Consider the following 54,532-nt stretch of genomic DNA (forward strand, 5'->3'; position numbering starts at 1 on the left):
CAGAATTTCAGCGCAGTGGCGTTGGCGGTGACTTCAGCCCCTTGCTGGGCGCTCGGGCTGATGAGTTGTACCTGAATTTTCCGGGTGGCGGGGAAGGTCTTGAATACATTCGCCAGATCCAGTGTCTTCAGTGCGCCCGGGGCGGCGCAGGTGAACTGGTAATGCGCGTGGATTTCGCTGTGATCAGGGTGATGTTCTTTAGACGCAGCCCCTTTGCCATCGGTGGCGTGGTCATCGTCGTCGTGCTCATCGGCGTGGGGCGTGTCACCGAACAGCGGGCTTTCCAGTGCCTGCTGGCTGACCACGCAACGGGCGGCCTCGGGCAGGCTGAACAGGGCCAGCGGTTGCTCAAGCCGGGCGCGGACCGCCGCGACCTTGGCCTTGTCTTCTGCGCTGCTGGCCGCATGCTCGAAGCCCACCAGGTTCATCGCCGGGCTTTCCAGTTCCAGCTCCAGGGTCTGGCCATCGAGGACCGCGTTCAAGCGCCCGACGCCATGTTCGTGAGCGCCGAGGCTGGCATGTTCATGGTCGTGATCGTGAACCTCGGCCGCCTGAGCGACAGCCAGCGGCAGCAGAGCAAACGGCAAAGCGAGGAGCAGGCGGCGCATGGGGAGTCTCCGGAAGATGAATATTTTGTTATGTGATCTTATAACAATATTGGCGAGAGTTTGACGGCATGCTTGGCGTTGCGCAAGACGCGTGGGAGCATGTTTCTCATAAACAGGAGGAAAGCCCAATGTTGCGCATACGGGGAAGCATCGGCGACTGGCCGGTGGATTTGACGCTGGAACTCGATGACAGCGATTGGGCGAAACTGGGCGCACAGCTGCAGGTCAGCCGAACCGATGGCGTCGGGCCGGTGGCCGGTACGCCGGTCAAGCCGGTGAATCAGGACGATTCGTTGTGGCAGCTTGCCAGGGAGTTGCTGCGCACGTCAGGGCAACTGACGGGGCCGGATCTGCTTGAGCAACTGGAGGGTTTGACCGGCAGCGCGGTGGCCGGCAAACGCTTGCTGGTGCGTTTGCGCCACAGTGCCGAGGTCAAGGTGCTGAGCGGCGGGGATACGCCGCTCTATCGTTGGATCGGTCAGGCTTAATACAGTGCGGCGAACAACTTGCGGCGGTAGGTGGTCACCAGCGGGTGATCGTTGCCCAGCAGTTCGAACACTTGCAACAAGGTCTTGTGCGGCAAACCTTCGCTGTAGCTGCGATTGCGGATAAACAGCTTGAGCAGGGAGTCCAGTGCCGGGTCGTATTGCTGGCGGGCCAGTTGCTGGATCGCCAGTTGGTAGATCGCCTCATCGTCCTGCGGATTTTGCGCCAGGCGCGATTTCAGGTCGGCGACATCCGGCAGGTCCGCGGTCTGGCCGAGGAACTGGATTTGCGCCTTGGCGCCTGCCAGCGCGGCTTTATGCTCATCGGTCTTGACGGCATCCAGCACGATCCGGGCTTCGCCAAGCTCACCGCGCTCTGTCAGGCAGCGGGCATAGAGAATCAGGGCGAGAGCGTTACTGTTGTCTTCCGTCAGCAGCCCTTTGAGCGTGGCTTCAGCCTCGGCGAAACGACCTTCATCGAACAGCGCCTGAGCCTGTTCGAGCGGGGCGGCGGCGGGCGGTGGTGGCATCTGCACATGGGGCTCGAGCAGGGCGCGCACCGCGGATTCAGGTTGCGCACCGGCAAAACCATCCACCGGCTGACCATCCTTGAACAACACCACGGTCGGCAGGCTGCGAATGCCGAAGCGGGCAACGATATCTTGCTCGACGTCGCAATTGACCTTGGCCAGCAGCAACTCGCCCTGATAGCTCTCGGCGATGGTTTGCAGCATCGGCATCAGCGCTTTGCAGGGCGCACACCATTCGGCCCAGAAATCCACCAGCACCGGCTTGTGGAACGAGTTCTCGATCACCGACTGGTCGAAATCGGCGGTAGTGGCGTCGAAGATGTACGGCGTTTCCTGACTCATGGGGTCTCTCGAAAAACGTGGATGAGACAACTATACGGCTTGGCGGGGGCTGGCTGATAGCGGGAGCGCTGATCATTCCCACGTCCCCGCGTGGGAACACCGCGCGGAGCGGTCCGCGTCCCTTTCAACGGCGAGTGGCGTGGTACAGGCTCACATGCCGAAACTCTTCGGGCTCGGCCAGATCCGGCAAGGTCATGGCTTCAAGCATCTCAAGCCGTTGATACAGGGGATGACGAAAGTCCCGAACCCGCGAATCCGCCACCAGGGCTTCACGGCCACGGCTGAGAAACTCATCGAGCAGCGGCAGGTTGGCGCGGTCATACAAGACGTCGGCCACCAGGATCAGATCAAAGCGATCAGCCTCGGCGAAGAAGTCCGTCGAGTAGCCGAGTTCGACCTCATTGAGTTCGGCATTCGCCCGGCAAGCGGCAATCGCCAGCGGATCCAGGTCGCAGGCCACCACTTCCAGGGCTCCGGCCTTGACGGCAGCAATCCCGGCAATCCCGGAGCCGGCTCCAAAATCCAGTACGCGCTTGCCGGCGACCCACTGCGGACGCTCGGCCAGGTAACGGGCCATCGCCAGGCCGCTGGCCCAGCAGAAGCTCCAGTACGGCGGCTCATGCAGGATGCGCCGGGTTTCTTCCGGGCTGAAGGCGCGATCCATGTTGTCGCCATCGATCAGCCAGAGCTTCAGTTCGGTGGCGGGCAGCGGGCAGGGCACCAGCCGCGCGTCGCCGAGCAGTTCACTTAATGCCCGTTGCAGGTCGAGCGGTGCATTCATGGCGCTTTGACGAGCTGCAACTGGCCCAGTGCCTGGGTGGTCGGTTGAAAGATGCGTTGCGCTGGCAGATGCAGGATCAACTGCCCGGACTGGCTGGCGCGACCACGCAATTCGACACGCGCACCGGCGGGAAAGACGTCCGGGTTGAAGCGCAGATGAAACGGCAGCGCCTGGCTGGTACCGATCAGGTTGGCACTGGCGAGCAATTGCTGGGGGCGTGAGCGCTCGTCGATCACCAACAGCGCCAGTTCAACCTCGGCACCGGCCGGAACGCCCAGCAAGGCGCCGCTCAGTTCGCGTTGATACGCGGGCAGGGGACCCTGGTCGGCCGAAGCCCTGGCCTTCTTCTCGGCCATCTGTGGCGCGGGGCCGGGAGCAGGCTCGGAAGGTTTTGGCGCATCACTGCTACAGGCCGCCAGCAGGCTGACGAAACTGAGTAAAACAAGCGGACGTAGCGGCATTTGCGGCTCCAGCAAGGTCAAATCCGTGGTTCAGGTAATATAGTCCGTCTGTATACCGTAAACCCTATGGCTTGTCTTGCCACCGGGATGCGCTACCATGGCCCTCCCTTTTTTTGTTGCCTGCCACCATGCACTGTCCCTTCTGCGGTGCCAACGACACCAAGGTCATCGACTCGCGACTAGTCGCCGAGGGCGAACAGGTGCGCCGCCGGCGTGAATGCCTGGCCTGCGGCGAGCGTTTCACCACGTTCGAGACGGCTGAACTGGTGTTGCCGCGCCTGATTAAAACCGACGGCAGCCGTCAGCCGTTCGACGAAGAAAAACTGCGCGCCGGCATGCAGCGCGCCCTGGAAAAACGTCCGGTGAGCGTCGAACGCCTGGAGTCCTCGCTGGCGCACATCAAGCACAAGCTGCGGGCAACCGGTGAGCGTGAGGTCAAGTCGCTGGTAGTCGGTGAGCTGGTGATGGCCGAGCTGCAAAAGCTCGACGAAGTCGCCTACATTCGTTTCGCCTCGGTGTATCGCCGCTTCCAGGACCTCAACGAGTTCCGCGAAGAGATCGATCGCCTGGCCCGTGAGCCGGTCAAGCCATGATGATTTCTACCGAACAGGCGGTCCTTGACGCCCATTACATGGCGCGTGCCCTGGAACTGGCGCGCAACGGCCACTACACCACCCATCCCAACCCGCGGGTGGGCTGTGTGATCGTGCGTGACGGGCAGATTGTCGGCGAAGGCTGGCACGTGCGCACCGGCGAACCCCACGCCGAAGTTCATGCCTTGCGCGCTGCCGGCGAGAATGCCCGTGGTGCCACCGCCTACGTGACGTTGGAGCCCTGCAGCCATCACGGCCGCACCCCGCCGTGTGCCGATGCATTGGTCAATGCCGGGCTGGCACGGGTAGTGGCGGCCATGCAGGACCCGAACCCGGCAGTCGCCGGTCGCGGCCTGCAGCGCCTGGAACAGGCCGGTATCACCACACAAAGCGGTGTGCTTGAAGGCGAGGCGCGCAAACTCAATGAAGGTTTCCTCAAGCGCATGGAGCATGGCTTGCCCTTCGTGCGGGTCAAGCTGGCCATGAGCCTGGATGGTCGAACCGCCATGGCCAGTGGCGAAAGCCAATGGATCACCGGTCCCGCTGCCCGTTCCGCGGTGCAGCGCCTGCGAGCGCAGGCCAGTGTGGTGCTGACCGGCGCCGATACGGTGCTGGCCGATGATGCGCGGTTGACCGTGCGTGCCGATGAGCTGGGCCTGGATGCCGAGCACACCGCCCTGGCCATGAGCCGTCCACCGTTGCGTGTGCTGATCGATGGCCGCCTGCGGGTGCCGCTTGACGCACCGTTCTTCAAGGCCGGTCCGGCACTGGTCGCCACCTGTGTCGCGGTGGAAGAACAGTACGCCAATGGCCCGGAGTGCCTGATCGTGCCGGGCGACGATGGTCAGGTCGACCTGCGCAAGCTGCTGGTCGAGCTGGCGGTCCGAGGTGTCAACGAGGTGCTGGTTGAAGCCGGCCCGCGCCTGGCCGGGGCGTTTGCCCAGCAAGGTCTGGTGGACGAGTACCAGATTTTCATCGCCGGAAAGTTCCTGGGCTCTTCGGCGCGGCCTCTGCTTGACTGGCCGCTCGCGCAAATGAAGGATGCGCCGGAGCTCAAAATCACCGAAATTCGCGCGGTTGGCGATGACTGGCGGGTCACTGCCATTCCTGTGCCAGCAGCGAGCGTATAATTCCCGGCTGCGGCCAAGAAGGTTTTGTTCTCGAGGAGGGCTTCATGTTTACCGGCATCATCGAATCCATCGGCAGCATCCGTGCAATGACCCCCAAAGGCGGGGATGTGCGGGTACATGTAGAAACCGGCAAGCTCGACCTGAGCGACGTCAAACTGGGCGACAGCATCGCGGTCAACGGCGTGTGCCTGACGGCGGTTGAACTGCCTGGTAACGGCTTTGCGGCGGACGTCAGTCGCGAAACCCTCGACTGCACCGCCATGAACGACCTCAAGAGCGGCAGCCCGGTCAACCTGGAAAAAGCCCTGACCCCGACCACCCGCCTCGGTGGACACCTGGTCAGCGGTCACGTCGACGGTGTCGGCGAAGTGGTGACCCGTACCGATAACGCCCGCGCTGTGGAATTTCGCATCCGCGCGCCGAAAGAACTGGCCAAGTACATCGCCCATAAAGGCTCGATCACCGTCGACGGCACCAGCCTGACGGTGAACGCGGTCGATGGCGCCGAGTTCCTGCTGACGATCATTCCGCACACCCTGAGCGAAACCATCATGGCGTCTTACCAGCCAGGCCGCCGGGTGAATCTGGAAGTGGACTTGCTGGCCCGTTACCTGGAGCGCCTGCTGTTGGGCGACAAGGCTGCAGAGCCAACGGCTGGCAGCACCATTACCGAAAGCTTTCTGGCCCAAAACGGCTACCTCAAATCCTGAAGCTCAAATTTCGAAAGAAGGGGGGTGCCTTGTGGCGCTCAATAGCATCGAAGAACTGGTTGAAGACATCCGCCAAGGCAAGATGGTCATCCTCATGGATGACGAAGACCGCGAGAACGAAGGCGACCTGATCATGGCCGCCGAGTGCTGCCAGCCAGAACACATCAACTTCATGGCCAAGCACGCCCGTGGCCTGATCTGCATGCCGATGAGCCGCGAGCGCTGCGAGCTGCTCAAGCTGCCATTGATGGCACCGCGTAATGGTTCCGGCTTTGGCACCAAGTTCACCGTGTCCATCGAAGCGGCCACCGGCGTCACCACCGGGATCTCCGCGGCCGACCGTGCGCGTACCGTGCAAGCTGCTGCTGCCCGTGATGCCAAGGCCGAAGACATTGTCAGCCCTGGCCACATCTTCCCGCTGATGGCCCAGGCCGGCGGTACCCTGGCCCGCGCCGGCCACACCGAAGCCGCGTGCGATCTGGCGCGCATGGCCGGTTTCGAGCCGAGCGGGGTGATCTGCGAGGTGATGAACGACGACGGCACCATGTCCCGCCGCGCCGAACTGGAAGCCTTTGCGGCGGAACACAACATCAAGATCGGCACCATTGCCGACCTGATTCACTACCGGATGATCCACGAACGTACCGTTCAGCGGATTGCCGAGCAGCCACTGGACAGCGAACTGGGCCAATTCAACCTGGTGACCTATCGTGATTCGGTGGAAGGCGACGTGCACATGGCACTGACCCTGGGCACCGTTTGCGCCGAGGAACCGACCCTGGTCCGGGTGCATAACATGGACCCGCTGCGCGACTTGCTGATGGTCAAGCAACCGGGGCGCTGGAGCCTGCGCGCCGCCATGGCCGCGGTGGCCGAGGCTGGCAGCGGCGTGGTGCTGTTGCTGGGGCACCCGCTCGATGGCGATGTATTGCTGGCGCATATTCGCGAAACGGCCGACCACGCCGCCGTGAAAAAACCGACCACCTACAGCATCGTCGGGGCCGGTTCGCAGATCCTGCGTGACCTGGGCGTGCGCAAAATGCGCCTGATGAGTGCGCCAATGAAATTTAATGCGATATCCGGTTTCGACCTGGAAGTTGTAGAATACGTGCCCTCCGAATAAAGGCCGGTGTTTTTTCACCCCTTGTTCGCGGTTCAAATATCACTGAGGGGCGCGTACTGAACGCGTCCCGGCTCTTTAAGAGATTTGTCGAATGACCCTGAAGACCATCGAAGGTACCTTCATCGCCCCCAAAGGCCGCTACGCTTTGGTTGTTGGCCGCTTCAACAGCTTTGTGGTTGAAAGCCTGGTAAGCGGTGCTGTTGATGCCCTGGTTCGCCATGGCGTGAGCGAAAGCGACATCACCATCATCCGTGCCCCTGGCGCCTTCGAAATCCCGCTGGTTGCGCAGAAAGTCGCTCAGAAGGGCGAGTTCGCGGCAATCATCGCCCTGGGCGCGGTCATTCGTGGCGGTACTCCGCACTTCGAATACGTGGCGGGCGAGTGCACCAAGGGCCTGGCCCAGGTGTCCATGGAGTTCGGCGTACCGGTTGCCTTTGGCGTCCTGACCGTTGATTCCATCGAGCAAGCCATCGAACGTTCCGGCACCAAGGCGGGCAACAAAGGCGCTGAAGCTGCCTTGTCCGCCCTGGAAATGGTCAGCCTGCTGGCGCAGTTGGAGGCCAAGTGATTAGCGACGAAAGCGATCGTTTCAACCCGCGCGATCCAAAGCCTGCGGATGCTGGTAAACCATCGAAAAGCGCCAAGCGCCGCGAAGCCCGTCAGCTCGCGACTCAGGCGCTGTATCAGTGGCACATGGCCAAGCAGTCGCTGAACGAGATCGAAGCGCAGTTCCGGGTCGATAACGATTTCAGCGATGTCGATGGCGCGTACTTCCGCGAAATCCTGCACGGGGTTCCGCAGTTCAAGACCGAAATCGACACCGCGCTCAAACCTTGCCTGGACTTGACCATCGAAGAGCTGGACCCGGTCGAGCTGGCGGTTCTGCGCCTGTCCACCTGGGAGCTGCTCAAGCGCGTCGACGTGCCTTACCGCGTAGTGATCAACGAAGGCATCGAGCTGGCTAAAGTCTTTGGTTCCACCGACGGCCACAAGTTCGTCAACGGTGTCCTCGACAAACTGGCCCCGCGCCTGCGTGAAGCTGAAGTGAAGGCGTTCAAGCGCTGATTCGCGCTGCAGCTGCCATGGGCGAGTTTGAGTTGATCCGCAACTACTTCGCCGCCGCGCCTTGTGCGCAGGGCGGCGAGGGCGTTGCACTGGGGATTGGCGACGACTGCGCCTTGCTCGCTGTTCCCGCAGGGGAGCAGCTGGCCATTTCCACCGACACCCTCGTGGCCGGTGTGCATTTCGCAGATCCCTGCGACCCGTTTCTGCTCGGCCAGCGTTCGCTGGCTGTGGCGGTCAGCGACCTGGCTGCCATGGGCGCCACGCCCATTGCCTTTACCCTTGCCCTGACCTTGCCGACGGTGACCGCCGACTGGCTGGACGCCTATGCCCGTGGCTTGAACGCCATGGCGCAGAACTGCGGTGTGCGGCTGGTAGGCGGTGATACCACGCGTGGCCCGCTGAGTTTGACCATGACCGTATTCGGTCGTGTACCGGCGGGCCAGGCCCTGACCCGCAGCGGTGCCCGGGTGGGTGACTTGCTGTGCGTGGGCGGGGCGCTGGGTAATGCGGCCGGTGCTCTGCCGCTGGTGCTGGGGGAGCGCGTCGCGCCCGCCGAAGTGGCCGAGCCGTTGTTGGCGCATTATTGGTCGCCCCAGCCGCAGCTGGCGTTGGGGCAGGCGTTGCGTGGCAAGGCCACCTCGGCGCTGGATATCTCCGACGGTCTGCTCGCCGATTGCGGGCATATCGCCAAGGCGTCCGCTGTCAGTTTGCTGATCGAAAATGAAAAGCTGCCGGTGTCCGGCGCATTGCTGAGCTTTCTCGGGGAGAATGCGGCCCGCGTGGCGGCCGTCAGTGGCGGCGACGACTACGTGTTGGCGTTCACAATGCCCGCCGTCCATCTGCCGGGGCTGCTGGCCGCTGGCTGGCCCATTTATGTGGTTGGCCAGGTGGTGGCCGGGCAGGGCGTGACGCTGCTGGATGCCAATGGACAGGACATCACTCCGCAAACCCGGGGTTATCAACATTTTCAGGAGACACCGTGACAGATCATCCCAAACAGGTCCCGGCAGAGTTCGTGCCGCCTTCGGTCTGGCGTAATCCTTGGCATTTCCTGGCGTTCGGTTTCGGCTCGGGCACGTTGCCCAAAGCGCCAGGCACCTGGGGCTCGTTGGTTGCGCTGCCTTTTATCCCGCTCTGGCAGATGTTGCCCGACTGGGGCTATTGGCTGATGCTGGGCATCACCATGCTGTTCGGTTTCTGGCTGTGCGGCAAAGTCGCTGACGATTTGCGGGTACACGACCACGAAGGCATCGTCTGGGATGAGATGGTCGGGATGTGGATTACCCTGTGGCTGGTGCCGGAAGGCTGGTACTGGTTGTTGGCGGGGTTTCTGATGTTCCGCTTTTTCGACATTCTCAAGCCGTGGCCGATTCGCTGGATCGACCGCCATGTACACGGCGGTGTCGGGATCATGCTTGACGACGTGTTGGCGGGGGTGTTTGCCTGGTTGGGCATGCAGGGCCTGGTCTGGTATTTCGCCTAGCAGGTTGAGGAGCTCAGGATGGTCGTTCGTTGGCTGTGGGGTGGGGTGCTTGCACTGTTCTGTGCGCTTGCCGGTGCGGTAGACGCGCCGGCGGTGATTCATCTGGCCAGTGAAGACTGGGAAGACTATTCCGCGGCCGATGGCCGTGGCCTGGCCTGGGACGTGCTGCGCCAGGTCTTCGAACCGGCTGGCGTGAAGCTGGACATTCGCACCGAACCCTACACCCGCTCCGTGGGCCTGGCCCGACGGGGCGAGGTGGATGCTTGTGTCGGTTCCTATCGTGATGAGGCCCGGGACCTGCATTATCCCCGCTGGAACTTCGATAACGATCACATCTACGCCCTGGGCCTGGCCAGCAGCCCGGTACCGACCCCGCAAACGCTGGGTAACTATCGGCTGGCATGGGTTCGCGGCTATGGCTATGAGTCCTACCTGCCCAATGTACACAGCTATAACGAAGTCATTCGTCGTACCGGGATTTTGTCGATGCTGATCCAGCACCGTGCCGACTATTACATCGACGGGCTGACCGAAATCGATTACGTCGTCAGCCAGGCCGAGGATCCCTCGCAGTTTCGTCGCACGCACATCGCGGAACTACCGCTGTACCTGTGCTTTGCCAGGACGCCCAGGGCTGAACAGTTGATGGCGCTGTTCGACCAGCGCATGGAGCTGCTGGTGAAGAATGGCGAGTTGAAACCGATTTTCGAGCGCTGGAAACAGCCTTATCCATTTGAGTTGGACTGACCACGGTTTTTTAGTGGGCGATAAGCCCATTGTGGGAGGTAATGATCAAACTATTTGATCCTTATAGACAATAATTCAGCATAAGCGTGGTATGGAGCCTTACTGTTACAATGCCGCCTCTGCGAATCTCCAGTACACAGATCAGGAGCACACCGGTGCCTGTCGTTTTTGTCGCCGCTTCCAAGCTGCCCACACCTTTTGCGCAATTCACCATGCATGGCTTTCTCGATGAGGCCACTGGCCGCGAGCACGTTGTGCTGAGCCTGGGTGAGGTTGCCGACGGTGCTCCGGTGCTCGGCCGGTTGCACTCCGAATGCCTGACGGGCGATGCCCTGTTCAGCCAGCGTTGCGACTGCGGCTCGCAACTTGAAGCTGCGTTGCGGGCCATCGCTCACGAAGGCCGTGGCGTGCTGCTCTACCTGCGTCAGGAAGGGCGGGGCATTGGCCTGCTGAACAAGATACGTGCCTATGAGCTGCAGGACGGTGGCGCCGATACGGTTGAAGCCAACGAGCGCCTGGGCTTTGCCGCGGATCAGCGCGATTACGCCATATGCCTGCCGATGCTGGAGCACCTGGGGGTGAAGTCCCTGCGCCTGATGACCAACAACCCACGCAAGGTCAAGGCATTGACCGACATGGGCATCGTGGTTGCCGAGCGCGTACCGCTGCACACCGGGCACAACCCGCACAACAAACTCTACCTGGCGACCAAGGCCAGCAAGCTCGACCACATGATGGGCAACGAGCATCAGGGCGAGGTAGACCGGGCGTGACGCGTGGCCAGGTTCGTCGACGTCTGTCCGTCAATTGGTGGCAATACCTGGCGCTCGCCCTGTTGCCGTTATTGGTGATCAACGCGGTGTTCGGTGACGGCGAGGCGATTGCGCCGGTACTGGCCATGCCGTTCTTCATCGCAGGCATGGCCTCGATGTTTGTCAGCCTGAAATTTTTTGGCGGCTACAAACACGGCTTGATCACGACCCAGAAAGCCCTCGATACCCCGCAGGAACCGGCTGCCTGGACGGGCCTGGCGGCTGAGCGTCGCAAAGCCTTCCTTGCCGCCTCCTTGCCGGCCTGGATCGGTGCCCTGGCGGTCTTTGTCGGTCTTGAGGCGGTGCCGCTGGTGCTGCTGGCGCTGTCGACCGCCGTGCTGTTCTACCTCTACCGTATTCCGCGTCAACTCGCCTGATGCGCCACTGGCTGGCGGTTGTGCTGCTGGCCATCAGCGGCTCGGCGGCCGCAGTGGAGCGGGTGGTCAGCCTGGCGCCGTCCCTCTCGGAAATCGTCGTTGAGCTGGGCTCGGCCGACCTGCTGGTGGGCGTGCTCGATGCCGGTGAGCGTCCCCCTGAGTTGAACGACCTGCCTTCGGTGGGCCGTTATGGCCAACTGGACATGGAGCGCCTGCTCAGCCTCAAGCCGGATCTGTTGCTGCTCTGGCCCGGCAGCGTCGGCCCGGCACAGCGCGAGCAACTGAGCCGCCTGGGCATTCCCACCTACGTCGCCGAACCCCACAGCCTCGAACAACTCGCCTCGCAGATCGAAGCTATCGCCGGGCAACTGGGCCGGCCTGAGCGCGGGCGCACCTTGGCGGCGGACGTGCGCCAGCGGCTCGAGGCATTACGCCAACGCTATCAACGCGCCGAACCGCTGCGGGTGTTTTATCAGGTCTGGGACCAGCCCCTCTACACCGTGGGTGGAGGGCAGATCATCAGCGATGCGCTTGCGGTCTGCGGCGCGCGGAATGTCTTTGCCGACATGAGCTTGCCGGCGCCACAGGTCAGCATCGAAGCGGTGCTTGCGCGTAATCCCGAGGCGATTCTTGCCGGTAGTCAGGATCAACTGGAGGCCTGGAGCGCTTGGCCACAGGTGGCCGCGGTGACCCAAGGGCGTTTGTTGCTGGTGACGGACAAGGGCCTGGAGCGACCGAGCGGGCAGATGATTGAGGCGACGGCCAAGCTGTGCCGGTTGATCGCGCCGAACCAGTGATCAGGAGCCCGGGAGCAAGCTCCCTCGCCACACAGGTTAGAGCTGCGGCATCCACGTCACCCCGAACATCAGCGCTCGACCTTCTTCGCGATACCCATACGGGTTGCCGTCATGCTCGTAGAGCGCACGGGTGTAGGCCTTGTCCAGCAGGTTGTCGACCTTCATCTGCAGCGTGACTTCATGGTTGACCGCCCAACTGCTGCGCAGGCCGAGCAGGCCATAACCGCCCAGCGGCTGACGGTTTTCATTGTCGTCATAGCTGCTGCTGACAGCTTGCCAGGTGGCGCCCAGGCCGAGCTGGTCGAATTGCCGGTCCAGGTCCAGGTTCAACGTCCGTCGGGCGCGGCGGGCCAGGGTGTGGCCGGTGTCACGGTCTCGCGGATCAATGAGCGAAATCCCGAGGTTGCTCTGCCAACCGAACAGTTCCTGCTTGAGGGCGGCTTCGAAACCGTTGATCCGTGCTGAGGCGACGTTTTCCGGGCGTGAGTGGCTGCCGAAGATGATCGCGTCTTCAAGGTCGGTTCGGTACAGCGAGGCTTCCAGGCGGCTGTAGTCACTCAGTTGGCTGCGCCACTGCAGCTCGTAGCTTTTCGAGGTTTCGGGTTTCAGGTCCGGGTTGCTGAAGTCCGGGTAGTACAGGTCGTTGAAGGTGGGGGCACGAAAGCCTTCGCTGTAGGTCAGCAATACATCGTTGTCCGGATTGAGCGGCAGGGTGAAGGTGCCGCTCCAGCTGTTCTGGTTGCCGAACTGCTGGTTCTGATCGCGGCGCAGGCCCAGTTCGGTGGAAAACTGCTCGGCCTGGAAGTGATGTTGAATGAAGCCCGCGCGGTTCCAGCGGCTGTCTTCTTCGAACGGGGTGCTGCTGTTGACCCGGTCTTCGTACCAGTCGCCGCCGAGAATCAGGCTGTTCTGGTCGTCGAGGGTTACATCGTTCTGCCAGTTCAGCGAGTCGCGGTAGGTGTTGAACACGCTGTGCTCGTCGCTGAGCTTGTCGAAGGTTTCTTCGCGGTTTTCGCTGTGGCCCAGTTCCACCCGGGATTTCCACCCGTCGTTGAGGCGAGTGTCGAGGTAGCTGCTGACGCTGCTCACGGTGAAGTCGTTGTAGGGCTTTTGTTCGACACTTTCAAAGGTGTTCATGTCGAAGCGGCCGAACGGGTTGTCGAACTCGCTTTTGCCACGGTTATCGAGAATGTTCATCCCGGTTTCAAGGTCGTCGTTGAAGGCGTGGCTCAGGCTCAGGCTCAAGGACTGGTTGCGATAGGCATCGTGATCGCCGTCGCTGGGGTACGACTCATGGGTGCGGTTGATGCCGGCGGTGTCGTCGAGGCTGGCACCGAGGTTGAAGCGGGTTTGCGCATCGCCACCGGACAGGCCGAGGCTGCGCTCCCACGTCTGGTTGCTGCCAAAGCCCATGTGCAGGCGCGGTTGCAGGCCCGGTTCGGCGCTGCGCCGGGTAAAGATCTGGATCACCCCGCCAATGGCGTCGCTGCCATAGATCACCGAGCGCGAGCCGCGCAGCACTTCCACACGCTCGATCTGCTCAATGTTCAGGTGTTGCAGGTTGCTGTCGCCCGATGTCGAGTTGCCGATGCGCTGACCGTCCACCAGCACCAGGCTTTGCGCCGATTTGGTGCCGCGAATGTAAACCCCGGTCGAGCTGCCGCGACCACCGGCCTGGGTGATTTGCACCCCGGGCACTCGGCTCAGCAGGTCGGTCACGCTACCCGGTTGCAGGCGGTCGATGTCGTCGCGGGTGAACACGGTGTTGGCGGCGCTGCTGTCGTTGCGGGCCTCGACCTGGCGAGTGGCGCTGATCAGCACGTCGGGCAGTTTCAAGGCCTGTTCGCGCTCGAAAGTGTCGGCCAGCAGCTGGCCGGCCGGCAGCAAGGTCAGTGTCAGGGCTAGGCGGGAGAGGTTCATTGGCAATCCGGTGGCACAGTGCTGTGGTTTTGCAGAGGTTTTTGTGACGAGGGGGCTTGTCGGAACGCCGCACCGCCCCGTTCGGCTGCGCAGCGGTCGTAAAAAGGCCGGCGCGCTCTTGCTGGAGAGCCGCGTCGGCTGGTTTTTGGGCTACTTCGTAGCTCCGCGGGGGCAAGCCCCCTCGCCACAGGGGGGTGTACAACCTGGAAGATTAGAGATTCAGCAGCTGCAGGCGCTCACGCACGGCGGCTTCGATACCGGCTTCATCCAAGCCACACTCGGCCAGCATTTGCGCGGGCTTGGCATGCTCGACGTAAACGTCCGGCAAGCCCAGGTGCAGCACCGATTTGAGGATGTTTTCGCGGGCCAGGAACTCGCTGACCGCGCCACCTGCGCCACCCATGATGGCGTTCTCTTCGATGGTCACCAGCAACTCATGAGAGCCGGCAACTTCGCGAACCAACGCTTCGTCCAACGGTTTGACGAAGCGCATGTCGACCACGGTCGCATCCAGCTTCTCGGCCACTTTCAAGGCCTCGGCCATTTGCACGCCGAATACCAGCAGGGCGACAGTGTTGCCCTGGCGACGCATCACACCCTTGCCGATTTCAATCGGTTCCAGGTCTTTGTCGATGGTGGCATTCGGGCCGGTGCCGCGTGGATAACGCACTGCCGCCGGGCCGTTGTACAGGTGGCCGGTGGTGAGCATCTTGCGCAGTTCGTTCTCGTCGCTCGGGGTCATCACCAACATGCCAGGGATGCAACGCAGGAACGACAGGTCGAAGCTGCCGGCGTGGGTCGGGCCGTCTTCGCCCACCAGGCCTGCGCGGTCGATGGCAAACAGCACGTCGAGGTTCTGCACCGCAACGTCATGCACCAACTGGTCGTAGCCGCGCTGCAGAAAGGTCGAATAGATCGCTACCACCGGTTTCGCGCCTTCGCAGGCCATGCCGGCAGCGAGGGTCACCGCGTGCTGTTCGGCAATCGCCACGTCGAAATAACGCAGCGGGAAGCGCTCACTGAAGGCCACCAGGTCGGAGCCTTCCTTCATCGCCGGGGTGATGCCCACCAGGCGCGAGTCGGCAGCGGCCATGTCGCACAACCACTCGCCGAACACACCGGAGTACTTCGGCCCGCCGGCTTTTTTCGGCGCGGCGGCCGGAGCGTCCAGCGGTTCGAGTTTGGTGATGGCGTGATAGCCGATCGGATCGACTTCCGCCGGTGCGAAACCTTTGCCTTTCTTGGTGACCACGTGCAGGAACTGCGGCCCCTTGAGGTCACGCATGTTGCGCAGGGTGGCGATCAGGGTCGGCAGGTCGTGACCGTCGATCGGGCCGATGTAGTTCCAGCCCAGCTCTTCGAACAGGGTGCCGGGGACCAGCATGCCCTTGGCATACTCTTCGGTGCGTCGGGCGATCTCCCAGGCACCGGGCAGGCGCGACAGGACCTTCTTGCTGCCTTCTCGCATGCTCGCGTAGGTGCGGCTGGAAAGGATCTTCGCCAGGTAGTTCGACAGGCCACCGACATTGCGCGAGATCGACATGTCGTTGTCGTTGAGGATTACCAGCATGTTGGCGTCCACTTCGGGCGCGTGGTTCAGCGCTTCGAACGCCATGCCGGCGGTCAGTGCACCGTCGCCGATCACGGCGATGGCCTTGCGATCACTGTTTTGCAGGCGGGCGGCGATGGCCATGCCCAGCGCGGCGCTGATAGAGGTGCTGGAGTGGCCGACGCCAAAGGTGTCGTACTCGCTCTCGGAGCGGCGCGGGAAAGCGGCGATGCCGTCCTTCTGGCGCAGGGTGCTCATGCGCTCGCGACGCCCGGTGAGGATCTTGTGCGGATAAGCCTGATGACCCACGTCCCACACCAGCCGGTCGTCCGGGGTGTCGAACACGTAATGCAGCGCGATGGTCAGCTCGATGACGCCCAGGCCGGCACCGAAATGCCCGCCGGTCTGACCGACCGTGTAGAGCAATTCCAGGCGCAACTCATCAGCCAGGGTTTCCAGCTCGGCTTCGCCTAACCGGCGCAGGCCGTCCGGCGTGTTGGCACGGTCGAGCAGGGGCGTGGTCGGGCGCTTGCGGGGAATCTCATGAAACGTCGTGGGCATCAGGCGAATCGTTATAGGTATAAAAGAGGCGGCAGTTTACCTGATGCATCGCACGCTGCCCACGCAGAGCTCGGAACTTGGCCGATATGCGATGGGTAGCGTGCGATGCATTAGCTGCGGCGTTCGACGATATAGCGCGCCAGCTCACGCAGCGGCTCGGCCGACGCGTCAAACGGTCGCAGGGCGTGCAGGGCCTGATCGCGCAGCTCCAGGGCATAGGCCTTGGCCGCTTCCAGGCCGAGCAGGGCCGGGTAGGTCGGCTTGTCCCGGGCGATATCGGCGCCCTGGCGCTTGCCCAGGGTCTGGGTATCGCTCTCGACGTCGAGAATGTCGTCTTGCACCTGAAACGCCAGGCCGATGGCCTGCGCATAGGTCTGCAACGCTTTGAGTTCGGGTTTTTCGGCACGACCGCTGGCCAGGGCGCCCAGCTTGACGCTGGCTTCGATCAGCGCGCCCGTCTTGTGCCGATGCATGAACTCAAGGGCTTTTTGATCGAGCTTCAAACCGACCGAACCGAGGTCGATGGCCTGGCCACCGACCATCCCGGCCGGGCCCGCCGCCAACGCCAGGGTACTGACCATCTGCAGGCGAATCTCGGCATCGGCGTTGTTCAGGCGTGGGTCAAGCAGGGCGCTGAAGGCCAGGCTTTGCAGGCCGTCACCGGCGAGAATCGCGCAGGCTTCGTCGAACTTCTTGTGGGTGGTCGGCTGGCCGCGACGCAGGTCGTCATCGTCCATCGCCGGCAAATCGTCATGCACCAGCGAGTACGCGTGGATCAACTCCACCGCACAGGCCGCGCCATTGGCGTGTTCGGCCTCACCGCCCAGCGCTTCGCAGGCCGCGTAGGCCAGCAACGGACGCACGCGCTTGCCGCCGTTCATCACGCTGTAGCGCATGGCTTCATACAGGCGTGCGAGCTCAGGGCTCGGCGCACTGAACAAGGTTTCCAGCGCCGCATTGACCCGGGCCTGGCTGTTGGCCGAATACACCGCGATCATTCTGGCTGTTCCGCGTCAAAGGGGGCCTCGGCCAGCTCGCCATCGCGCTCAAGCAACACCTGAACCTTCTGCTCGGCCTGCGCCAGCGCGGCCTGGCAGTCGCGGGTCAGGCCGATGCCTTGCTCGAAGGCAGCCAACGAGTCTTCCAGCGACAGCTCGCCGTTCTCCAGACGCTCAACCAGCGTTTGCAGGTCGGCGAGGGATTGTTCGAAATCCAGTGCAGCTTTTTTGCGGGCCATGGCGGCTATCCAGGTGACGTTTAAACCGGCGCGACACTAGCAGATAGGGGGGGGTGGGGCAAATGAGCAGAGCCTGCAGCTCTTGGTAGCGAGCCGAATACGGGGGCTATTCGGCTCATGATATGAGCCGATTGTGTGAGTTATTCGGCTCATCGTCCTGCTCTACAGAGGCGTCGCCACCCCCCGTCTCCCTCAACGTTACCGCTTGCACCCGATTACGCCCCATTCCCTTGGCCACATACAGCACTTCATCCGCCTGGGACAGCAACCGCACCAGGTCGTACCCCGACTCGCGGGTAGTCACCACGCCAATACTGACGCTGAGCAACCCCGGCTCCAGTAACGTCAGCTGCGAAAACGTCTGGCGAATCCGTTCGGCGACCAACACCGCCTGCTGCATGTCGGAGTCCATCAGCAGGCAGGCGAATTCCTCGCCGCCGATACGGGCGAACAGGTCCTGATGACGCAGGCTGTCTGCCGTGACCCGGCCGAACGCAATCAGGGCTTGATCGCCAAGATGATGGCCAAAGGTGTCGTTCAGGCGCTTGAAATGATCCAGGTCGCAGAGCAGCAGGGCGGCAGGCTGACTGCGGCGCTGGCAGTCCTTGAGGCGTTGTTTGCCATGCAACATGAAGGCTCGGCGGTTGCCGACACCGGTTAGCGAGTCGCAGAAGGCGGCGGCCTTGAATCGGAGCTCGGCACGTTCCTTGACCATGGCCAGTGTCACGTAGGCGATGCCGATGACGTACAGCATCGACTCGAACAGCATGAAGGAAAAAAACGGCACTCCCGTGCCCGCGCCGGTCAGCGCTTGATCCAGAGACAGGCCCAGATCGGTAACGCTGCGTACGCAGTAAAAGAGCGTGTGCAGCACTGTCAGGATCAGCGCCGGCAGATAGGCGACCTCGAGGCTCTTGCGGCTGCGCAGAAACTCCAGAATCGTCAGCAGTCCATAGCCGGCGGCCAGCATCGAATAGGTGGACACGCGAGCCGGCATCGCCTCATAGAAGGCTGGTACCAGGCACAACCCCAGCCAGATACCGGCTCCAGCGAGTATTCCCGGTACGTTCGGCGAACGCCCGGCGAACACGCGCATGGCCGTCCAGTTCATGGCCGCGCTCAACAACAGGACCACGTTGCCCAGCATGATCGGCACGACGTCGAAGCCTTTGCCCCGCAGGCTGATCAGCACCACGCCCAGCGCTGCCAGCAGCATCGTGCAACCCAGGTATGCCAGCGGCCGTTCGCGGGTTTCTCGAAACCAGGCGTGCACCGTCAACAGCCCCATCAGGGCAAAGACGAAGACCGAGACCACCAGCAGGGTCGGGATGTGCAGCACCATGTCCTTGGTTCCCATTGAACGTCGTTCCGAGGCCTCCCCCTATGGAAAGCAACTCGAGCACAAGAGGCTGTGTTGTAAGTGGGGGTTAAGCGATTGGGCGAGAGTTTAGCGGCAACCTTTGCTCGATGCGTGGGTTGTTTACTGAGATGGATCGATGGCTTGACGCTGAAATGCGGGGTGGATCCGGCCGCTCAGGGTGTTCTTAGGGGCACGGAAACCATCAAAAAGTTCGTCCGGTCTCAGGTCGGGTGACCCATTGATCCTGGCGGATTTAGCCGATTCGGCCCGATTTTGTGGGCTTAGTATCAGCAGGCGGTTCGAGCGTCGATGGAAGAGTCGGAAAGCTTGTAGGTGGTTGAACCCATATCAAATCACGGGCATTAAAAAGCCGGCTTGTGGCCGGCTTCTCGGGGACTGGCTTGGTCTATTTTTGGTAAACCGTACCAGCCTTCAAAACGTACATCCGGATCTTGCGTCCGGCTGTGGGACTTGGCGAGAAAGTCATCTGCCTTGTCGGGGCGATCGGACCGGCGCTGGGTGGGTCGATGCCAATGTGGGGCGCAGCATACTGATTTTTGTGGGGAATTCCCAGTGGGATCTGCGGTGTAGAGCCATCAAACGGGTTCGACCGTAAATCTTCTACGACGGGGCTGGCGTTTTAGCGGGCAGCCCGTTCCGGCAAGAAATGCGCGAAACCGTTGGCCGGGCTGCTTCAGCCGAACGGCACGGGCGGTCGTTGTTTGTTGAGGGTGGACCACCAGAACACCCAGCCGAGGATCTCGATGTTTTGTATTTCAATTTGTTCTGCGCTGAAGATTTCGTCGGGATAGCCACTGCTGTTGTGGCTGCGCAGACGCAGGGCGCCGCCTGGGAGGCGGTGCAGGTATTTGATGCGCAACATGCCGTCATGTTTCAGGGCGTAGATCTGGCCGTCGACGATTTGGGTCAGGCTGCGGTCGATGGCCAGGGTTGAGCCGTCTTCGATTTTCTCCGACATGCTGTCGCCGATCATGGGTACGCAAATGGCCTGGTGCGGTTCGACTTCGAGGCTTTCCAGGTAGTGGCGTGGCAGACGGACAAACGTGCCGGGTATTTCGGCCACTTCGGTGTCCCTGGCGCCGGGCGTCTTGGGAACCTCCTTGTACAGCGGGAGTTCGATGTCGAGGGGTGCAACATGTACCTGATAGACCTCGCGAGTGTCCTGGGCGTCGCAAGCTGCACCGGTTTGGATGGCAGGTTCACAGGTGGGGTGTTTTGGGCCTTCGCCGTTCAGCAGCCACTGACTGTTCACGCTCAACAGGCGGGCGATTTCTTCCAGGCGCGGGTAGGGCACGCCGCGCAAGTACCAGTTGTTTACGTGCTGGGGCTCGACCTTGCAGAAGATCGCAAACTGGGAAGGGGTAATGCCCACTTCTTTCAGCAATGCCTTGAAGCGCGGGCCGCAATGATGTTTTTTCATAAACACGGAGTTTACCGACCGATGTGGCGCGGTTGAATAAACATGGCGTTCAAATTGCGCGGGAATATTCTATTGTTTTGAACGATAGAGTTAACTTTAACTAAACGGCACTAAACTTTATTCCAAACTGTATTATTTTTAGTGTGAGTTGATGTTTTAAGGCGCATAAAAAAACCCCGGCTAGCCGGGGTTTTCGAGTGTTTGAAGCTTGCGGATGACCGCTGTTGCTTAGCCTTTGTAGGCGGCAACCGACTTCATGATTTCGGCGCGAGCGGCTTCAGCGTCGCCCCAGCCTTCGATCTTCACCCATTTGCCTTTTTCGAGGTCTTTGTAGTTCTCGAAGAAGTGCTTGATCTGTTCCAGCAGCAGGCCTGGCAGGTCGGTGTATTCCTTCACGTCAACGTACAGCTGGGACAGCTTGTCGTGTGGGACTGCGATGACTTTGGCATCGCCGCCGCCGTCGTCGGTCATGTTCAGGATGCCGACTGGACGCGCGCGGATCACCGAGCCTGGAGCAACCGGGTAAGGGGTGACAACCAGTACGTCGAGGGGATCGCCGTCGTCCGCCAGGGTGTTCGGGATGAAACCGTAGTTGGCCGGGTAGAACATTGGGGTGGCCATGAAACGGTCAACGAACAGGCAATCGCTGTCTTTGTCGATTTCGTATTTGATCGGCGCGTGGTTGGCCGGAATCTCGATCGCGACGTAGATGTCGTTCGGCAGGTCTTTGCCAGCCGGAATCTTGCTGTAGCTCATTGGGCGGTGCCCCCGTAAGTGGCCAGATGACTGGCCGGATTGACCAAAAAGTGGCGGCGATTATAGGCATATTCCGCCGCCAGTGCCACGTACCGGAGGTCGTATGGCCCTAGGTCGTAGACCAAGGTCGCGGACCTTAGCCGTGTGCCTGATAGTCCGGATGCTCGGCTTGCAGGCGCGCGAGCCTGGTCAGTGGGTCCTGGCGATAAAACAGCTGTAGCTGCTGATAGACCTGTGGATAAGTGACGTGCAGCAAATCCGGGGCGCTGAAGAAGTATTCGCTGGTGACCGCGAAGAACTCCGCCGGGTTTTCTGCGGCGTAGGGGTCGATCGGCGTGTCGGCATCAGGGTGGTGGTCGAGTTGGCGGTTGAGATCGTCGTAGGCGTGTTGCATCGCCCTGGCCCAGTCACTGACCCGCATGTCACTGTGCAGCGGCGGCAAGCCGTTGGCGTCGCCATTGAGCATGTCGAGCTTGTGCGCCAGCTCATGGATGACCAGGTTGTAGCCTTCCCAGCCTCCGCTGGTCATGACCCCCGGCCAGGCCAGGATGATCGGGCCCTGCTGCCAGGCTTCACCGCTGTGCTCGCCATCCCACTCGTGCTCGACACCGCTGGCATCGCGATGACGCTGGGGGCTTATAAAGTCATCGGGATAGAGCACGATTTCATGAAAGCCCTGGTACCAGTTCAAGTCCCCCAGGTGCAGTAACGGTAATTGGGCCTGGGCGGCGAGCAGCAGGCGCTGTTCCTGATGCAGCTCGACGCCGGGCAGGCAGGTCAGGTGCTTGTCTTGCAGGAAGAGCACGGAGGATTCGCGCAGCCACTGATCTTCGGCCTCGCTCAGGCCGTCGAGAAAACGCAGGTGCTGGCGTACTCGCTGCCAGGTGTCATCGGTCACGGGGTGCTTGGCCAGTGTGCGCTGGCGACGCCAGGTGCTGAGGAGTCCCATGGGTGGTTAGCGCGACTGGGCTTTGGAACTCGAAGCGCCAAGGCGGCTGCGAATGACACCAATGATCATCGGCACCAGGGACAGCAGGATGATGCCCACCACCAGCAACGACAGGTTTTGCTTGATGAACGGTACGTTGCCGAAGAAGTAGCCTAGGGTGACAAGACCGCCAACCCACAGCAGGGTGCCGAACACGCTGAACGCAAAGAAGCGTGGGTAAGGCATTTTTGCGACGCCGGCGACGAAGGGTGCGAAGGTCCGGATGATCGGCATAAAACGGGCCAGGGTCACGGTCTTGCCACCGTGCCGGTCATAGAAGTCGTGGGTTTGTTGCAGGTAATCCCGGCGGAAGATTTTCGAGTCCGGATTACTGAACAGTTTTTCGCCCACCGTTCGACCGATGACATAGTTGGTACTGTCCCCGAGTATCGCCGCGAGCATCAGCAGGCCGGCCAGCAGAACCGGGTCCATGCCACCACCGGCCGCGACGGCGCCGGCGATGAACAACAGCGAATCGCCCGGCAGGAACGGCATGACCACCAGGCCGGTTTCGCAAAAGATCACCAGAAACAGAATGGCGTAGATCCATGGCCCGTAATTGGTCACCAGCAAATCGAGGTAAACGTCGAGATGCAGGATAAGGTCGATCGGGTTGAAATCCATGGAGGGCACCTGGGTAGCGGCCAGGCTCGGCAAGCCTGTGCGGAAAGTCTGGAAAGTAAGGATACAGGGCTGTGGATTATTTCTTACGGCCCATAGATGCCCAAATTATACGGACAGAAGAGTGAAAAGCGTGTGGAGTTTGTAGCGAGGGATTACGAGGTGAAGGGTGAAGGCGCGTGATGTGTTGCATGGCCCCATGTGGCAAGGGGGCAAGCCCCTACGCCACAGTAACCCGTTTCACCGTGGAGTATCAGAGTTCGTCGCTGATCGGCAATACGTAGTTCTTGAACTCGGTATCTTCGCGAAAGCCGATGGACTCGTAGGTTTTGCGCGCCACTTCATTGTTGCTGCTGGTGGACACCCGCATACGGACGGCCTGGGTTTCCTTGGCCATTTTCTTCGCGGTGCGCATCAGGTTGTCGGCGACCAGTTGGCGGCGCGCGTCTTCGGCGACATAGATGTCATTGAGGATCCATACGCGCTTGAGAGACAGGGAGGAAAAACTCGGGTACAGCTGGCAAAAGCCCAGCAGTCGGTTGTCCTCATCATCGGGCAGGGCCAGGTAGATGACCGATTCCTTGCGTCGTAGTCGCTTTTCCAGAAAGGCCCTGGAGGAGTCTGGATAAGGGAGCGAGCCATAAAACTCGCGGTATTTGACGAACAGGGGCGTCAATAGATCCAGGTGCTCGAGGGTGGCTTGAATAATCCGCATGCTAGGCCTCAACTTGAATGTAGATATGACGGCAGTTTCCAGTGGATTTGGCGGCAATCGGCTCAAGACTCGGGCAGCCGTTCGTCGACTCTGCCTCAAAGCGGAACTAAAACGCAATGCGGATTCGGCTCACGCATTCAGCGGACTTAGTAGGAAGTTTCCTTTGATAGTGGCGTCATTTTTCGACTCGAGAGTCTGCACCTGGGCCTCGTCTTTCAGATGGACGCCCGATAGCTGTCGCCGACATGCCTCGCGCATCAGGTACAGCAAGCGGTGTGCGGCCATGCCATAGCTCAAGCCCTCCAGCCGCACGTTGGAAATGCAGTTGCGATAGGCATCGGTCAGGCCGACTTTTGGATTATAGGTGAAATATAAACCAAGGCTGTCGGGCGAGCTGAGGCCCGGGCGCTCTCCGATCAGGATCACCACCATCTTGGCGCCCAGCCGTTCGCCGATTTCATCGGCCACGGCAACGCGGCCCTGTTCCACCAGAATTACCGGTGACAACGACCAGCCTTCGGCCTGCGTTTGCTCCTCCATGCGCGCCAGAAACGGCAGGGTGTGTCGATGCACGGCCAATGCCGACAGGCCGTCCGCCACCACCACCGCCAAATCAACGCCCCCAGGCGTGTTCAAGGCATGTTCGCGCAGTTTTTGCGCGGATTCATCGCTGAGTTTGCGGCCCAGGTCCGGGCGTTGCAGGTAGCTGTGGCGATCGGTGGCGGCGCTGTGCAGCAGCAAGCTGTCGCGTCCGCGTTCGGCCAATTGGGCGCGCAATCCTGCAGAGTCGAAGGGCAGGTGTACGGCATCGCGGGCTTGCGCGTGGGCGTACTGAAAGTCCAACTGAGCGCCGGTCGGCAGACTGGTGCCGGTGCGTCCCAGGGCGATGCGCGCCGGTGTCAGGCGACGCAGTTCCTGTAACGGGTTTTGCGGATCCAGGGGTCGTTTGTCCATTAGCACGTCACTCATCCCAATTGCCCCATGGCCTGGCGGAAGGCCGGTGGCAGGCCGTTGCCGAAGTGAACCTTGCCGTCGCCCTGGGTGAAAATACCCATTTTTGCCAGCCACGCCTCGAACTCCGGTGCCGGCTTCAGGCCTAGGGTCTGGCGCGCGTAGAGGGCATCGTGAAACGAGGTGGTCTGGTAGTTGAGCATGATGTCATCGGAGCCGGGAATGCCCATGATGAAGTTGATGCCGGCCACGCCCAGCAGGGTCAACAGGGTGTCCATGTCATCCTGGTCCGCTTCGGCGTGGTTGGTGTAGCAGATGTCACAGCCCATCGGCACGCCCAGCAACTTGCCGCAGAAGTGATCTTCCAGGCCGGCGCGAATGATCTGTTTGCCGTTGTACAGGTATTCGGGGCCTATAAAGCCGACCACGGTGTTGACCAGGAATGGCTTGAAGTGCCGGGCCACGGCATAGGCACGGGTCTCGCAGGTTTGCTGGTCGATGCCATGGTGGGCGTTGGCCGACAGCGCGCTGCCCTGACCGGTTTCGAAGTACATCAGATTCTGTCCCAGAGTACCGCGATTGAGGCTCAACCCCGCGTCATAGCCTTCCTGCAACAGGCTCAGGCTGATGCCGAAACTGGCGTTGGCCGCCTCGGTGCCGGCGATCGACTGGAACACCAGGTCCAGCGGCACCCCCCGGTTGATCGCCTCGATGGAGGTGGTGACATGGGTCAGTACGCAGGCCTGGGTCGGAATCTCGTAGCGCTGGATGACCGCATCGAGCATTTCCAGCATCGCGCAGATCGACGCGATGCTGTCGGTGGCTGGGTTGATGCCGATCATCGCGTCGCCATTGCCGTACAGCAGGCCGTCGAGAATGCTCGCGGCGATGCCGGCCGGCTCGTCGGTGGGGTGGTTGGGTTGCAGGCGGGTCGACAGGCGTCCGCGCAGGCCCAGGGTGCCGCGAAATTGCGTGACGACCCGGATCTTCTGCGCCACCAGCACCAGATCCTGCACGCGCATGATCTTGGAGACCGCCGCGGCCATTTCCGGCGTCAAGCCGGGAGCCAGTGCCCGCAGGCTGTGCTCGTCGGCAGCGTCGCTGAGCAGCCAGTCGCGAAAGCCGCCGACGGTGAGGTGGCTGACGGTGGCAAACGCGGCGGCGTCGTGGGTGTCGATGATCAGTCGGGTGACTTCATCGGCTTCATAAGGGATCAGCGCTTCTTGCAGGAAATGCTTGAGCGGGATGTCGGCCAACGTCATTTGCGCCGCCACCCGCTCGCCATCGTTCTGTGCGGCAACGCCGGCCAGGAAGTCCCCGGAGCGCGCCGGACTGGCCTTGGCCATCACGTCCTTGAGGTCGTCGAAGCGGTGGGTCTGGGCGCCGACGCTATGGGAAAAACGTGCCATCTCTGTCTCCGTTTCAAATAGGAAAGTGCGCTGCCCAGTGCTGGCGATTCCTCAGAATGCCACGCCCTGCGTCGTCAACGCACCTCAATGCAGCAGGACTCAGGCCGTTGCCTTGATGCCGTTCGGGGCGATGGTCTCGGGTACAGGCAGGCCGAGGTACTCGCCTTCGGCGATGATCCCGGCTGCGCGGTCTTGTGCTTCCAGTTGCAAGGCCTTGGGTACCGACAGCCAGTACGCCAGACCCACGGCAATGAAACCTGCACTTATCTTGCCAATCAGCACCGGCAGGATGATGGTGGGCTGGAAGTTGGCGGTGAAGGACAGGTGGTCGCCCAGCAGGAAGGCCGCGCACACGCCAAAGGCAATGTTGATCACCTTGTCTTTTGGCGGCATGAAACGCACCAGGCGGAACATGGCCAGGATGTTGGCGATAGTCGCCAGCATGCCGGCACTGCCGACGGCGCTCAGGCCGATCTTGCTGCCCAGGCTTTCCAGCGGTTTGCCCAGGTATTTGCGCAGCAGGTAGACCATCGGGAAGGCACCGGCCAGCATGATGCCGATGTAACCGGCGGTCTCCAGGGCGCGGGTCTGGTCTTCGGCGTCGGCGATGATCGGGTGGAACCCCCAGCTGCCGAACACCAGGGTGAACACCCCGGTGAAGTACTCGACGATGGAGAACACCAGCACCAGTTTGATCGCCGCGTCCAGGGTGCGGCCGAAGATGATGAAGCCCTTGATCATCATGTCCGGCAAAAAGCGTAGGCCCAGGGCCAAGGCCACCACGAAAATCAGGATCGGCAGCAGGTTGGCGAAGATGCTACCCAGGCCCAGTGCCAGTTGATAGGTGGCTTCGCCGTTGGTGGACACCAGGTCCCGTACCAGCGGGTTACTGAACGCGAGGATGACGCTGGCGATCAACACGCCCAGCGGAATAGTCAAAATACCCGACATGATGCCCAGGGCCATGTATTTGTGGTCACGTTTGTCGAGCATCGCCAGGCCCATGGGGATCGAGAACACGATGGTCGCGCCGCCCATGAAACCGGTGATCAGCGCCATCACCAGCGCTTCTTTGCTGGCGGCCAGGGCCGAGGCCAGGTGATAGCCGCCCATGTCCGAGGCGATGATCATGGTCGCCGCCAACGCCGGGTCGGCGCCCAGGGAGCTGAAAAACGGGCCGAATGCTTTTTCGATGATCACGGTCAGGTAGGGGATGGAGGCCATGATGCCCGCCGCCGGCACGAAGATGTGGCCCGTGGCGTGGATGCCTTCCATGAATTCTTTACCAAGCCCTTCATCGCTGTTGTAAATCGCCGCGAAGGCACCGAGTACGGCGCAGAGCATGATGAGATAGAGCACGTAATTGCCGATCTGATCCATTGCGTTGTCCTTTCTTATTGTTGTTTTTTAAAGCGCGGATGTTGTGTGCACGATTGACGCAGTACGGTTTGGGAGTTTCTTGTTGCAACATTGCATTCGGCCGCTGATGGGCGCCGAATCCGATGCGAGAGTGAGTAGGGGGCTGATGGCAAAGCGCCTCCCGGCGACCGAAGCCGCCGGGAGGATCGATCAGAAGAAGCCCAGCGGGTTGATGTCGTAGCTCACCAGCAGGTTTTTGGTCTGCTGATAGTGATCGAGCATCATTTTGTGGGTCTCACGGCCGACGCCGGACTTCTTGTAACCGCCGAACGCGGCGTGCGCCGGGTACAGGTGGTAGCAGTTGGTCCACACACGGCCGGCCTTGATGGCGCGGCCCATGCGGTAGGCGCGGTTGATGTCGCGGGTCCAGAGGCCGGCGCCCAGGCCGAACTCGGTGTCGTTGGCGATGGCCAGGGCTTCGGCTTCGTCCTTGAAGGTGGTGATGCTCACCACCGGGCCGAAGATTTCTTCCTGGAACACACGCATTTTGTTGGTGCCCTTGAGCAGGGTCGGCTGGATGTAATACCCGCTCGCCAGGTTGCCCTCGAGTTTTTCCACCTTGCCGCCGGTCAGCAGTTCAGCGCCTTCGCCCTTGGCGATTTCCAGGTACGAGAGGATTTTGTCGAACTGCTGCTCGGACGCCTGGGCGCCGACCATGGTGTCGGTGTCCAGCGGATCGCCACGTTTGATTTGCAGGACCTTGTTCATGACCACTTTCATGAACTCGTCGTAGATCGACTCTTGCACCAGGGCACGGGACGGGCAGGTGCAGACTTCGCCCTGGTTGAAGAACGCCAGCACCAGGCCTTCGGCGGCTTTTTCAATGAAGGCCGGCTCGGCCTGCATGATGTCGGCGAAGAAGATGTTCGGCGATTTGCCGCCCAGTTCCACGGTGGATGGAATGATGTTTTCGGCAGCGCATTTCATGATGTGCGAGCCGACCGGCGTCGAGCCGGTAAAGGCGATTTTGGCGATGCGCTTGCTGGTGGCCAGGGCTTCGCCGGCTTCTTTGCCGAACCCTTGCACCACGTTCAGCACGCCGGGTGGCAGCAGGTCGCCGATCAGCTCCAGCAGCACGGTAATTCCCAGCGGCGTTTGCTCGGCGGGCTTGAGTACAACGCAGTTGCCGGCCGCCAGGGCCGGAGCCAGTTTCCAGGCAGCCATCAGGATCGGGAAGTTCCACGGGATGATCTGCCCGACCACGCCCAGGGGTTCATGGATGTGATAGGCCACGGTGTTGCCGTCGATTTCTGCGGCGCTGCCTTCCTGGGCCCGCAGGCAACCGGCGAAGTAGCGGAAATGGTCCGCGGCCAGCGGGATGTCGGCGTTGAGGGTCTCGCGCACGGCTTTGCCGTTGTCCCAGCTTTCGGTGATTGCCAGGACTTCCAGGTTCTGTTCGATGCGGTCGGCAATTTTCAGCAGCACCAGCGAGCGCGCCTGGGCAGAAGTGCTGCCCCAGGCCTCGGCGGCTGCGTGGGCAGCGTCCAGGGCCTTTTCGATGTCTTCGGCCGTGGAACGGGGGAATTCGGCAATCGGTTGGCCGTTGACCGGCGAGGTGTTGGTGAAGTACTGGCCTTTGACAGGCGCGACGAACTCGCCGCCGATGTAGTTACCGTATTTGCTCTTGAACGAAACGATAGCGCCTGCAGTACCGGGGTGAGCGTAACGCATGATGAGTGTCTCCTTGGCTTTTGTGCTTATAAGGGAGTACGCGCAATAAGCGCTTGTATAAGCGTAGAGCAAAGGTCGGGCCACTGCGCTGCAGGTCAGGTAAATCAAGGGGTTGCGTGATTGTTGAAAGCGCTGTCTTCAGGGCCTGTGACGGATGCGGTACAAGGCCTGTGACACTTTGTACCGCTTGTGGCACAGCCTGTGACTGGCAGGTCAGGCCGGCATTGCAATACGGGTGAGGCTGGAGGATGCTGGGCGTCACCTCACACAAGGCCTTCCAGCCCCGGGGAGAACAATAAGAAATGCACGACAACCATTTGAGTCGCCACGCCCGGCAAGTCCTGACGGTCACCCAAGGCAAGCACCAGTTGCATGGGCCGGGCAGTGATCCGTCCATTGCCCGTTCGTGGCTGCGTTGCCTTGAGGACTATCACCTCGACCCGGCCCTGACCATGGCACCGACGGTGCTTGAACACGGTCGCGTGCTTGAGAGTCGTGAACGCCTACAGCAAGTGCTGCACATCGCCGGCGGCGAAATGACCAGCCTGCATCAGCAATTGTCCGGGGCCGGCCATGCGGTGCTCCTGACTGACGCCCGCGGGGTCATCCTCAACTGCGTCACGGCGCCCGCCGAACGCAAGATCTTCGAGCGCGCCGGTCTCTGGCTGGGCGCCGACTGGAGTGAGGCCTGCGAAGGCACCAATGGCATCGGCACCTGCCTGGTGGAGCGCCAGGCGCTGACCATTCACCAGGATGAACACTTTCGCGGTCGCCATACGGGCCTGACCTGCTCGGCGAGCCCGGTGTTCGACCCCCATGGCGAACTGCTGGCGGTGCTCGACGTGTCGTCGGCGCGCCACGATGTCTCGCGCCAGAGCCAGTTCCACACCATGGCGCTGGTCAACCTTTCGGCGAAGATGATCGAGAGCTGCTACTTCCTGCGCTATTTCGACAACCAGTGGTTGTTGCGTTTTCACCTGCAAGCCGAGTCGGTGGGGTTGTTCAGTGAAGGGCTGCTGGCGTTCGATGGGGAAGGGCGGATCAGTGCGGTCAACCAGAGCGCACTGAACCTGTTGGGGTATATTCGTGGTGGGCTGCTGGGCAAGCCGGTGGAGGCGTTTTTCGACTGTTCACTGGATGACCTATTGGGTCGGGCGAGCGCCAATGCCAGTGCCAGTTGGCCGTTGCATACCCGCGACGGGCGGCATCTGTTTGCCGTAGTGCGGGGGCAGGCGCGCCGTGCTTCGGTGCCGGTGATGCCGGCAACGGTGGCCCCTGAACGTTCAGCGTTGTCGGGTATTTGCCTGGGCGACGAAGGGTTGCAGGCGGACTTTCGTAAAGCCTTGCGGGTGTTTGAGCGCGATGTGCCGCTCTTGATCAATGGCGAAACCGGCTCCGGCAAAGAGGCTTTTGCCAAAGCCGTGCACCAGGCCAGTCAGCGTGCCGAAAAGGCCTTCGTCGCCCTCAACTGCGCGGCCATCCCTGAAAGCCTGATCGAGAGCGAACTGTTCGGTTATCGCGGCGGCAGCTTTACCGGTGCACGCAAAGAGGGCATGCGCGGCAAGTTGCAGCAGGCCGATGGCGGTACCTTGTTCCTCGATGAAATCGGCGACATGCCCTTGGCCTTGCAGACCCGGTTGTTACGGGTACTGGAAGATCGCCAGGTGGTCCCGATCGGGGGTGAGCCGGAATCGGTCAACGTGCGGATCATCAGTGCGACCCACCGGGATTTGCTCGGGCGGGTGCAGGACGGCAGCTTCCGTGAAGATCTGTACTACCGGCTCAATGGACTGGAAGTCGCACTGCCGGCATTGCGTGACCGAACGGACAAATCCCTGTTGCTCGATTTCCTGCTGGCCGAAGAAGCAGGGAGTGAAAGGGTCGTGATCGAGGCGCCGGCGCGCCAGGCCCTGCTGGGATTTGACTGGCCAGGCAACGTGCGCCAGCTGCGCAACGTGTTAAGGACCTTGGCGGCCTTGTGTGAGGACGGGCGAATCAGGGTGGAGGACTTGCCGGCAATCATCCGTCAGGTCCGGCCCGCGGTGGTGTTGGTCGCCGAGGCGCCGTCGGAGCATCCACTGGACGATGCCGAGCGCCTGGCCCTGCTCAATGCCCTGGAGCAACAGCGCTGGCACATGACCCACACCGCTGAACAGTTGGGGGTCAGTCGTAACACGCTCTATAGAAAGCTGCGTAAGCATGGGATTACGCGGTAGAGAGTACGGCCTTGAATAACACTGAGCGACAGTTGCTCAGCGAAAGAATATGTCCGGGAGGTCATCAAATAGGTCATCGTCAAAGTCCATGGCCTTCTGATACTCCCTTTGCGCCTTGAGCCAGGCTTTCAGGGTTTTGGGGTCCTTCAGTTCTTCACACAGGATGCTCAGCTCTTCGGTGTCGATGAGTAGCGTCTTGAGTTGATATTGGTACTTGCCAGACAGATTCCGAGGAGTCACCTCATCGAACGGGTCGAGGTTGAATTGCTGTTTGAACGCCCGCTCCTGGGCAATCACCTCCTGCTGCAACTCGTTGAGCTGCTCGGTGAGTATCTGGTTGTAGTGCTTGAGCCGGTCGGCGGAAAGTGTGCCGAGGGTGTCCGCGTCGATGTGCTCTATTTCCAACTGCAGGTGCAATAGTTCAAGCAGGTTCCGTTCGCTATAGGCGTGGTTGGCACGTTGCATCAGCACGGTCTTGCGTTCGCGCTCGTCGGGATCGGTTTCTCGGTCAGGGTGTAGGGCGCTGGCCAGCTTGCGGTAAACTTCGCGCACAGATTGGCTGGCTTGGGCGGCCTCTGCTTCCTCGCGCAGTTGGCGCGCGGTTTTTTTACCCGGTTTTTGTTGCTGTGCCGTTTGCTCGGTTTGTTGCCGCTCGTAGATTTTTTGCGCAATGTCATCAGCAGACTTCATGTCGATATCGTCGTCCAGCTCAACGCCGAATATCTCTTGCAGTCCCTGTTTCAATAGCTCGTCTTCTTCTCGTTCATCGGCATCGAAGTCACGGCCGCTGTGTTTGTTGTACAGCGTCTTGAGGGTGGCCTCTTCCTCATCGTTGCAACTGTCGCTATCGATCAATGAGAAGGCTTGGGCGCAAATCTCCTGAGTCAATGTCTTGCGGTCGGCTTTCGAGAGCTTGGTCCGTTCGCTGAGGTCATCAAGGACATGCAGGAGCTCAAGAGTCTGTTGATGAAGTTTGTCGAGTTGGGGGGTGAACTCAGAGTGCCAGCGTTCGATATAAAGCGGGGTTGAGGCTTCCCATGCCTGGAGAATCTGACTCTGTTTTTCGATCTTTTTGACAAGCCCGTTGAATTTTCGTTGCCCAGCGGACAGTTTTTTCGTTCCTGAGTCAGGTGCGATGCTGAGCTGAGTAGTGTCGTTATTCATGAGAGGGCTCAAGATGATCATCCCCAAAAAAGTAGAGGCAGTATTATCACGGTTGATCGTGCCAAATTGTGTTGCCGTATAGCGCGGGACGATTCTGAATGTTGAATAGGGTGATGGGAAGCCATCATCGGTCCGTCTAAACACAAGGTGCGATTTTTGGCCCTCTAGGCTAACCTGCCTCGATGTTTACGAGGTTGACTATGCACATTCATATTCTGGGTATCTGCGGCACTTTCATGGGTTCGATGGCGGTTCTGGCCAAAGAGCTGGGCCATCGTGTGACCGGCTCCGACGCCAACGTCTATCCACCGATGAGCACTCAGTTGGAAGCTCAGGGTATTGAGCTGACGCAAGGCTACGATCCGGCCCAACTCGATCCGGCACCGGACCTGGTGGTGATCGGCAACGCCATGTCCCGCGGCAACCCGGCGGTCGAATACGTGTTGAACAAAGGTTTGCCTTACGTCTCCGGCCCGCAATGGCTGGCCGACCACGTGCTGCAAGGCCGCTGGGTACTCGCCGTTGCCGGCACCCACGGCAAGACCACCACCAGCAGCATGCTCGCCTGGGTGCTGGAACACGCCGGCATGAGCCCGGGTTTCCTGATCGGTGGCGTGCCGCAGAATTTCTCGGTGTCGGCCCGCCTGGGCGATACGCCGTTCTTCGTGATCGAAGCCGACGAATACGACAGCGCCTTTTTCGACAAGCGCTCGAAGTTCGTGCACTACCGCCCACGGACCGCGATCCTCAATAACCTTGAGTTCGATCACGCCGACATTTTCCCCGATCTGCCGGCCATCGAGCGGCAGTTCCACCACTTGGTGCGTACCATCCCGAGTGAAGGCCTGGTAATTCACCCAACCACCGAGCCGGCCCTGCAGCGGGTGATCGAGATGGGCTGCTGGACCCCGGTGCAAACCACGGGGGCGGGCGGGCAGTGGCAGGTCAAGCTGTTGAGTGAAGATGGCTCCCGTTTCGAAGTGATGTTCGAAGGCGTCGCGCAAGGCGTGGTCGACTGGGACATGACCGGTCAACACAACGTGGCCAACGCCCTGGCGACGCTGGCGGCCGCTCGTCATGTGGGCGTGGTTCCGGCCATGGGCATCGCTGCATTGAGCGCGTTCAAAAGCGTGAAGCGTCGGATGGAAGTCGTGGCGCAGGTTAACGGCATTACCATTTACGATGACTTTGCCCACCACCCGACCGCCATCGCCACCACCCTTGACGGCCTGCGCAAACGCATTGGCGACGCGCCGTTGATCGCGATCATCGAGCCGCGCTCCAACTCGATGAAGCTCGGCGCACACCGTGACGGTTTGCCGGAAAGCGTGGTCGATGCCGATCAGGTGATCTGGTATGCCCCGGCCAACCTGGGCTGGGACCTGGCCGGTACCGCCACGCAGTGCACGGTGCCCTCGATCGTCAGCGACTCGCTGGAAGGCATCATCGAGCGGGTCAAGAGCCAGGCCCGGCCAGGCACTCATGTGGTGATCATGAGCAACGGCGGCTTCGGCGGCCTGCACGGCAAACTGGCCGAGGCGCTTAAATGAACAACGGTCCGGACCGTGTCACGCTGGCCATGACCGGCGCCTCTGGCGCCCAGTACGGCTTGCGGCTGCTTGACTGCCTGGTGCGTGAAGACCGGGAGGTGCATTTCCTGATCTCCAAGGCCGCGCAACTGGTGATGGCCACCGAGACCGACGTCACGCTGCCAGCCAAGCCGCAAATGATGCAGGCCTTCCTCACCGAGTACACCGGTGCGGTGGCCGGGCAGATTCGGGTCTACGGCAAGGAAGACTGGATGTCGCCGGTGGCCTCGGGCTCTGGCTCGCCTGCGGCGATGGTGGTGGTGCCGTGTTCCACCGGGACGTTGTCGGCAATCGCGACGGGCGCCTGCAACAACCTGATCGAGCGCGCCGCCGACGTGACGTTGAAAGAGCGTCGGCAGCTGATTCTGGTGCCGCGCGAGGCACCGTATTCCAGTATTCACCTGGAAAACATGCTCAAGCTGTCGAACATGGGCGTGACCATTCTTCCCGCGTCACCGGGTTTCTATCACCAGCCGCAGACCATCGATGACTTGGTGGACTTTGTCGTGGCACGGATCCTCAATGTGCTGAACATCCCGCAAGACATGCTGCCGCGCTGGGGCGAGCACCATCTCAGCAGCGATGAATAAGCTGCTGGCAATTCTGCTGGCATTGCAACTGACCGGCTGCGCCACCGTGCGCACCCTGGACGCCGCCAAGCCGGGAGCGCCGCTGGTGTACTCGGGAACCCGACTCGATCTGTATGTGATGCAGGGCGGATGCTGCGCGATGGACCGGTTTGGCGCTGAAGCGCCGAGCTATCCAGGCCTTGATTTGCCGGCTAGCGCACTGCTCGACACGTTGCTGTTGCCGTTGTCGGTCTTGACGGTACTGGGCGTTGGGTTTCAGGCGACGGGCGGATTGTAGCGGCTGGCGCACGCTATGACAGATCGTTCCCACGCTCCGGCGTGGGCATGCGTCAATGGACGCTCTGCGTTCGCTTTGGCGCGCGGAGTGTCAGGGGCTGCATTCCTTTGCTGCGTGTGGGAGCGATCTGCGTGACACTACTTGCCTAACTTGCGCAACTCATCCGATTCGACAATCCGCACGCCATCCTGTTCTTCCAGCGCCAGGCGCCACATGGCGCGGGCCAGTTGACAGGCTTCGATGCCGTGGTACTTGCCGGGAAGCAGCCGCGACAACGGGCCGGCAACTTTCTCGGCCAGGCGTGGCTCCAGCCGTTCGCCCAGCAGCAGGGAAGGTCGGCAGATGGTCAGTTGCGGCCAGTCCTGGGCGCGCAGGGCCTGCTCCATTTCACCTTTGACGCGGTTGTAGAACACCGATGATTTTGGATCGGCACCCAAGGCGCTGATCACGATCAGGTGCCGTGCGCCCATTTCTCGCGCGCGTTTGGCGAAGGCCACCACCATGTCCAGGTCAACGGCGCGGAAGGCCTGTTCGGAACCGGCCTTCTTGATGGTCGTGCCCAGGCAGCAGTAGGCGGTATCGACCCGCCCGCTGAGCTGTGGCAGGAATACCGTCGGCTCGCCGACCGGGTTTTCAAGGTGGGGATGTTCGGCCAGTGGCCGGCGTGAGGGTGCCAGCACGCGGCTGACAGTCGGCTCACTGAGCAGGCGATCAAGCAAATGTTCACCGGTCAGGCCGGTGGCTCCAGCGAGCAGTATGTGCTGAGGCGTCAAGTACATAGTGTTTCTCCCTTGATACTGTTCAGCTTAGTTGCTCTTTGTTTCCTTGCTGTCCGAGGCGGCACTTTGCAGGGCTTTTCTTGCTTGCTGCTTGCGCAGGGCTTGCCAGCGCGCCACAACGCCCTTGGGCGCCCAGATCTGTGGTTCGGAGGCTTCGAAATTGTCCGCCAGTTCGCGTTCGGCGACCGTTGCCTTGGCCAGCTTGAACGCTTGCTCCAGGTCGTCGCTTCGGTTCAGGGCCTGGGCGAACAGGGCATCGCCGAAGTAAGTGAAGTCCGCTTCCTCCGAGCAACCGAAGGACACCCGGTCGGCGCGGGAGGCGGTCATGATCAGGGTGCGTTCGTCTTTGAGCGCCGGGATAAAACCGCCGGAATAGCAGGCGGAAATCACGATGATCTTGTCGCGGTTTTTCAGCGGGGCCAGCACGCTGGCCAACTCATCGGCCGGCAGGTCGGCCAGCTCCATGCGAGGCTGGTCGAGTACCAGTTCGTGCTCTTGAGTGCCATGGCTGGTCAGGTAGATGAACAGCACGTCTTCCGGGCCGCTGCGTTCGGCCAGGGTCAGGGCGGCGCGGCGCAGGTTCTCGCGGGTGGCCATCGGCCGGTCACCGAGGTGCTCGCGATGATTGACCAGGCGGATCTGGCCGTAGGCGCCGAAGCGGCTGGCGAGCATGTTGCTGACGTAATCGGATTCGCGCAGGAACACGCTCTGCTTGCCATCGCCGCCCAGTGTCAGGCTGTACAGCTCGATCGCAGGTGATGAGGCTGGCACATTGGCCAGTGCCGCTTCGAGCAGCCGTCCTTGCGCGAGCAGCCCCAGTTCGAGGGTATCAGGCAGCAGTTTGCCATCGGCATCGCGTACGCGTTGACCGTTGATCCACTCACCGCTTTGCACCGTGCCATCGGTCAGCACCAGGGTGCCATGCCCCTGATAACTGTCATTGCCGAACTGACCGATGTAAAAACTGCCGTCGGCCAGGTTCAGGCGACCCTGCCCGGTGAAGCGCCAGTCGCTGAAGTGGCCGATATAGTGGCTGTTGTCAGCGCCGATCAACTCGCCCTTGCCATTGAGGGCGCCTTCCTTGAACTGGCCGATCCAGACATCGCCGTCGGCGTTTTCGTAGCGACCCTTGCCATGTAGCTGATTCTGTTTGAAACCGCCGGCATAGGCGTCGCCTTCAGCGCTGCTGAAGGTGCCGTTGCCGTCCAGCTGGCCATCGACGAAATGCCCACTGAACTGATTGCCGCTGGCATCGCTGCGCTGGCCTTCGCCATTGGGTTTGCCATGGGCGAATTGGCCCTGGTACTGGCTGCCATCTTCGAGCTCCAGGCGTCCGAGGCCGAAATACTGATCGGCCTTGAACTCGCCGCGGTACGTCATGCCGCTTTCCTTGAGCGTGCCCTCGCCCTCGCGTCGACCCAGTTTGAAACCGCCGGTGTAGCTGCTGTCCTGGGTGATCAGCGTGCCCTGGCCATGGAACAGGCCCTGGTGGAAGCCGCCACGATAGACCTCGCCATTGCTGCCGTGCCATTCGCCCTGACCATGCCACTGGCCCTTGTCGAACTGGCCGGCATACCAGCTGCCGTTCGGGTAGTCGATGCGACCCTCGCCTTGCAGCAAGCCATTGACCAGATCGCCCCGATACCGACCACCATCGGGCAGCCGTGCGTCAGGCGGCAACAGCGATTCGCCGTCGCCACATGCGGTGAGCAACAGGGTCAGTGCAAGAGGTGCAAGTGAGCGCATAGCAGGATCCGGGCAATTAGGCGACCGAGTATGCCGCAGCTATGTGTCTGATATATAGAGACGCGGTGCGAAACAGCTACAGCCGCCTCGCACCTGACAAGGGTTACACGAACGCCAGCGACAGCGATTCAGCGACGTATGCCGGTTTTTCCTGGCCTTCGATTTCCAGCGTGGCGATGGCCTTGAGCAGCCACTGGCCGGGTTTCTTCTCGGTCACTTCTCCCAGCTCGACCTTGAGGCGAACCCTGGAATTGACTTTCACCGGTTGGATGAAGCGCACGCTGTCCAGGCCGTAGTTGACTAACATCTTCGCGCCTTGCGGCAGGATGAGGATGTCTTCCATCAGTTTCGGAATCAGTGACAGCGACAGGAATCCGTGGGCAATCGTGCCGCCAAACGGGGTTTGTGCTGCCTTGACCGGATCAACGTGGATGAACTGAAAATCGCCTGTGGCTTCAGCGAACAGGTTGATGCGTTCCTGATCGATGGTGAGCCATTCGGAACGTCCGAGTTCCTTGCCGACATAATCATTGAGCTCTGCAACTGGAACATAGGGCATTGAGACTCTCCTTGAGTTCATCACTTTTATAATTTTTGAGTGGGGGCCGGGGCCCGAACAACCACTTTAGATCATCATGGCGGTTTGTTCCGGTCAAGCTTCCATACCTTTGGCGAATACCCATGCATAGCAGATGCCATGCTTATAATGTCCGGCCCGCTTGTGGGGGGACAAGTTTTGCTGGAGATGTCGAATGTTGCTTCGCGGCCTGACCTGGCTGGTGCTGTTTCAGTTGCTCGGTACCGCCATCAACCATCTGTTTGTGCCGGTGTTGCCGGGGCCGATCGTCGGTCTGCTGCTGTTGCTGGTGTTCTTGATCATTCGCGGTGAAGTGGGCGAGCCGTTGAGTCTGGCGGCGGGCAGTCTGCTGCGTTATCTGCCATTGCTGCTGGTGCCACCGGCAGTGGGTGTGATGGTGTATGCCGCCGATATCGCCGCCGATTTCTGGGCCATCGTCGGCGCGCTGGTCCTGTCGCTGCTGTTGTCCATGGCCTTTGCCGGTGTGTTGATGCAACGCATGGTCAAGCGTCAGGCGCAACGGGAGGACAGGCCATGATGGTGGATTGGCAAGGTGCATTGGCGGCGGTCATTCATCATCCGTTGTTCGGCATCGGGATTACCCTGGGGGCCTATCAACTGGTGCTGGCGGCATTCGAGAAAACCCGCCGGATCTTTCTGCAGCCGGTGCTGGTCTCGATGCTGCTGGTGATCGGCGTGCTGCTCGCCTGTGGGTTGACCTACGCCGAGTACCGTAAAAGTACGGAAATCCTCAGCATCCTGCTGGGACCGGCGACCGTCGCGCTGGCGGTACCGCTCTATCTCAATCTGCGGCGGATTCGCCAACTGTTCTGGCCAGTGTTTACTACGCTGGTGATAGGTGGCGTGGTCGCCACCGGCATGGGGGTGTTACTGGGCTGGTGGTTTGGCGCCGAGCACATGATCCTGATGACCATGGCGCCGAAGTCGGTGACCTCGCCGATCGCGATGCTGGTGGCCGAGCAGATTGGGGGTGTGGCGGCGTTGGCCGCGGTGTTCGTATTGATTACCGGGGTGATTGGGGCGATTTTCGGTCCGGCCCTGCTGACCCGGCTGGGTGTCCATGGACCCGAGGCGCGTGGCATGGCGTTGGGCATGACCGCCCATGCGGTAGGCACTTCGGTGGCCTTGCAGGAAAGTGAAGAGTGCGGTGCATTTGCCGCGTTGGCGATGAGCCTGATGGGCGTGGCCACGGCAGTGCTCCTGCCGTTGGCGGTGTCGATGGTGGTTTAAGGAAATCTTTATGAGTCTGGCGCTTTTCCCTCTGAACACGGTGCTGTTCCCTGGTTGCACCCTCGATTTGCAGATTTTCGAGGCGCGCTACCTGGACATGATTGGCCGCTGCATGAAACAGGGCGAAGGCTTTGGCGTGGTGTGCATCCTGGAGGGCGAGGAAGTCGGTGCTGCCGCCAGCGGCTGTGCGGTTTTCGGATGCGAGGCACGGATCACCGATTTCACCCAGCAGGACAACGGTTTGCTGGGGATTCGTGTGCAGGGCGGGCGACGCTTTCATGTGCTGGGGGCCGACATCCGTCAGGATCAGTTGATCGTCGCAGACGTCGAGTGGCTGGAAGAAGCGCCGGAACAATCGTTGCAGGATGACGATGCCGATTTGATTGCCTTGCTCAAGGCATTGGCTGAACACCCGATGGTCGAGGCCCTGAATATGGGCGGCGAGGTCTCAGGCCGGCAATCGCTGGCCAATCAGTTGGCCTATCTGCTGCCGTTCTCGGAGCTGGACAAGATTGACTTGCTGCAACTCGACGACCCGCAGCAACGCCTGGATGCGATTCAGGCATTGCTGGACAAGTTGCAGGGAGAGTTGTTTGTCTGATGTTTTGTCAGTAGGCATACCGCTCTATCGCATGGGGTAAATGCCACAACGCGAAGAATCCGAACAATGCCACCATCGTTGGCAATACCAGCCACCAGGCTTTTGCCGGCATCGCCTCCAGTGGTGCCTGGCGTTGACTCAACCACAGGCTGGCGGCGCAGACACAGGCCGCTAGCATGGCGCCAGCCAGCACATCGGTCGGCCAGTGCGCCCCCAGATAAACGCGCGACAAGGCAATCGTCAGGGCTGGCAAGCAGCCGAGCAGTAGCCAGGTCAGGCGCATCCGCTGCGGTTGGCCGCGACCGGCCAACACGGCCAGGGTCAGGAACAGCGCAAACGAGCCGGAGGCGTGGCCGCTGGGCATGCTGTAGCTGGTCAGCGGGTCGCTCAGCACTTCCGGGCGCACGCGGGCGAACAGGTGCTTGGTGCCAGTGTTGGCCAGCGCGGTGATCAGCAGGGTGGCACCGGCGAAGATCATGTGTCGCCATTGTCGAGTGACCAACAGCAGGATCGTCAGCGCTGCGCTGATCACCAGCATGTGCTTGAACTCACCGAGCTGGGTGAACATCACCGCCAGTTCATCCAGCAAAGGGCTGCGATGTTCCTGGACCAGTGTCATCAAGCCCTGGTCGAAGGCCGTGAGGTGCGAGTAGCCGATAAACAGTCCGCCCAGTATCACCAGGCTAAGGCCGGAAATCAGCAGGGTGGCCCGGCGATGGCTGCGCAAGCTGCTGTTGATGCTCAGGCCGATCAATACCGCAATGCTGCCGACCACCAGCCCGGCCTGTGGCCAGAATCCTTCGGGCAATGGCAGGCGAATGGCGGCTCCGGTGGCCCAACCCGGCAGCAGGTAAGCCACTGCCCAGCCCGCGCCAGCGAGCAGGCTCACCGCAAAAAAGCGCGGGAAGGGCATGTCGAACATTCCGGCTACCATGGGCAGCATCGGCCGTAATGGCCCGATAAAACGCCCGACCAGCAGGCTGGCGATCCCGTAGCGCTGGAAATAGGCTTCGGCGCTGCCGATCCATTCGGGGTGGTGGCGTAGCCCGGGCAGGCGTCGGATGTTCTGGTGGAAGTGCCGCCCCAGGAAGTACGACACCACGTCACCCAGCATGCCGCCGAGAAAACCCAGCAGCAGGGTTTCGCCCAATGACAGGGCGCCACTGCCGGCCAGTACCGCCACGGCAAACAGCAGCACGGTGCCGGGTACGATCAGGCCGGCAATCGCCAGGCACTCGACACAGGCGACGATGAATACCGCAGCCGCCAGCCATTGCGGGTTTGCCGTCAACCAGACGGTCAGGCTATCGAGCCAAGGGCCCATAGAGACACTCCATTATTTTTCGTTGTCCGCAGGGCGGTGGTTCAGATCAGCAAATAGTCGCGGCCTTCGACCTGGCCCCGGCGCAGAGGGTTCCGCGTGCAGTAGGGGGCATAGGCACTGTCGACGAAGCGATACATCAGGTGTTCGTCACGGCCATGGGGGATGCCCAGGCGTGTGGTCTGAATAACACGATTGGGCGGCCTGCCGATGTCTTCGACAAACAGCACTTCATGGTCGAAGCGCTTGGCATCCCAGTTCGGTACCTTCAACCCCAGTGCCTTGCACAGCAGCGTCTGGCCGGCGCAGAGCTTTTGCGATGCGCGTGGCCGGCCATTGGTATCGGGGTTGTTGAGTAGCATCTGGGCCAGGCTTGCCGGCCCGGATACGTCATCGACCCAAGGGTAGGCCGACTTGATCAGTACCGCATTGCCCGGCCCGTGCGCGCTGAAGTTCAATGAGTCACCGCCCCGGGCGTAGTACATATAGATGTGACCTCCATCCAGAAACAAAGCCTTACGCTTTTCTGTGTAGCCGAGGGAGGCGTGGCTGCCTTTTTCATCACAGTAATAGGCTTCGGTCTCGATAATGCGCGCCGAAAGCCACAGATCGCCGACCCGATGACGGATCACTTTGCCCAGCAGCTCACAGGCCAGCAGTTGGGCGTCGCGGTTGAAAAAGCTGTCGGGCAGGGCTTTTGGCAGCTTCGGAGTGCTCGGCTTGGGCATGGGGGCAGCGTTATAGAGACCAAATATGACGTTATGATAACAACGACGGCCTTAATCGAGGCTGAATGCTGTCTATTTTGACCATCCGCCCGTCACCGCTGTTAGTAGGAGAGCGCGGCAGCTATAATCTTCCGTTTCCTCTTTGCCAAGACCACACCAGACCATGACTGAGTCCGTTCTTGACTACATGACCCGATTGGGTCGCGCTGCCCGCGACGCTTCCCGCGTGATCGGCCGTGCCAGTACCGGGCAGAAAAACCGTGCCCTGCTGGCGGCTGCCAGCGCGCTGGATGCCGCTCGCGACGAGTTGACCGCCGCCAATGAACTTGACCTGGCCGCTGGCCGGGCCAATGGGCTTGAGCCGGCCATGCTCGAACGTCTGGCCCTGACCCCGGCACGCATCGATGGCATGATCGTCGGTTTGCGTCAGGTGGCGGCGTTGCCCGACCCGGTAGGCTCGATCCGCGACATGAGTTATCGGCCGTCAGGTATCCAGGTCGGCAAGATGCGCGTGCCCCTGGGTGTGGTGGGAATCATCTATGAGTCGCGGCCGAACGTGACCATCGATGCCGCGAGCCTGTGCCTGAAGTCGGGTAACGCGACCATCCTGCGCGGTGGTTCCGAGGCGATTCACTCCAACCGTGCCATTGCCGCCTGCATTCAGCGCGGCCTGGCCGAGGCCGGCTTGCCGGCGGCCGTGGTGCAAGTGGTCGAAACCACCGACCGCGCCGCCGTTGGCGCGCTGATCACCATGCCCGAGTACGTCGACGTGATCGTGCCGCGCGGCGGCAAGGGCCTGATCGAACGCGTCAGCCGCGATGCCCGCGTGCCGGTGATCAAGCACCTGGACGGCATCTGCCATGTCTACGTCAGTGCTCACGCCGAGCTGGCGAAGGCCCAGCGCATTGCGTTCAATGCCAAGACGTACCGCTACGGCATCTGCGGCGCCATGGAAACCCTGCTGGTCGACCAGGCGGTCGCCAAGGACTTCCTGCCGGCCATGGCTGCCCAGTTCCGCGAAAAAGGCGTTGAACTGCGTGGCTGCGAGCGTACCCGCGGCATCATCGACGCCGTGGCGGCGACCGAGGAAGACTGGAACACCGAATACCTGGCGCCGATTTTGTCGATCCTGGTGGTCGATGGCCTGGACCAGGCGATTGAACACATCAACCATTACGGCTCGCACCACACCGACTCGATCGTCAGCGAACACCAGGGCGAGGCCCGGCGTTTCGTGGCCGAAGTCGATTCGGCGTCGGTGATGATCAACACGCCAACCTGCTTTGCCGATGGATTCGAATACGGATTGGGTGCCGAGATTGGCATTTCTACTGATAAGCTGCACGCCCGCGGCCCGGTGGGGCTCGAAGGTCTGACCTGCGAGAAGTACATTGTGGTCGGTGATGGCCAGTTGCGCGGTCAGGAGTCGGTCTGACTTGGGCGACCTCGGCAAAAGCGCCGCTGCGACTGCCCTCGAACCTCGGCCTCGGCGCATTGGTGTCTTGGGCGGGACCTTCGATCCGGTGCACGTTGGCCATTTGCGCGGTGCGCTGGAAGTGGCCGAGTCATTGACGCTCGATGAGGTGCGCCTGACGCCCAGCGCCAGGCCGCCACATCGGGATACGCCGCAGGTATCGGCGCTTGACCGTCTGGCGATGGTCGAATGCGCGGTAGTTGGGGTTGCACCGTTGAAGGTGGACGACCGCGAGCTCAAGCGCGACAAACCGTCCTACACTATCGACACCCTGGAGCTGATGCGCGCGGAACTCGCCGCTGACGACCAGTTGTTTCTGCTTTTGGGCTGGGACGCATTTTGCGGCCTGCCCACTTGGCACCGCTGGGAAGAGTTGCTCCAGCATTGCCACATCCTGGTGCTGCAACGCCCGGATGCCGACAGCGAACCGCCGGATGCCTTGCGCAACCTGCTGGCAGCGCGCTCGGTGAGCGACCCGCTGGCCCTTGATGGGCCGAGTGGACAGATTGCATTCGTCTGGCAGACACCGCTCGCGGTATCCGCCACCCAGATCCGTCAACTGCTGGCCAGCGGTAAGTCGGTACGTTTCCTGGTGCCCGACGCGGTCCTGGCCTACATCGATGCGCACGGGCTTTACCGTGCGTCGAACTGAATAGGAGTGCTTCAAGGCACGTGGCAACAACGTGTATTGAAGCGCCCGAACATACGAGCAAAACGAGTTTTATATGACTGACAAAGACGTAACTAAAGTAAAGCGCAAAGGCACGTTCAAGAGCGCCCCGCTGCCAGTAGAGGCTGCCACCGGCCCGGCGCTTGTCGGCGAAGCGCTGGTCAAGGTCTCCGTGGCGGCCCTGGAAGACGTCAAGGCCCAGGACATCCTGGTGATCGACGTTCGTGAAAAGCAGAGCATCACTGACTACATGATCATCGCGACAGGTACGTCCAACCGTCAGATCGGCGCGATGCTGGACAAAGTCCGTGAAGCGGTCAAAGCCCAGGGCGTCAAGCCGCTGGGTGAAGAAGGCAAGGGCGACAGCGACTGGGTGCTGCTGGACATGGATGATGTCATCGTGCACATGATGACCTCCAATGCCCGCCAATTCTACGACCTGGAGCGTCTGTGGGAAGGTGCCGAGCAGAGCCGTGCCGCCGATGGCAAGCACCACAGCCCTGAAGTCGGCCACGAGCACTTCACCAAGCTCAACAAAGACCAGCAATAAGGGCTCGCTGTGCGACTGCGACTGATCGCCGTCGGTTCACGCATGCCCAAGTGGGTGGAAGAAGGCTGGCATGAATATGCCAAGCGTCTTCCTTCCGAGCTGGCGCTTGAACTGGTGGAAATACCGCTCAATACCCGTGGCAAGAATGCTGACGTGGCGCGTTTCATTCGCCAGGAAGGCGAAGCCATGCTGGCCAAGGTCGGCCCCAACGAGCGCATCGTCACCCTCGAAGTCCATGGCAAGCCGTGGAGCACGGAGCAGTTGGCCGTGGAACTCGATCGCTGGCGGCTGGACTCACGCACGGTCAACTTCATGGTCGGCGGCCCCGAGGGGCTGGCGCCGGAAGTGTGCGCGCGGGCGGATCAGCGCTGGTCGTTGTCGCCACTGACCTTGCCGCACCCGCTGGTGCGGATCCTGATCGGTGAACAGCTGTATCGTGCCTGGACAGTCTTGTCCGGCCACCCTTACCACAAGTAGTTCTACGCGCTCATGTCTCAGCCGATCCGCATCAAGGACCACGAAAAAGACGCCCGTCTGGTGCGTAGTCGCGTCGTGTTCGGCGCCATTGCGGTCGTGGTGCTGATCTGCGTGCTGATCGCGCGGTTGTATTACTTGCAGGTGATTCAATACGAGTACCACTCGACCCTGTCGGAAAACAACCGTGTCCACGTTCAGCCGATTCCGCCGACCCGCGGCTTGATCTTCGACCGTAATGGCGTGGTGATTGCCGATAACCGGCCCAGCTTCAGCCTGAGCATGACGCGCGAACGCTCCGGCGATTGGCAGCAAGTACTCGATGTAATCGTCGAAGTGCTGCAGCTGACACCCGAAGACCGGGCGATTTTCGAAAAGCGCATGCGCCAGGGGCGCCGGCCTTTCGAACCGGTGCCGATCCTGTTCGAACTGACGGAAGAGCAGATTGCCCGCATTGCGGTCAATCAGTTCCGCTTGCCAGGCGTTGAAGTGGTTGCGCAGTTGGTGCGTCACTACCCGCAGGGGGCGCATTTCGCGCACTCGGTCGGGTACATGGGGCGGATCAACGAAAAAGAACTCAAGACCCTCGACCCGGTGAACTACAGCGGTACCCATCACATCGGCAAAACCGGTATCGAGCGCTTCTACGAGCCTCAACTGCACGGGCAGGTCGGCTACGAAGAGGTCGAGACCAACGCCCGTGGCCGTGTGTTGCGGGTGCTCAAGCGTACCGATCCGATTCCCGGCAAGGACATCATCCTGAGCCTGGACATCAAGCTGCAGGAAGCCGCCGAGGCGGCACTGGGCGGGCGTCGTGGCGCGGTGGTGGCACTGGATCCGAACACCGGCGAAGTGCTGGCGATGGTCAGTCAGCCCAGTTTCGACCCGAACCTGTTCGTGACCGGCATCAGTTTCAAGGCCTACGCCGAGCTGCGTGATTCCATCGACCGGCCGTTGTTCAACCGCGTGCTGCGCGGCTTGTACCCACCGGGTTCGACCATCAAGCCGGCCGTGGCGATTGCCGGGCTGGACGCCGGCGTGGTGAGCGCCTCGTCCCGGGTTTACGACCCGGGCTACTACCAGCTGCCCAATTACGATCACAAGTACCGCAACTGGAACCGTTCGGGTGATGGCTATGTGGATCTGGACACGGCGATCATGCGGTCCAATGACACCTATTTCTATGACCTGGCCCACAAGCTGGGGATTGATCGGTTGTCGGCGTACATGAACAAGTTCGGTATTGGCCAGAAGGTCTCACTGGACATGTTCGAAGAGTCGCCAGGCCTGATGCCGTCCCGCGAGTGGAAGCGCGCCACCCGTCGCCAGGCCTGGTTCCCGGGCGAAACCCTGATTCTGGGGATCGGCCAGGGCTACATGCAGTCGACTCCGTTGCAACTGGCGCAAGCCACGGCACTGGTGGCGAGCAAGGGCAAATGGATCCGTCCGCACCTGGCCAAGACCATCGAGGGCGAGAAGCCGGTGGATGAAAACCCGATCCCGGACATCATCCTGCGCGATCCAGCGGACTGGACCCGGGTCAATCACGGTATGCAGCAAGTGATGCACGGCGCCCGTGGTACGGCGCGTAAAGCGGCCATCGGTTCGCAGTACCGGATCGCAGGCAAGTCGGGTACCGCCCAGGTGGTGGCGATCAAGCAAGGCGAGAAGTACGACCGCTCCAAGGTCCAGGAACGCCACCGTGACCACGCCTTGTTCGTCGGCTTTGCCCCGGCCGACAACCCGAAAATTGTGGTGTCGGTGATGGTCGAGAACGGTGAGTCCGGCTCTGGCGTCGCGGCACCGGTGGTGCGACAGGTCATGGACGCCTGGCTCCTGGACCAGGACGGCCGGCTCAAACCTGAGTTCGCCAGCCCTATCAGCGCGGAGGCTACGGCCCGTGAAGAGTAATTTTGATCGCATCCTCTCCAGTGAAGATGTGATGCGTCGTCGCGCGACACTGCTGCAACGCCTGCATATCGACGGCCCGTTGCTGATCCTGCTGTTGATCCTCGCCGCCGGCAGCCTGTTCGTGCTGTATTCGGCCAGCGGCAAGAGCTGGGACCTGCTGGCCAAGCAAGCCACGTCCTTCGGCATTGGCCTGGTGTCGATGATCGTGATCGCCCAGTTCGAGCCGCGGTTCATGGCACGCTGGGTGCCACTGGGCTATGTGGTCGGCGTTGTGTTGCTGCTGGTGGTGGACATCATGGGCCACAACGCCATGGGGGCAACGCGCTGGATCAACATTCCCGGGGTGATTCGCTTCCAGCCCTCGGAATTCATGAAAATCATCATGCCGGCGACCATTGCCTGGTACCTGGCCAAGCGCAGCTTGCCGCCGCAGCTCAAGCACGTCGGTATCAGCCTGCTGCTGATCGGCGTGCCGTTCATCCTGATCGTGCGTCAGCCGGACCTCGGGACCTCGCTCCTGATCCTTGCCGGCGGTGCGTTCGTGCTGTTCATGGGCGGGCTGCGCTGGCGCTGGATTGTCAGTGTGCTGGCCGCGGCGGTGCCCGTGGCGATTGCCATGTGGTTCTTCGTCATGCACGACTACCAGAAGCAGCGCGTGCTGACCTTCCTCGACCCGGAAAGCGATCCGCTGGGCACTGGCTGGAACATCATTCAGTCCAAGGCCGCCATCGGTTCCGGTGGCGTATTCGGCAAAGGCTGGTTGCTGGGCACCCAGTCGCACCTGGACTTCCTGCCGGAAAGCCACACCGACTTCATCATCGCGGTAATGGGCGAGGAGTTCGGCCTGGTGGGCATCTGTGCCTTGTTGCTGGTTTATCTGTTGTTGATTGGCCGTGGGCTGGTGATTACCGCCCAGGCGCAGACATTGTTTGGCAAATTGCTGGCCGGTGCGCTGACGATGACGTTTTTTGTTTACGTTTTCGTCAACATCGGTATGGTCAGTGGCCTGTTGCCAGTGGTGGGGGTGCCGTTGCCGTTCATTAGCTACGGCGGAACTTCGCTGGTAACGCTGCTGTCAGCGTTTGGGGTTTTGATGTCGATCCATACCCATCGTAAGTGGATCGCGCAAGTTTGAATAAGGTGAAGATTTCAATGCAAGTAATGCGTGGCTGGGCGACTCGATACGCACCCTGGGTCGGCCTGGTAAGCATCCTTGGCACGGCGCCTCAGGCGCTGGCCGGCGAATATGAAGGCTCGCCCCAGGTGGCCGAATTTGTCGGTGAAATGACCCGCGACTACGGCTTCGCCGGAGAGCAATTGATGGGCGTGTTCCGTGAGGCGCAGCGCAAGCAGTCGATTCTCGACGCGATCTCACGGCCCGCCGAGCGGGTCAAACAATGGAAAGAATATCGCCCGATGTTCCTCACGGATGCGCGAATTGCCCGCGGCGTGGACTTCTGGCGTCAGCATGAGGCCGTTCTGGCCCGTGCCGAGCAGGAATACGGTGTGCCGGCCCAGGTGATCGTCTCGATCATCGGTGTCGAGACCTTTTTTGGTCGTAATACCGGCAACTATCGGGTGATCGACGCCTTGTCGACCCTGGGTTTCGACTACCCTCCACGTGCCGAGTTCTTCCGCAAGGAGTTGCGTGAATTCCTGCTGCTGGCCCGGGAAGAGCAGGTCGACCCGCTGACGCTCAAGGGGTCGTACGCCGGCGCCATGGGGCTGCCACAATTCATGCCGAGCAGTTTCCGCGCCTATGCGGTGGATTTCGACGGCGATGGCCACATTAATATCTGGACCAACGCCGACGACGCCATCGGCAGCGTTGCCAGCTACTTCAAGCGCCACGGCTGGGAAGCCGGGCAGCCGGTGGTCAGCCGCGCCGAAGTGCGTGGCGATCAGGTTGACGAAGGTTTGACCGTTGGCATTGAACCGGTGAAAACCGTTGGGGAGTTGCGAGCCCTGGGCTGGTCGAGTCATGATGCGCTGCGCGACGATATGCCGGTCACCGCGTTTCGTCTGGAAGGCGACAATGGCCCGGAATACTGGATGGGCCTGAAGAATTTCTACGCGATCACGCGTTATAACCGCAGCGTGATGTACGCCATGGCCGTACATCAGTTGTCTGAGCAGTTGGTCCAAGCACGGGGCGTCAAGTAATGCTGGCATCGCCAATCCGCACACCCTTGAAGCTGGTGGCTTTCGCTGCGTTGTCGATGCTCGTGGCCAGTTGTTCGACCAGTCGCGCGCCGCAACCCAAGGCACCGGCCGCGGCACGCCCCGCGCCGGGCCTGGACATCAACCGCGCCCACAAAGACGGCGCGCCGTGGTGGGATGTGGACGTTTCACGCATTCCCGACGCGACACCGACCCTGCACACCGGTGCTTACAAGGCCAACCCTTACACGGTGCTGGGCAAGACGTACTACCCGATGCCCGAGTCCAAGCGCTATGTCGCCACGGGCACGGCGTCCTGGTACGGCACCAAGTTCCATGGCCAGAACACGGCCAACGGCGAGGTGTATGACTTGTACGGCATGAGTGCGGCCCACAAGACGCTGCCGCTGCCCGCCTATGTACGCGTCACCAACCTGGACAACCATCGTACGGTGATCCTGCGGGTCAACGATCGCGGGCCGTTCTACTCCGATCGCATCATCGACTTGTCCTATGCGGCGGCGAAGAAGCTCGGTTATGCCGAAACCGGCACGGCGCGGGTCAAGGTCGAGGGCATCGATCCTCAGGAGTGGTGGGCGGCCAAGGGCCAGCCGGCGCCGCTGATGCTCAAGGAGCCACAAATCGCGCAGAATAGCGCCCCGGTCATCACCGCTTCCGCCGGCAAGGTTGAACAATGGACGCCGCCGCCGCAGCAACACGCGGCCGCCGTGATACCGGTGCAGCTTGAAACAAAGAAAAACGCTTCGCTAGCAGCTTCTGGCCAGTATCTGCAGGTGGGCGCGTTCGCCAACCCGGACGCTGCAGAGCTCCTGAGATCGAAGTTGAGCTCGATGGTGAGCGCCCCGGTGTTCATCAGCTCCATCGTGCGTAATCAACAGACGCTGCATCGGGTTCGCCTGGGGCCAATCGCCTCCCAAGGTGAAGTTGCCCAAGTGCAAAACAGTGTGCGCCTGGCCAATCTCGGTTCGCCGAGCCTGGTGACGGCCGAATAAGCAATGCCTGATTCAAGGTTCACTTGCGGTGTGAGGGGTGAACCTGGTTGTTGGCTCGTTGTAGAACAAGAACCCGGCAAGGGTCGCAGAGTGAACAACTGAACACGCGACAATCCTCAGGCCTTGTGCGGTGAAGGTTGTCAGATTAGTTTTGCCCGCAAGGGCAAGTTTCCATTAGCGATTTCGAGAGACGGATGAACATCACCACCTTTGCCAAACGCCTGTTCCTGCTAGTCCCGCTGCTCCTCTCACCGGCCGCTTTCGCGGTCGAGATGATGCCGTCGCCACCGCAACTGGCCGCCAAAGCCTATGTGCTGATGGACGCCAGCAGCGGCAACGTGCTTGTCGAGAACAACGGTGACCAGCGTCTGCCGCCCGCCAGCCTGACCAAGCTGATGACCGCGTACATCGCGACGCTGGAAATCCGTCGTGGCCAGATCGGTGAAAACGATCCGGTGACCGTCAGCGAAAACGCCTGGCGTACCGGCGGTTCGCGGATGTTCATCAAGGTCGGCTCCCAGGTCACTGTCAGCGACCTGCTGCACGGCATCATCATCCAGTCGGGCAACGACGCCAGTGTTGCGCTCGCCGAGCACATCGCCGGCAGCGAAGACGCCTTCGCCGACATGATGAACAAAACCGTTGGCGACCTGGGTATGACCAACAGCCACTTCATGAACCCGACCGGCCTGCCAAACCCTGAGCACTACTCGTCGGCTCACGACATGGCTACACTGGCTCGCGCGATCATTCACGAAGATCCGGCTCACTACGCGATCTACTCGCAGAAAGAGTTCTTCTGGAACGGTATCAAGCAACCGAACCGCAACCTGCTGTTGTGGCGCGACAAGACCGTCGACGGTCTGAAAACCGGTCACACCGACGAAGCGGGCTACTGCATGGTGTCCTCGGCGGTACGTGATGGCATGCGCCTGATCGCCGTGGTGTTCGGTACCAACAGTGAAACCGCTCGTGCGGCCGAAACCCAGAAGCTGCTGACCTACGGTTTCCGCTTCTTCGAAACCCAGACCTTCTACCAGAAAGGCGCCGAGCTGGCTCAGGCTCCTGTCTGGAAGGGCACCACCAACCAGGTCAAGGCCGGCCTGGCACAAGACCTGACCATGACCCTGCCAAAAGGCCAGCTGAAAAAGCTCGCTGCCAGCATGACCATGAATCCACAACTGATCGCGCCGATCGCCAAAGGCGACGTGATTGGTAAAGTCGAAGTCAAACTGGACGACAAGGTGGTGCACAGCGCTGACCTGATCGCGCTGGACGGGGTCGACGAAGGTGGTATCTTCCGCCGCATGTGGGATAGCATCCGTCTATTCTTCTACGGCTTGTTCAACTGATTAGTGTGGACCTGCATGGCCCCGCTCCCATCCGGAGCGGGGCCATGTCCGTTGCCACGGCTTACGAGGCCGTTACGCCATGACAGATACCGAAGTAAAGGCGCCAAAGATCGAATTCCCTTGCGAGGATTACCCGATTAAGGTGATCGGCGATACCGGTGTGGGCTTCAAGGACAAGATCATCGCGATCCTGGAGAAGCACGCCACCGTAGACCACAAGACCCTGGCCGAGCGCCAGAGTACCAATGGCAAGTACACCACCATCCAGTTGCACATTATCGCGACCGGCCAGGAACAGCTCTACGACATCAACAGCGAGTTGCGCGCGACCGGTTTCGTGCACATGGTGCTGTGATGTCCGAACCGCTGGGCTTTCGCGAGCTCGGCCAACTGGCTTACGAGCCGGTCTGGCATGCCATGCAACGTTTCACCAATGAGCGTGGCAGCGAGCGGGCCGATGAAATCTGGCTGGTCGAGCACCCGCCGGTGTTCACCCAAGGGCAGGCCGGCAAGGCTGAACACTTGTTGCTGCCCGGCAATATTCCGGTGGTGCAGGTCGACCGGGGTGGTCAGGTAACCTACCACGGTCCGGGCCAACTGGTGGCTTATCTGCTGCTGGATGTGCGCAAGCTGGGGTTCGGTGTGCGTGACCTGGTCAGCCGGATGGAGCAGTGCCTGATCGAACTGCTGGCCAGCTACGGCGTCACCGCCGTGGCCAAGGCCGATGCGCCGGGCGTCTACGTCAACGGTGCGAAGATCGCTTCTCTGGGTCTGCGGATCCGCCACGGTTGCTCCTTTCATGGCCTGGCCCTGAACGTGGATATGGACCTTGAGCCGTTCCGACGGATTAACCCCTGTGGCTACGCTGGGCTGGCAATGACCCAGCTGCGTGACCATGCAGGGCCGATTGAATTTGCCGAGGTAAGTGCCCGGCTGCGCGCGCAGCTCGTCAAACACCTCGACTATGCTGAGCAGACGACCCTAACGGGCGGAATCGACTGATATGACTACTGATGCAGTGCAAACCATGATCCCGACGCTCGATGTCACCGAGCGTCCGGCCCCGCGTGCCAAGGTTGAAGCCGGCGTCAAGCTGCGCGGCGCCGAGAAGGTTGCACGTATCCCGGTGAAGATCATTCCGACCACGGAACTGCCGAAAAAGCCTGACTGGATTCGCGTGCGCATCCCGGTGTCCCCGGAAGTCGACCGGATCAAGGCCTTGCTGCGCAAACACAAGCTGCACAGCGTCTGCGAAGAAGCGTCCTGCCCGAACCTGGGCGAGTGCTTCTCCGGTGGTACCGCAACCTTCATGATCATGGGTGACATCTGCACCCGCCGTTGCCCGTTCTGCGACGTCGGCCACGGCCGTCCGAAGCCACTGGACGTCAACGAACCGGAAAGCCTGGCCATCGCCATTGCTGACCTGCGCCTGAAGTACGTGGTGATCACCTCGGTGGACCGCGACGACCTGCGTGACGGCGGCGCCCAGCACTTCGCCGACTGCATCCGCGAAATCCGCAAGCTGTCGCCGAACGTGCAGCTCGAGACCCTGGTGCCGGATTACCGCGGCCGCATGGACATCGCGCTGGAAATTACCGCCGCCGAGCCGCCGGATGTGTTCAACCACAACCTGGAAACCGTGCCACGCCTGTACAAGGCGGCGCGTCCGGGTTCGGACTATCAGTGGTCGCTGACCCTGCTGCAACGCTTCAAGCAGATGATGCCGCACATCCCGACCAAATCCGGGCTGATGCTGGGCCTGGGCGAGACCGACGAGGAAGTCATCGAAGTCATGAAGCGCATGCGCGAGCACGACATCGACATGCTGACCCTGGGCCAGTACCTGCAACCGTCCCGCAGCCACTTGCCGGTGCAGCGTTTCGTGCACCCTGACACCTTCGCCTGGTTCGCCGAGGAAGGGTACAAGATGGGCTTCAAGAACGTCGCGTCCGGCCCGCTGGTACGCTCTTCGTACCACGCCGACGAGCAGGCGAAGCTGGTCAAGGCCGAGCTGATGTCGTCCTGATCCGGTACGCCCGCAAGACCTGAAAAGTCTTGCGGGCGTTCTTTGTTGTGCTGCCCGCTGCCACACCAGCCTGTTCCCGCAACCTGCGGGGTGGTTGAACCTCTTCTGTTTGTCCCCGTTCCTGACTACTGTGTGTGCAAGCCGTCACGCAGGGAGAATCACGGATGACCACTCGCTCCACCCTCATCATTAGCGAACACACCCCCGTCCCGGCATTGCCGGCTGAAGGGCGCATTGGCGTCATTGCACCGGCGGGTCCGGCGGCACTGGAGGCCGAGAAGGCGCTGCAGTGGATGCGGATGCGGGGCTACTCGCTGCGGATCTTCCCCGGTGTCCTGGAAAAGGATGGTTACCTGGCCGGCAGCGATGAGGTCCGCCTGAAGGACCTGCATGACGCATTTACCGATCCGGCCATCGACGCCATCCTCTGTCTGCGTGGGGGATACGGCAGCCCTCGCTTGCTTGACCGTATCGACTATGAGCTGCTGCGGCGCCATGCCAAGCCGTTCGTCGGCTATAGCGACATAACGGCATTGCACCTGGCGATCAGCCGCTACTCGGGGTTTGTCACGTTTCACGGGCCGATGCTCAACGCGGACCTGTTGGGGGACAAGCAGCAACCGACCGAGGCATCGTTGTTCAGCCTGCTCAGAGGGCAACTGAAAGCCGGCAGTCTGTTGGCGCACCCGGTGGCCTACCCGTTGACGACTATCGAGCCTGGCATCGCTCACGGGCGTTTGCAGGGCGGGAATCTGTCGATGATCGCCGCCACCCTGGGGACGCCGTTCGAAATCGATGCCGACGGGATCATTCTGTTCATCGAGGACATCAACGAGCCGCTGTATCGCATCGACCGACTGCTGACCCACTTGCGACTGGCCGGAAAATTAAATCGGTTGCGCGGAGTGTTGGCGGGGGATGTGGCCGGCGTGGACAGCGAGGCGCTGGCGCAGTTACTCAAGCAGACCTTCGCGCCGTTCGGTATTCCGGTGCTGGCCGGCTGGCGCAGCGGGCACTGCGACCCGAACCTGACCTTGCCGATGGGAGCGTTGGTAACGCTGGATGCGGGGAGCAAGACGTTGGTGCTGGAGCAGGATGTGGTGATAAGACCTTAAGGCGGCATCGCCTGCTACCTGATTGTTCTCACGCTCTGCGTGGGAACACAGCCCGTGACGCTCTGCGTCACATCCAGAGCGGACGCTGAGCGTCCATTGAGGCATTCCCACGCCGAGCGTGGGAACGATCAAAGCCGGCTCGTACGCGATTAGCGGTTACGCAAACTATCCAGCAGCTTGCGCGTCGGATAGCCGTCCGCCGGCCAGCCAAATGACTGCTGGGCTGCGCGAATGGCTTTGCGGGTGTTGGCGCCGATGATGCCGTCGGGGTTGCCGGCGTCATACTGGTTGGCGCTGAGCAGGGTC

Annotated in this window: 58 protein-coding genes (2 of these 58 only partly in view); 33 read left to right on the top strand and 25 right to left on the bottom strand. The window is 61.4% G+C overall.

Annotation, left to right across the window (positions count from 1 at the left end):
• A protein-coding gene (locus CKW29_RS19375) for a DUF2796 domain-containing protein (protein ID WP_095148940.1) crosses the window boundary here: on the bottom strand, positions 1-608 show its 5' portion. It extends 1 nt beyond the left edge of the window; the window shows 608 of its 609 coding nt (coding positions 1-608); it begins with the start codon at positions 606-608; only part of the stop codon is in view: it crosses the left edge, with 2 bases visible at positions 1-2.
• Between the two features lie 128 nt (positions 609-736).
• On the opposite strand from CKW29_RS19375, the gene CKW29_RS19380 reads away from it, so the two are divergent.
• The gene (locus tag CKW29_RS19380; RefSeq protein WP_095145359.1) at positions 737-1,096 is read left to right on the top strand and encodes a hypothetical protein; all 360 of its coding nucleotides are present in this window, start codon (positions 737-739) and stop codon (positions 1,094-1,096) included.
• On the opposite strand, the gene trxA is transcribed toward CKW29_RS19380, so the two are convergent.
• The 3 genes from trxA to CKW29_RS19395 all read right to left on the bottom strand — a co-directional run bounded on the left by trxA (position 1,093) and on the right by CKW29_RS19395 (position 3,207).
• Positions 1,093-1,965 (bottom strand): thioredoxin, encoded by an 873-nt coding sequence (trxA, locus tag CKW29_RS19385; RefSeq protein WP_095145360.1) that lies wholly within the window; start codon positions 1,963-1,965, stop codon positions 1,093-1,095. The genes CKW29_RS19380 and trxA overlap by 4 nt on opposite strands.
• A 124-nt stretch (positions 1,966-2,089) precedes the next feature.
• Positions 2,090-2,746 (bottom strand): methyltransferase, encoded by a 657-nt coding sequence (locus CKW29_RS19390; RefSeq protein ID WP_095145361.1) that lies wholly within the window; start codon positions 2,744-2,746, stop codon positions 2,090-2,092.
• Positions 2,743-3,207, bottom strand: coding sequence for a YbaY family lipoprotein (locus tag CKW29_RS19395; RefSeq protein ID WP_095145362.1), 465 nt, complete (start codon positions 3,205-3,207; stop codon positions 2,743-2,745). Before CKW29_RS19395 ends, CKW29_RS19390 begins: the two co-directional genes overlap by 4 nt.
• 128 nt (positions 3,208-3,335) lie before the next feature.
• Between CKW29_RS19395 and nrdR the strand changes: the two genes are divergently transcribed.
• The 12 genes from nrdR to CKW29_RS19455 all read left to right on the top strand — a co-directional run bounded on the left by nrdR (position 3,336) and on the right by CKW29_RS19455 (position 12,044).
• Positions 3,336-3,800, top strand: a complete 465-nt coding sequence (gene nrdR / locus CKW29_RS19400; RefSeq protein ID WP_166590477.1) for a transcriptional regulator NrdR — start codon at positions 3,336-3,338, stop codon at positions 3,798-3,800.
• The gene (gene ribD, locus CKW29_RS19405) at positions 3,797-4,930 is read left to right on the top strand and encodes a bifunctional diaminohydroxyphosphoribosylaminopyrimidine deaminase/5-amino-6-(5-phosphoribosylamino)uracil reductase RibD (RefSeq protein WP_095145363.1); all 1,134 of its coding nucleotides are present in this window, start codon (positions 3,797-3,799) and stop codon (positions 4,928-4,930) included. Before nrdR ends, ribD begins: the two co-directional genes overlap by 4 nt.
• Before the next feature lie 44 nt (positions 4,931-4,974).
• Entirely contained in the window at positions 4,975-5,640 is a 666-nt protein-coding gene (locus CKW29_RS19410) for a riboflavin synthase (RefSeq protein WP_095145364.1), read from the top strand.
• 31 nt (positions 5,641-5,671) lie between these two features.
• Positions 5,672-6,763, top strand: coding sequence for a bifunctional 3,4-dihydroxy-2-butanone-4-phosphate synthase/GTP cyclohydrolase II (ribBA, locus tag CKW29_RS19415; RefSeq protein ID WP_095080500.1), 1,092 nt, complete (start codon positions 5,672-5,674; stop codon positions 6,761-6,763).
• A 91-nt stretch (positions 6,764-6,854) separates the two neighbouring features.
• Positions 6,855-7,331, top strand: a complete 477-nt coding sequence (gene ribE, locus CKW29_RS19420) for a 6,7-dimethyl-8-ribityllumazine synthase (RefSeq protein ID WP_003228649.1) — start codon at positions 6,855-6,857, stop codon at positions 7,329-7,331.
• Entirely contained in the window at positions 7,328-7,828 is a 501-nt protein-coding gene (gene nusB / locus CKW29_RS19425; RefSeq protein WP_095145365.1) for a transcription antitermination factor NusB, read from the top strand. Before ribE ends, nusB begins: the two co-directional genes overlap by 4 nt.
• A 17-nt stretch (positions 7,829-7,845) precedes the next feature.
• Entirely contained in the window at positions 7,846-8,811 is a 966-nt protein-coding gene (gene thiL / locus CKW29_RS19430) for a thiamine-phosphate kinase (RefSeq protein ID WP_095145366.1), read from the top strand.
• Positions 8,808-9,311, top strand: coding sequence for a phosphatidylglycerophosphatase A (locus CKW29_RS19435; protein ID WP_095145367.1), 504 nt, complete (start codon positions 8,808-8,810; stop codon positions 9,309-9,311). Before thiL ends, CKW29_RS19435 begins: the two co-directional genes overlap by 4 nt.
• An 18-nt stretch (positions 9,312-9,329) precedes the next feature.
• A complete protein-coding gene (locus tag CKW29_RS19440) occupies positions 9,330-10,058 on the top strand; it encodes an ABC transporter substrate-binding protein (RefSeq protein ID WP_095145368.1) in 729 nt (242 codons plus the stop codon).
• Between the two features lie 155 nt (positions 10,059-10,213).
• Complete coding sequence (ribA, locus tag CKW29_RS19445; protein WP_095145369.1) at positions 10,214-10,831, top strand: GTP cyclohydrolase II; 618 nt, start codon at positions 10,214-10,216, stop codon at positions 10,829-10,831.
• Entirely contained in the window at positions 10,828-11,247 is a 420-nt protein-coding gene (locus CKW29_RS19450; RefSeq protein ID WP_095145370.1) for an MFS transporter, read from the top strand. Before ribA ends, CKW29_RS19450 begins: the two co-directional genes overlap by 4 nt.
• Positions 11,247-12,044: a cobalamin-binding protein gene (locus tag CKW29_RS19455; protein WP_095145371.1), complete on the top strand. Its 798-nt coding sequence runs from the start codon at positions 11,247-11,249 to the stop codon at positions 12,042-12,044. Before CKW29_RS19450 ends, CKW29_RS19455 begins: the two co-directional genes overlap by 1 nt.
• A 36-nt stretch (positions 12,045-12,080) precedes the next feature.
• On the opposite strand, the gene CKW29_RS19460 is transcribed toward CKW29_RS19455, so the two are convergent.
• The 14 genes from CKW29_RS19460 to CKW29_RS19525 all read right to left on the bottom strand — a co-directional run bounded on the left by CKW29_RS19460 (position 12,081) and on the right by CKW29_RS19525 (position 28,642).
• Positions 12,081-13,964 (bottom strand): TonB-dependent receptor domain-containing protein, encoded by a 1,884-nt coding sequence (locus CKW29_RS19460; protein WP_095145372.1) that lies wholly within the window; start codon positions 13,962-13,964, stop codon positions 12,081-12,083.
• 211 nt (positions 13,965-14,175) lie between these two features.
• Entirely contained in the window at positions 14,176-16,074 is a 1,899-nt protein-coding gene (dxs, locus tag CKW29_RS19465; RefSeq protein ID WP_095145373.1) for a 1-deoxy-D-xylulose-5-phosphate synthase, read from the bottom strand.
• Positions 16,075-16,184: 110 nt separating this feature from the next.
• On the bottom strand, positions 16,185-17,072 hold the full coding sequence (gene ispA, locus CKW29_RS19470; protein WP_095145374.1) for a (2E,6E)-farnesyl diphosphate synthase: 888 nt from the start codon (positions 17,070-17,072) through the stop codon (positions 16,185-16,187).
• Positions 17,069-17,311, bottom strand: a complete 243-nt coding sequence (locus CKW29_RS19475) for an exodeoxyribonuclease VII small subunit (RefSeq protein ID WP_095145375.1) — start codon at positions 17,309-17,311, stop codon at positions 17,069-17,071. Before CKW29_RS19475 ends, ispA begins: the two co-directional genes overlap by 4 nt.
• Positions 17,312-17,426: 115 nt before the next feature.
• Positions 17,427-18,653 (bottom strand): diguanylate cyclase, encoded by a 1,227-nt coding sequence (locus CKW29_RS19480; protein ID WP_095145531.1) that lies wholly within the window; start codon positions 18,651-18,653, stop codon positions 17,427-17,429.
• A gap of 712 nt (positions 18,654-19,365) precedes the next feature.
• Positions 19,366-20,112 carry a helix-turn-helix transcriptional regulator gene (locus CKW29_RS19485; protein ID WP_095145376.1) on the bottom strand — a complete coding sequence of 249 codons (747 nt, stop codon included), beginning with the start codon at positions 20,110-20,112 and terminating at the stop codon, positions 19,366-19,368.
• A gap of 228 nt (positions 20,113-20,340) precedes the next feature.
• Positions 20,341-20,868 carry an inorganic diphosphatase gene (gene ppa / locus CKW29_RS19490; RefSeq protein WP_095145377.1) on the bottom strand — a complete coding sequence of 176 codons (528 nt, stop codon included), beginning with the start codon at positions 20,866-20,868 and terminating at the stop codon, positions 20,341-20,343.
• A 136-nt stretch (positions 20,869-21,004) separates the two neighbouring features.
• Positions 21,005-21,817: a zinc-dependent peptidase gene (locus tag CKW29_RS19495; RefSeq protein ID WP_095145378.1), complete on the bottom strand. Its 813-nt coding sequence runs from the start codon at positions 21,815-21,817 to the stop codon at positions 21,005-21,007.
• Positions 21,818-21,823: 6 nt separating this feature from the next.
• On the bottom strand, positions 21,824-22,480 hold the full coding sequence (locus tag CKW29_RS19500) for a DedA family protein (protein ID WP_095145379.1): 657 nt from the start codon (positions 22,478-22,480) through the stop codon (positions 21,824-21,826).
• A gap of 250 nt (positions 22,481-22,730) precedes the next feature.
• Positions 22,731-23,192, bottom strand: a complete 462-nt coding sequence (locus CKW29_RS19505; RefSeq protein ID WP_095080534.1) for an N-acetyltransferase — start codon at positions 23,190-23,192, stop codon at positions 22,731-22,733.
• 129 nt (positions 23,193-23,321) lie between these two features.
• Positions 23,322-24,146, bottom strand: coding sequence for an ethanolamine ammonia-lyase subunit EutC (eutC, locus tag CKW29_RS19510; RefSeq protein WP_095145380.1), 825 nt, complete (start codon positions 24,144-24,146; stop codon positions 23,322-23,324).
• 11 nt (positions 24,147-24,157) lie between these two features.
• The gene (locus tag CKW29_RS19515; RefSeq protein WP_095145381.1) at positions 24,158-25,552 is read right to left on the bottom strand and encodes an ethanolamine ammonia-lyase subunit EutB; all 1,395 of its coding nucleotides are present in this window, start codon (positions 25,550-25,552) and stop codon (positions 24,158-24,160) included.
• A gap of 99 nt (positions 25,553-25,651) precedes the next feature.
• Entirely contained in the window at positions 25,652-26,932 is a 1,281-nt protein-coding gene (gene eutH, locus CKW29_RS19520; RefSeq protein WP_095145382.1) for an ethanolamine utilization protein EutH, read from the bottom strand.
• Positions 26,933-27,121: 189 nt separating this feature from the next.
• Positions 27,122-28,642, bottom strand: a complete 1,521-nt coding sequence (locus CKW29_RS19525) for an aldehyde dehydrogenase family protein (RefSeq protein ID WP_095145383.1) — start codon at positions 28,640-28,642, stop codon at positions 27,122-27,124.
• Positions 28,643-28,944: 302 nt separating this feature from the next.
• Between CKW29_RS19525 and CKW29_RS19530 the strand changes: the two genes are divergently transcribed.
• Complete coding sequence (locus CKW29_RS19530) at positions 28,945-30,858, top strand: sigma-54-dependent Fis family transcriptional regulator (RefSeq protein ID WP_095148941.1); 1,914 nt, start codon at positions 28,945-28,947, stop codon at positions 30,856-30,858.
• 36 nt (positions 30,859-30,894) lie between these two features.
• Here CKW29_RS19530 and CKW29_RS19535 read toward each other — a convergent pair whose 3' ends face one another.
• A complete protein-coding gene (locus tag CKW29_RS19535) occupies positions 30,895-32,022 on the bottom strand; it encodes a molecular chaperone DnaJ (RefSeq protein WP_095145385.1) in 1,128 nt (375 codons plus the stop codon).
• Between the two features lie 200 nt (positions 32,023-32,222).
• Between CKW29_RS19535 and mpl the strand changes: the two genes are divergently transcribed.
• The 3 genes from mpl to CKW29_RS19550 are packed head-to-tail and all read left to right on the top strand — an operon-like array spanning position 32,223 to position 34,478.
• Positions 32,223-33,572 carry a UDP-N-acetylmuramate:L-alanyl-gamma-D-glutamyl-meso-diaminopimelate ligase gene (mpl, locus tag CKW29_RS19540; RefSeq protein WP_095145386.1) on the top strand — a complete coding sequence of 450 codons (1,350 nt, stop codon included), beginning with the start codon at positions 32,223-32,225 and terminating at the stop codon, positions 33,570-33,572.
• Positions 33,569-34,201, top strand: a complete 633-nt coding sequence (gene ubiX / locus CKW29_RS19545; RefSeq protein ID WP_095145387.1) for a flavin prenyltransferase UbiX — start codon at positions 33,569-33,571, stop codon at positions 34,199-34,201. The genes mpl and ubiX overlap by 4 nt, the downstream gene beginning before the upstream one ends.
• Positions 34,194-34,478: a YceK/YidQ family lipoprotein gene (locus CKW29_RS19550; RefSeq protein WP_095145388.1), complete on the top strand. Its 285-nt coding sequence runs from the start codon at positions 34,194-34,196 to the stop codon at positions 34,476-34,478. The genes ubiX and CKW29_RS19550 overlap by 8 nt, the downstream gene beginning before the upstream one ends.
• Before the next feature lie 137 nt (positions 34,479-34,615).
• Here CKW29_RS19550 and CKW29_RS19555 read toward each other — a convergent pair whose 3' ends face one another.
• The 3 genes from CKW29_RS19555 to CKW29_RS19565 form a co-directional block, all read right to left on the bottom strand.
• Complete coding sequence (locus tag CKW29_RS19555) at positions 34,616-35,257, bottom strand: oxidoreductase (RefSeq protein WP_095080567.1); 642 nt, start codon at positions 35,255-35,257, stop codon at positions 34,616-34,618.
• A gap of 27 nt (positions 35,258-35,284) precedes the next feature.
• Positions 35,285-37,003: a C13 family peptidase gene (locus tag CKW29_RS19560; protein ID WP_095145389.1), complete on the bottom strand. Its 1,719-nt coding sequence runs from the start codon at positions 37,001-37,003 to the stop codon at positions 35,285-35,287.
• Positions 37,004-37,106: 103 nt separating this feature from the next.
• Entirely contained in the window at positions 37,107-37,562 is a 456-nt protein-coding gene (locus CKW29_RS19565) for a MaoC family dehydratase (RefSeq protein WP_095080571.1), read from the bottom strand.
• Positions 37,563-37,755: 193 nt separating this feature from the next.
• Here CKW29_RS19565 and CKW29_RS19570 point away from each other — a divergent pair, with 193 nt between their 5' ends.
• From CKW29_RS19570 to CKW29_RS19580, 3 genes are read left to right on the top strand one after another with little or no spacing between them, the layout of a single operon-like run.
• The gene (locus tag CKW29_RS19570; protein ID WP_095145390.1) at positions 37,756-38,118 is read left to right on the top strand and encodes a CidA/LrgA family protein; all 363 of its coding nucleotides are present in this window, start codon (positions 37,756-37,758) and stop codon (positions 38,116-38,118) included.
• 2 nt (positions 38,119-38,120) lie between these two features.
• Positions 38,121-38,831, top strand: coding sequence for an LrgB family protein (locus tag CKW29_RS19575; RefSeq protein ID WP_176465322.1), 711 nt, complete (start codon positions 38,121-38,123; stop codon positions 38,829-38,831).
• 10 nt (positions 38,832-38,841) lie between these two features.
• A complete protein-coding gene (locus CKW29_RS19580) occupies positions 38,842-39,432 on the top strand; it encodes an LON peptidase substrate-binding domain-containing protein (RefSeq protein WP_095145392.1) in 591 nt (196 codons plus the stop codon).
• 7 nt (positions 39,433-39,439) lie between these two features.
• Here the strand turns inward: CKW29_RS19580 and CKW29_RS19585 are convergent, their stop codons facing one another.
• Together CKW29_RS19585 and CKW29_RS19590 are read right to left on the bottom strand one after the other, a co-directional pair.
• Positions 39,440-40,756, bottom strand: coding sequence for a bifunctional DedA family/phosphatase PAP2 family protein (locus tag CKW29_RS19585; RefSeq protein WP_095145393.1), 1,317 nt, complete (start codon positions 40,754-40,756; stop codon positions 39,440-39,442).
• A gap of 41 nt (positions 40,757-40,797) precedes the next feature.
• Entirely contained in the window at positions 40,798-41,481 is a 684-nt protein-coding gene (locus CKW29_RS19590; protein ID WP_095145394.1) for a DNA-3-methyladenine glycosylase, read from the bottom strand.
• Between the two features lie 163 nt (positions 41,482-41,644).
• Here CKW29_RS19590 and CKW29_RS19595 point away from each other — a divergent pair, with 163 nt between their 5' ends.
• From CKW29_RS19595 to CKW29_RS19655, 13 genes are all read left to right on the top strand, one after another.
• A complete protein-coding gene (locus tag CKW29_RS19595; protein WP_095145395.1) occupies positions 41,645-42,916 on the top strand; it encodes a glutamate-5-semialdehyde dehydrogenase in 1,272 nt (423 codons plus the stop codon).
• On the top strand, positions 42,885-43,607 hold the full coding sequence (nadD, locus tag CKW29_RS19600) for a nicotinate-nucleotide adenylyltransferase (RefSeq protein WP_371850655.1): 723 nt from the start codon (positions 42,885-42,887) through the stop codon (positions 43,605-43,607). The genes CKW29_RS19595 and nadD overlap by 32 nt, the downstream gene beginning before the upstream one ends.
• 73 nt (positions 43,608-43,680) lie before the next feature.
• Positions 43,681-44,175 (top strand): ribosome silencing factor, encoded by a 495-nt coding sequence (gene rsfS, locus CKW29_RS19605; RefSeq protein ID WP_095148942.1) that lies wholly within the window; start codon positions 43,681-43,683, stop codon positions 44,173-44,175.
• Positions 44,176-44,184: 9 nt separating this feature from the next.
• A complete protein-coding gene (gene rlmH / locus CKW29_RS19610) occupies positions 44,185-44,652 on the top strand; it encodes a 23S rRNA (pseudouridine(1915)-N(3))-methyltransferase RlmH (protein WP_003185785.1) in 468 nt (155 codons plus the stop codon).
• Positions 44,653-44,664: 12 nt separating this feature from the next.
• Positions 44,665-46,560 (top strand): penicillin-binding protein 2, encoded by a 1,896-nt coding sequence (gene mrdA / locus CKW29_RS19615; protein WP_095145397.1) that lies wholly within the window; start codon positions 44,665-44,667, stop codon positions 46,558-46,560.
• A gap of 31 nt (positions 46,561-46,591) precedes the next feature.
• Positions 46,592-47,695 carry a rod shape-determining protein RodA gene (gene rodA, locus CKW29_RS19620; RefSeq protein WP_176465323.1) on the top strand — a complete coding sequence of 368 codons (1,104 nt, stop codon included), beginning with the start codon at positions 46,592-46,594 and terminating at the stop codon, positions 47,693-47,695.
• Positions 47,696-47,712: 17 nt separating this feature from the next.
• Positions 47,713-48,723 (top strand): lytic murein transglycosylase B, encoded by a 1,011-nt coding sequence (mltB, locus tag CKW29_RS19625; RefSeq protein ID WP_095145399.1) that lies wholly within the window; start codon positions 47,713-47,715, stop codon positions 48,721-48,723.
• Positions 48,723-49,733: a septal ring lytic transglycosylase RlpA family protein gene (locus tag CKW29_RS19630; RefSeq protein ID WP_095145400.1), complete on the top strand. Its 1,011-nt coding sequence runs from the start codon at positions 48,723-48,725 to the stop codon at positions 49,731-49,733. The genes mltB and CKW29_RS19630 overlap by 1 nt, the downstream gene beginning before the upstream one ends.
• A gap of 194 nt (positions 49,734-49,927) precedes the next feature.
• Positions 49,928-51,085 (top strand): D-alanyl-D-alanine carboxypeptidase family protein, encoded by a 1,158-nt coding sequence (locus CKW29_RS19635; protein WP_095145401.1) that lies wholly within the window; start codon positions 49,928-49,930, stop codon positions 51,083-51,085.
• Positions 51,086-51,164: 79 nt separating this feature from the next.
• The gene (locus CKW29_RS19640) at positions 51,165-51,440 is read left to right on the top strand and encodes a DUF493 domain-containing protein (protein WP_095080600.1); all 276 of its coding nucleotides are present in this window, start codon (positions 51,165-51,167) and stop codon (positions 51,438-51,440) included.
• Positions 51,440-52,087: a lipoyl(octanoyl) transferase LipB gene (gene lipB / locus CKW29_RS19645; protein WP_095145402.1), complete on the top strand. Its 648-nt coding sequence runs from the start codon at positions 51,440-51,442 to the stop codon at positions 52,085-52,087. Before CKW29_RS19640 ends, lipB begins: the two co-directional genes overlap by 1 nt.
• 1 nt (position 52,088) lies before the next feature.
• Entirely contained in the window at positions 52,089-53,111 is a 1,023-nt protein-coding gene (lipA, locus tag CKW29_RS19650) for a lipoyl synthase (protein ID WP_095145403.1), read from the top strand.
• A gap of 164 nt (positions 53,112-53,275) precedes the next feature.
• Positions 53,276-54,226: an LD-carboxypeptidase gene (locus tag CKW29_RS19655; RefSeq protein ID WP_095145404.1), complete on the top strand. Its 951-nt coding sequence runs from the start codon at positions 53,276-53,278 to the stop codon at positions 54,224-54,226.
• 149 nt (positions 54,227-54,375) lie between these two features.
• On the opposite strand, the gene CKW29_RS19660 is transcribed toward CKW29_RS19655, so the two are convergent.
• Positions 54,376-54,532, bottom strand: partial view of a lytic murein transglycosylase gene (locus tag CKW29_RS19660; RefSeq protein WP_095145405.1) — the 3' portion only. Its footprint extends 1,163 nt past the window's final position; only the last 157 of its 1,320 coding nucleotides appear in the window; its start codon lies beyond the right edge, outside the window — the gene reads right to left on this strand; it ends in the stop codon at positions 54,376-54,378.

The sequence above is a fragment of the Pseudomonas sp. Irchel s3a18 genome (assembly GCF_900187535.1).
Taxonomy (GTDB): Bacteria; Pseudomonadota; Gammaproteobacteria; order Pseudomonadales; family Pseudomonadaceae; genus Aquipseudomonas.

What these genes read in the sequence shown, in the direction of transcription:
- eutC (WP_095145380.1), bottom strand. Translation starts at nt 24,146, where the DNA reads ATGGACAAACGACCCCTGGATCCGCAAAACCCGTTACAGGAACTGCGT.
- lipA (WP_095145403.1), top strand. Translation starts at nt 52,089, where the DNA reads ATGACTACTGATGCAGTGCAAACCATGATCCCGACGCTCGATGTCACC.
- CKW29_RS19570 (WP_095145390.1), top strand. Translation starts at nt 37,756, where the DNA reads ATGTTGCTTCGCGGCCTGACCTGGCTGGTGCTGTTTCAGTTGCTCGGT.
- dxs (WP_095145373.1), bottom strand. Translation starts at nt 16,074, where the DNA reads ATGCCCACGACGTTTCATGAGATTCCCCGCAAGCGCCCGACCACGCCC.
- CKW29_RS19440 (WP_095145368.1), top strand. Translation starts at nt 9,330, where the DNA reads ATGGTCGTTCGTTGGCTGTGGGGTGGGGTGCTTGCACTGTTCTGTGCG.
- CKW29_RS19495 (WP_095145378.1), bottom strand. Translation starts at nt 21,817, where the DNA reads ATGGGACTCCTCAGCACCTGGCGTCGCCAGCGCACACTGGCCAAGCAC.
- mrdA (WP_095145397.1), top strand. Translation starts at nt 44,665, where the DNA reads ATGTCTCAGCCGATCCGCATCAAGGACCACGAAAAAGACGCCCGTCTG.
- CKW29_RS19525 (WP_095145383.1), bottom strand. Translation starts at nt 28,642, where the DNA reads ATGCGTTACGCTCACCCCGGTACTGCAGGCGCTATCGTTTCGTTCAAG.
- CKW29_RS19535 (WP_095145385.1), bottom strand. Translation starts at nt 32,022, where the DNA reads ATGAATAACGACACTACTCAGCTCAGCATCGCACCTGACTCAGGAACG.
- CKW29_RS19630 (WP_095145400.1), top strand. Translation starts at nt 48,723, where the DNA reads ATGCTGGCATCGCCAATCCGCACACCCTTGAAGCTGGTGGCTTTCGCT.
- CKW29_RS19460 (WP_095145372.1), bottom strand. Translation starts at nt 13,964, where the DNA reads ATGAACCTCTCCCGCCTAGCCCTGACACTGACCTTGCTGCCGGCCGGC.
- CKW29_RS19550 (WP_095145388.1), top strand. Translation starts at nt 34,194, where the DNA reads ATGAATAAGCTGCTGGCAATTCTGCTGGCATTGCAACTGACCGGCTGC.
- CKW29_RS19485 (WP_095145376.1), bottom strand. Translation starts at nt 20,112, where the DNA reads ATGAAAAAACATCATTGCGGCCCGCGCTTCAAGGCATTGCTGAAAGAA.
- CKW29_RS19505 (WP_095080534.1), bottom strand. Translation starts at nt 23,192, where the DNA reads ATGCGGATTATTCAAGCCACCCTCGAGCACCTGGATCTATTGACGCCC.
- CKW29_RS19530 (WP_095148941.1), top strand. Translation starts at nt 28,945, where the DNA reads ATGCACGACAACCATTTGAGTCGCCACGCCCGGCAAGTCCTGACGGTC.
- CKW29_RS19555 (WP_095080567.1), bottom strand. Translation starts at nt 35,257, where the DNA reads ATGTACTTGACGCCTCAGCACATACTGCTCGCTGGAGCCACCGGCCTG.
- CKW29_RS19380 (WP_095145359.1), top strand. Translation starts at nt 737, where the DNA reads ATGTTGCGCATACGGGGAAGCATCGGCGACTGGCCGGTGGATTTGACG.
- lipB (WP_095145402.1), top strand. Translation starts at nt 51,440, where the DNA reads ATGTCCGAACCGCTGGGCTTTCGCGAGCTCGGCCAACTGGCTTACGAG.
- CKW29_RS19390 (WP_095145361.1), bottom strand. Translation starts at nt 2,746, where the DNA reads ATGAATGCACCGCTCGACCTGCAACGGGCATTAAGTGAACTGCTCGGC.
- CKW29_RS19595 (WP_095145395.1), top strand. Translation starts at nt 41,645, where the DNA reads ATGACTGAGTCCGTTCTTGACTACATGACCCGATTGGGTCGCGCTGCC.
- ispA (WP_095145374.1), bottom strand. Translation starts at nt 17,072, where the DNA reads ATGATCGCGGTGTATTCGGCCAACAGCCAGGCCCGGGTCAATGCGGCG.
- eutH (WP_095145382.1), bottom strand. Translation starts at nt 26,932, where the DNA reads ATGGATCAGATCGGCAATTACGTGCTCTATCTCATCATGCTCTGCGCC.
- CKW29_RS19585 (WP_095145393.1), bottom strand. Translation starts at nt 40,756, where the DNA reads ATGGGCCCTTGGCTCGATAGCCTGACCGTCTGGTTGACGGCAAACCCG.
- CKW29_RS19655 (WP_095145404.1), top strand. Translation starts at nt 53,276, where the DNA reads ATGACCACTCGCTCCACCCTCATCATTAGCGAACACACCCCCGTCCCG.
- CKW29_RS19640 (WP_095080600.1), top strand. Translation starts at nt 51,165, where the DNA reads ATGACAGATACCGAAGTAAAGGCGCCAAAGATCGAATTCCCTTGCGAG.
- CKW29_RS19410 (WP_095145364.1), top strand. Translation starts at nt 4,975, where the DNA reads ATGTTTACCGGCATCATCGAATCCATCGGCAGCATCCGTGCAATGACC.
- CKW29_RS19455 (WP_095145371.1), top strand. Translation starts at nt 11,247, where the DNA reads ATGCGCCACTGGCTGGCGGTTGTGCTGCTGGCCATCAGCGGCTCGGCG.
- CKW29_RS19500 (WP_095145379.1), bottom strand. Translation starts at nt 22,480, where the DNA reads ATGGATTTCAACCCGATCGACCTTATCCTGCATCTCGACGTTTACCTC.
- ribE (WP_003228649.1), top strand. Translation starts at nt 6,855, where the DNA reads ATGACCCTGAAGACCATCGAAGGTACCTTCATCGCCCCCAAAGGCCGC.
- nadD (WP_371850655.1), top strand. Translation starts at nt 42,885, where the DNA reads ATGGCCAGTTGCGCGGTCAGGAGTCGGTCTGACTTGGGCGACCTCGGC.
- mltB (WP_095145399.1), top strand. Translation starts at nt 47,713, where the DNA reads ATGCAAGTAATGCGTGGCTGGGCGACTCGATACGCACCCTGGGTCGGC.
- CKW29_RS19560 (WP_095145389.1), bottom strand. Translation starts at nt 37,003, where the DNA reads ATGCGCTCACTTGCACCTCTTGCACTGACCCTGTTGCTCACCGCATGT.
- CKW29_RS19475 (WP_095145375.1), bottom strand. Translation starts at nt 17,311, where the DNA reads ATGGCCCGCAAAAAAGCTGCACTGGATTTCGAACAATCCCTCGCCGAC.
- ubiX (WP_095145387.1), top strand. Translation starts at nt 33,569, where the DNA reads ATGAACAACGGTCCGGACCGTGTCACGCTGGCCATGACCGGCGCCTCT.
- CKW29_RS19565 (WP_095080571.1), bottom strand. Translation starts at nt 37,562, where the DNA reads ATGCCCTATGTTCCAGTTGCAGAGCTCAATGATTATGTCGGCAAGGAA.
- rodA (WP_176465323.1), top strand. Translation starts at nt 46,592, where the DNA reads ATGCGTCGTCGCGCGACACTGCTGCAACGCCTGCATATCGACGGCCCG.
- CKW29_RS19515 (WP_095145381.1), bottom strand. Translation starts at nt 25,552, where the DNA reads ATGGCACGTTTTTCCCATAGCGTCGGCGCCCAGACCCACCGCTTCGAC.
- CKW29_RS19590 (WP_095145394.1), bottom strand. Translation starts at nt 41,481, where the DNA reads ATGCCCAAGCCGAGCACTCCGAAGCTGCCAAAAGCCCTGCCCGACAGC.
- mpl (WP_095145386.1), top strand. Translation starts at nt 32,223, where the DNA reads ATGCACATTCATATTCTGGGTATCTGCGGCACTTTCATGGGTTCGATG.
- rsfS (WP_095148942.1), top strand. Translation starts at nt 43,681, where the DNA reads ATGACTGACAAAGACGTAACTAAAGTAAAGCGCAAAGGCACGTTCAAG.
- nrdR (WP_166590477.1), top strand. Translation starts at nt 3,336, where the DNA reads ATGCACTGTCCCTTCTGCGGTGCCAACGACACCAAGGTCATCGACTCG.
- CKW29_RS19635 (WP_095145401.1), top strand. Translation starts at nt 49,928, where the DNA reads ATGAACATCACCACCTTTGCCAAACGCCTGTTCCTGCTAGTCCCGCTG.
- CKW29_RS19395 (WP_095145362.1), bottom strand. Translation starts at nt 3,207, where the DNA reads ATGCCGCTACGTCCGCTTGTTTTACTCAGTTTCGTCAGCCTGCTGGCG.
- trxA (WP_095145360.1), bottom strand. Translation starts at nt 1,965, where the DNA reads ATGAGTCAGGAAACGCCGTACATCTTCGACGCCACTACCGCCGATTTC.
- CKW29_RS19480 (WP_095145531.1), bottom strand. Translation starts at nt 18,653, where the DNA reads ATGGTGCTGCACATCCCGACCCTGCTGGTGGTCTCGGTCTTCGTCTTT.
- CKW29_RS19580 (WP_095145392.1), top strand. Translation starts at nt 38,842, where the DNA reads ATGAGTCTGGCGCTTTTCCCTCTGAACACGGTGCTGTTCCCTGGTTGC.
- ribD (WP_095145363.1), top strand. Translation starts at nt 3,797, where the DNA reads ATGATGATTTCTACCGAACAGGCGGTCCTTGACGCCCATTACATGGCG.
- thiL (WP_095145366.1), top strand. Translation starts at nt 7,846, where the DNA reads ATGGGCGAGTTTGAGTTGATCCGCAACTACTTCGCCGCCGCGCCTTGT.
- ppa (WP_095145377.1), bottom strand. Translation starts at nt 20,868, where the DNA reads ATGAGCTACAGCAAGATTCCGGCTGGCAAAGACCTGCCGAACGACATC.